Genomic DNA, 54,660 nt, shown 5'->3' on the forward strand with positions numbered 1-54,660 from the left:
TGGCCCAGCCCTCACCCACCAGCCAGGGCAGGTTCTGGGTGCCACCCGCGCACGGCAGCAGGCCAACACCGGCTTCAGGCAGGGCCATCTGGGCGTGCTCTTCAGCAATGCGAATGTCGCACGCCATGGCACATTCCAGGCCGCCGCCCATCGCGTAGCCGTTCACCGCCGCGATCGACACGCCGCGGAAATCGCTGAGGGTGGCAAACGCCTCACCGAACAACTGGGCCATCTCATTGGCCCGGGCCTTGTCGCCGTCGGCAAAGGTTTTCAGGTCGGCGCCGGCGGAGAAGAATTTTTCACCCTGGCCGGTCACTACCAGCGCGAAGATGTTCCGGTCCGCGTTCAGTTCACGGATGGTCTCTCTCAGAGCCGGCAGGGATTCCGCCGTCCAGGTATTGGCCGGCGGATTATTGATGGTCAGTACCGCAATGTGTCCGCGTTTTTCGAGCTGAATCAGATCGCTCATGGTTTTTCTCCCGTTATCCTTGCGGTGTTCTTGAATTTGTTACTGGATCGCTTCGGCCACGCCGTCATCCAGCAGGCGACGAGCCACAATCAGGCGCATGATTTCGTTGGTTCCCTCGAGAATCTGGTGCACCCGCAGGTCCCGCAGGTATCGCTCCAGCGGGTACTCCCGGATGTAGCCGTAGCCACCGTGCAGCTGCAGCGCGTCGTTCACCACGTCAAAGCAGGCGTCGGTGGCGAAGCGTTTGGCCATGGCACAGTGCAGGGTTGCTTCCGGATCTGCGCTATCGAGCTTGAAGGCACCCAGCCGCACCATCTGGCGGGCCGCCACCAGGTTGGTGGCCATGTCGGCGAGCTTGAACTGCAGCGCCTGGAATGCGGCCAGGGGCTTGCCGAACTGTTCGCGCTCGTGCATGTAATTCCGGGCTCGCACCAGTGCCGCCTGGGCACCACCGAGGGAACAGGTGGCGATGTTCAGCCGGCCACCGTCCAGCCCTTTCATGGCGATGGCGAAACCGTCGCCTTCCTCACCTACGCGATTGGAGACGGGGATACGAACGTTATCGAGACTGATCATGCGGGTCGGCTGACTGCGCCAGCCCATTTTTTCTTCATTCTTGCCGTAGGTGATGCCCTCGGCATCGGCCGGGATCACGAAGGTGGAGATGCCCTTGGAGCCACTGTCCGGCGCTCCGGTACGGGCCATCAGTACCAGGATATCGGTACTACCGGCACCGGAAATAAACACCTTGCTGCCGGTTATCACGTAACTGTCTCCGTCACGGACCGCCTTGGTTCGAAGGCTTGCCGCATCGGAACCGGCCCCGGGTTCAGTCAGGCAGTAAGACGCCAGCCACTCGCCGCTGGCGAGCTTGGGCACGATCTCCTGCTTCAGGTCATCCGAGGCAAAGCTGGCCACCATCCAGGTCGCCATGTTGTGGATGGTCATAAAGGCTGCCGTAGATGGGCAGGCAGCGGCCAACTCTTCGACAATCACCGAGGTATCAAGGCGGGACAGCCCCATGCCGCCCAGGGATTCCGGCGTATACAGGCCCATAAAGCCCATCTCGCCCGCTTCCTTCATGACGTCGATGGGGAAGATATGCTCGTCGTCCCATTGTGCCGCGTGGGGCGCCATGGATTTCTCGGCAAAGGCGCGCGCTGCTTCCCGGAACGCCAGCTGGTCTTCGGTCAGATTAAAGTCCATTGAATCACTCCAGATCTAAGAGGTCGGGCTGAGGTGAAAAAAGGGGGCCGGAAACAGGTTCCGGCCCAACTTACCCCACCTACAACACACTCAACGCAACTGGATAGAGAAGTTCGCCTCGGTGCTGGCTTCGCTTGAGAACCAGCGCGACGTGACCGTCTTGGTTTCGGTGTAGAAGCGCACAGCCTGCTTGCCGTAGGCGTGCTGGTCACCGTAGAAGGAGCCCTTCCAGCCGGTGAACGAGAAGAACGGCAGGGGTACCGGGATGGGAATGTTCACACCCACCTGGCCCACATCGATCTCGTGCTGGAAGCGACGGGCGCAGCCACCGGAGGAGGTAAAGATCGAGGTGCCGTTGCCGTACGGGCTGTTATTGATCAGCTCGATGGCCTCACCCAGGCTGTCAGTCTCCATGCAGGACAGGACCGGGCCGAAGATTTCCTCGTTGTAGATGTCCATCTCGGTGGTCACCCCGGAGAACAGGGTCGGGCCGACCCAGTTGCCGTCAGGCAGACCGTCCACAGTGCAACCGCGGCCATCCAGCAGCAGCTTCGCGCCCTGCGCTTCGCCGGTGGCAATCAGGGACTCAACGCGGTCCTTGGCCTTGGCGCTGATGATCGGCCCATAGCTGGCACCGGCGTCGTCCCAGGCGCCCGGACGGACCTTGGCCATGGCTTCCTTCAGTTCCGGAATCCACTGCTGGGCCTCGCCCACGAAGACTGCAACGGAAATCGCCATGCAGCGCTGACCGGCAGCACCCACAGAAGCACCAACCAGGGCGTTGATCACCTGCTGCTTGTCCGCATCCGGCATGATCACCATGTGGTTCTTGGCGCCAGCGAAGCTCTGAACACGCTTCATGTTGCGGGTACCGGTCTCGTAAATGTAACGGCCGACCGGCACGGAGCCAACGAAGGAAATCGCGCGAATGGCGGGATCGGTCAGCAGCTTGTCGACCTGCTCTTTGCCGCCATGAACAACCTGCAGTACGCCTTTGGGCGCACCGGCCTCCTCGAACAGTTCAGCCAGACGCATTGGTGTCAGCGGATCCTGTTCGGACGGCTTCAGGATAAAGGTGTTGCCGCAGGCAATCGCCATCGGGAACATCCACAGGGGAATCATGGCCGGGAAGTTGAACGGGGTGATACCGGCGCACACGCCCAGCGGCTGGATCCAGGAGTGGGTGTCCACTTCCCGTGCCACGTTCTCAACGGTTTCGCCCATCATCAGCGAGCCCACGTTGGCGGCATGCTCGACCACCTCGATACCGCGCCAGACGTCACCCTTGGCGTCTTCAAAGGTCTTGCCGGTTTCCTGGGACAGGATTTCGGCAATTTCGTCGTGGTGCTTTTTCAGCAGCGCCTGGTAGCGCAGCATGACCCGGGCGCGCTCGGACACAGGTGTTTCTTTCCAGGTCTTGAACACTTCACCAGCGTACTTGATGGCCTGGTCCATTTCCGAATGGGTGGTGCACGGAGCCTTGGCGATCACTTCGTTGGTGGCGGGGTCGGTGACATCGATCCATTCATGGGTCTGGCTCTGGATGAATTCACCGGCAAGGTACAGAGGTACATTTTTCATAGCGAAATCCCTGTTTGTTGTTATGAGGGAAGCAAGCCGAAAACCGTGAGGTTCCGACCACGAATGCAAAAAGACTAGCACGGGGTGTGCGGGAAGGTGATTGACTAAATTTCGCTCTTGATGGACTATCTTTCGATTACCCACAAAACCAGCGACACCGTAATGACACAAACCTCGCAGTGGCCGGTACCAGAGGACAGCGTTCGCTATGTGGTACCGGCTCCGATTATCCGGCTGCTCTCCAGTCACCCGCTGACCCGTGACCTGTATCCCCTGGCATTCGGGCACTATCGCCGGGCGGTGGGGCATCACATGCACCGGGAGCACCACAGCGACAATCTTATGATTTACTGCACCGAGGGCAAGGCGTTCCTGAATGTGCTGGGCGAACCCTATACGGTAGAGCCCGGCGACTTGCTGCTGCTACCGGCCGGCGCCCACCACCGTTACACCGCCGATCCGGCCAACCCATGGACAATCCATTGGGTACATTACACCGGCCCCCTGGCTGAGGAATTCCGGAATTACATGGGCTTCTCCGGTACGACCAGGATCCGCCACCTGGGGCGCCAGCCCCGGCTGCTGGTGGACTTTAACGGGTTGCTGTCGGTGCGCCAGACCGGCTTCCGGGCCCGGGGCCTGATCCATGCCGCAAATCGCCTGCGCCAGTTAATGGCGGCCGTCCCCCTCAATGCGGACGAGACGAGCCACGAACACAAGGCTGAGCTGGACACCATCCATAACTACATGCGGGAACATCTGGACGAACGCATTTCCCTGGACCAACTGGCCGATCTCGCGGGCCTGTCTCCGGCCCATTTCGCAACGCGATACCGGGAACAGACCGGCACCTCGCCCATCCAGCATTTCCTGCACCTGAAAGTGGAACGGGCCTGCCAGATGCTGGACACCACCGAGCTCAGTTTTGCCGACATAAGCCGCCGCCTTGGCTACGACGACGCCTATTATTTTTCCCGGTTGTTCAAGAAGGTAATGGGACAGTCGCCGCGGGATTACCGGCACACGGCCCGGCACTGAACCGCGCGATTCAGGCCAGAGTCGCATCTGTCCATTACTGCGACTTTTGTTTGAACAATCAAACGGATACCCTTGGGCGACATAACGCATAACAAGAGTAAGCCCATGGCCATGTATACCATTGAAATCAAGGAAACATTTGAAGTGCCCCGCGACCGGGTTTTTGCCCTGTTTGCCGATCACCACCGCTTCGGCAAACTGCTCGGAGCGCCAATCAAGCGAATAAAGGACAGCGATCAGGCCGACCCCAACGGCATTGGTTCCGTCCGCAAGATCGGCATTGGACCCTTAGGCCTGAAGGAAACCGTGCTCAATTTCGAGCCGGATACGTTGATCGAATACACCATTACCAGCATGAGCCCGATCAGGAATCACATCGGCCGAATCCTTTTCGAGGACACCCCCGAGGGCCATACCCGTATCCACTACACTATCTCCTTCGAAGATATCGTGCCCTTTACCGGCAAGGTGGTCAGGAACGCGCTTGAGCAAGGCATCCGCCGGGGCATCAAACGTGTGCCCGAACTGGCCTGAGAGCTGTCCGGAAATACAAAACCTTACTTGATGAATATCAGATATTTGACCTGTGGCAATAGGCTGTCATTCGGGATTTTGTAATCTCCGCGCACTTTGCAATAGCCGGCCACCCGGCCGGCTATTCCACTTCCAGCGGGAGACCACACATGGCAGCCGAGCCGATTGTTCTGTTCGATAACGGACACCACAAGTGCCTGATGTTCGATTCACTGGTAACCGGCGAGGGCGTTCAGTCCAACCAGTTCCTGATCGTTGACGGCAAACACGAAGCGCTGATCGATCCGGGCGGAGACCTCACCTACACTCCCCTTTCCGTCGCCGCATCGCGGTACATGAATATCAGTGACATGGATTATGTTTTCGCCTCGCATCAGGACCCGGACATCATCGGTGCCATCGATCGCTGGATCGTTCACACCCGGGCCAAAATTGTCACCTCCAAGCTCTGGGCACGGTTCCTGCCCCACCTGGTGTCCGGCTATGTCACCAGCCAGCTCAGCGGCAGCGTCTACGATCGGATCGTGAGCGTGCCCGACGCCGGCGCCAACGTGAAATTCGGTGATTCCTACCTGCAGTGCCTGCCGGCCCACTTCATGCACTCGGTTGGCAACCTCCAGTTCTACGATCCGGTGGCGAAGATACTCTTTTCTGGAGACCTGGGCGCATCACTCGGAGGCGAGGACGACCATCTGCCTGTCGCCGATTTCGACAAGCACATTCCCAGCATGATCGGCTTTCACCGTCGCTACATCGCCTCGCGAAAGGTCTGTCGCCTCTGGGCCAACATGGTGAGGGAACTGGACGTGGATATGATTGTGCCTCAGCACGGCAAGCGCTTCGAAGGGCCAGCCATGGTTGAGCGCTTTCTGGACTGGGTCAGCGAGATGGAATGCGGAATCGATCTGATGACGCAGGAGCATTATCAGCGCCCCATCGACTACGTTTAATCAGGAAGGAACGGCCCCGGACGGCTGTTCCTTGATGCCGGCATATGGAGATTCAAAGCGAACCTGACTGCCGGCTAAATGGGGGCGATTTTAATATTCGTGATGAATACGCCCCCGATGGCCGGTCCGCCAGTCATGCTTGCGATCCCGATCGTACATACTTCGGCCATCAGGATACCCGGCTGCCGTGGCGGGCAGGTTCTCGATATCATCGATACTGCTAACGCCGGCCGTCGTTGGCATAGTCTCGATATAATCGACACTGTTCTTACCACCCCGCTCCAGCATCATCCTTCGATTTTCCTCCACGCTGGCTACGCGGTACGGCATTCCATCGTCAGAATACATCTGGGACTGATTTTCCATCATCTCCTGGTTAAACCTCTGACGCTCCCAGTTTTCGCCATAAGACGGCGCAACAAACAGCGTCAAAGCCAGTGTTGCCGAACAAATCACTACCTGTTTCATTGAGATACCCTCCTTTTCAAGCCCGATATCCCCGGGCTCAGGAACAGCATCAAAGGACCGGCCATATCAACCCGATCCACCGACTCAGGATACTCCCCGGATCACTCCGGGTAATGCTTAGAGGGTAAATTCGGCAATTCGTTACAAGAATTTCACGGGAAATTCATGCTGCAGACATGTTGCTGACATCCCAGACGCACTGAAGCCTGTTCCCCCGCCAGCCGGGAAGCCCATCGCCGGCTAAATAAGCCTGTTCCATGAGGGCATAGTTGAGTAAAATCCGGCCCTTTCCCAAGAAATAGAGAGGCAGCGCAGATGGGCAGAGCCTACCAGAACCGCAAAGAGTCGATGGCCAAAACGGCCGCAGCAAAAACCAAGGTCTACAGCAAATATGGCCGTGAGATTTACATGGCGGCCAAGTCCGGCGGCACGGATCCGGATGGCAACCTGTCCCTGCGTGGACTGATCGATCGCGCCAAGAAAGACCAGGTACCGTCTCACGTTATCGAAAAGGCCATCGACAAGGCCAAGGGCGGCGCTGGCGAGGATTATTCCCCGGCCCGATATGAAGGTTATGGCCCGGGCAACTGCATGGTGATTGTCGACTGCCTCACCGACAATCCGAACCGCACGTTCGGGGACGTCCGTCTTGCCTTCACCAAGACCAAATGCAAGATCGGCACGCCGGGCGCCGTGGCGCACATGTTCGACCACTGCGCCATTTTCGCGTTCAAGCACGACGACGAAGAAGCCGTGCTGGAAGCACTCATGGAAGCCGATGTCGACGTGACCGACATTGAGAACGAAGACGGGCTGATCACCGTATTCACCCCGAACACTGAGTACGCCAAGGCCCGCCAGGCCCTGGTAGACGCCTTTGAGGGCATTGATTTTGAAGCGGACGAAATCCAGTTCCTGCCGAAGACCACCACCCAGGTGGAAGGCGATGACATTCCGCTGTTCGAGAAGTTTCTCGACATGCTGAATGATCTGGACGACGTTCAGAACGTGTTTCACAACGCCGAAGTGCCCGAGCAATACGAGTGAATCGTCAGGCAAGGGTCGTCATCCTGAAGACCGGAACCACCTACCCCGCCATCAGGGAGACCTCAGGTGATTTCGAAGACTGGTTCGTTCGTGGGCTTTCGGACGAGCTGGAACTCACCGTTATCAACGTTGAACAGGGTGACGCTCCCGGCAATGTAGAAGACTGGGACGGCATTGTGATCACCGGTTCCCCTGCCATGGTCAGTGATCGGGCGGAATGGAGCGAAACCACGGCGCAGTGGCTGACCGGGGCCGTCGACAAAAAGGTTCCGGTTTTGGGTGTGTGCTACGGACATCAGTTGCTTGCCCACGCCCTTGGCGGTGAAGTCGGGTACCACCCGGAGGGCCGGGAAACCGGCACCTGGTCAATTGAACTGCTGCCGGACGCCGACTCCGACCCCCTGTTCGCCGACCTGCCCGCATCCTTCAAGGCCCAGCTTACCCACAAGCAATCAGTGCTTGGCCTGCCGCCCGGAGCCGTACTTCTCGGTCGCAGCCGGTTTGAACCCCATCAGGCCTTCCGGGTGGGTGAGTGTGCCTGGGGCGTGCAGTTCCATCCGGAATTCACAGACGACATCATGAGAGCCTATCTGTCGGTGCAGGCACCGGAACTGGCCGCCGAGTGCCTGAACCCCGATGCACTGCTGGCGGCCGTCGAGCCGGCACCGGTTGCGTCCGGGCTCTTGCAGCGCTTTTCTGAGCTCGTGATTGAAAAACTCGACTGAACCCGGATACGGCGTTCAGTCGAGAATGTAGGCGGTTTTCTCGAGGGCGTTCTCGTCTTCGTCAATAAAACGGAATTGATTCCAGCCAACCCGCACCATATCGTTGCTGTTCAGGCGCTGGCGGCTCTCGACGCGAATGTCGTTGACGAACGTGCCGTTGGTGCTGTCGCTGTCCGTGATGTAATAGTCAATCGTACCCTCGAGATAGGCGTTGGGTACGGCCTCGATAACCGCATGGTGGCCACTCACGGAAATCTCGTCGATCTGGATATCGTTGTCGGTGCGCCGGCCAATCCGGGTCTGGGGTTGGTCCAGCTCAAACGTGTTGACGACCACGTTGTCTACCAGCTGTGAAAACGATGCCATGTCAGGTTCCTCTGCTTAATTCAGGGTCATTAGTACTACAGACACGTTGTCCGATGCCTGATTGTCCAGGGCGGTTTCAATCAATGTCTCCACGGCGCATTCCGTGCTGCCAGCGTTCTTGAGTATGTCTTCCCAGTCCGGCTCCGGAACGGAGTTGGTCAGGCCGTCCGAGCAAAGCAGCAACTGATCGCCAGGCTGGAGGGAGTGGCTGCAGTAGCTGATTTCAAGCGGGTCCATGGCTCCGACCGCCCGGGTAAGCACGTTTCGAAACGGGACATTGGGGGCATCCGTCTCGCTGATGCTGCCATCCTCGAGCATGTTCTGGACGACGGTATCATCGCGGGTCAGGCAGTCGGCTTGCCCATGCCGGATCAGATAACACCGGGAATCCCCGACGTGGGCAACATGCGCGGTGCTCCCTTCGATCCAGGCCACCACCAGGGTGGTGCCCATCTTGTCCAACTGACTGTCGGAAGCCCGCCGCACCTGAATGCGCTCGTTGGCGAGAGCAAGCGCTGCACCGAGGTTTTTCCGGGTGGGCTCCTCGCCGGCGAACAGGCCCGGCGTAAGCGCCTCCATCACCGAATCGGCTGCCAGGCGGCTTGCAATCTCGCCCCCCTGGTACCCGCCCATGCCATCGGCAACGAGCATCAGCGCCGCACCGCCATCATCGCGGACTTGCCACGCCACCACATCCTGATTGCTTTCCCGAACCACTCCTGTGTGGCTCCGGCCTGCAACGTGAACGCTCATCAGGAGACCTCCTTCGCTTCCCTGACAGCCAGCCGGCGGACTGCTTCGGCCATGGCGGACGCGGACGCAAAGCGTTTGTCCGGCTCTCGCTGAATCGCCTTGTTGATCAGTCTTACCAGGCCATTGGGAAGATCGGCATTGAATTCGCGAACACTGCGGGGACGCTTGTTAAGAATCTGATAGGTCAGGTTGGCGAGGGTATCCCCCTGGTAGGGTGTTTCTCCGCTCACCAGTTTGTACAGGGTGACACCGAGACTGTAGATATCGGAGGCACCACTTACCTTCTGCCCCTTGAGCTGCTCCGGCGACATGTAAAGCGGGCTACCCATCACGCTGCCGGTGCGGGTCCGGGAGTCATCGGAAATCTTGGCAATGCCAAAATCGGTAATCTTGATGCCGCCGTCGTCCGGGTTGTAGATGATATTTCCCGGTTTAATATCCCGGTGCACGATTTTCTGGCTGTGGGCATAGGCCAGCGCATCTGCCACCTGGGCAATGATTTCCAGCACGGTATGCAATGGCAGTAACCGGCCTGGCTTGCCGAATTCACTCAGGGGCCGCCCCTTGGCGTAATCCATGGCGATGTAGGCCAGGTCCGCCTCTTCACCGACGTCATAAACCGTCACAATGGCCGGGTGATTTAGCCGACCTGCGGCTTCGGCTTCGCGGAAGAAACGGTCTTTCAGCTCCGCCAAATGACCGTCATCGAATGCCTCGTAGCTCAGGGTCTTGATGGCGACGGTCCGCGCGATTTTGGGGTCCTTGCCGAGGTACACAACTCCCATGGCACCGCGACCTATCTCCCGTTCGATCTCATAACGGCCCAGGGTGGGCCGGCTCAGGGACTGGGCTGGCATAAGCAGCGTTCGGGTACTGTCGAATCCGCCGGTTTGCAGGGACGCTGTTTCCGGGGACAATTTTTCCAGTGCAGAAAGCCGGTCCGCGGCATCCCGGAAACCCTTGCGGTTATCGAGGATGTCCCGGTAGGTCTGAATCGCTTTCTCGTACTGACGCTTCCGCTCCTGCTGGATGGCGATCTCGTATCGGACCTCAAGCGCATCCTCACAGACCGGACACGCCTCGACCGCATCCAGGGCCTCGTCGGTGTGCCCCTGTTGCAGCAGCAACCTCGCGAGACGCACGCGAGCCTCGCGGACGTTGGCACTCAAAGCACGAATCTCACGATCGGGCTGGAGCCAGAACAGCATGGTCACAAACCCGGCAACCAGCAGGGTGATCACCTCGCCCAGCGGTAACCATTCGCTGTGGTAGAACGTCAGCGCTGCCTGCAGAACAATCAGGGAGCCGCCCAGCAGGAGCGTGACCGGAAGTGCCACCGCCGCACCCATTCTCGGGATAGCAAGCACCAGATAGAGAGCCGAAAAAAACAGCCCCACGCGAATGGCCAGATCGGACCAGACCGGCTCGGACAGGCCCCGCGCCATCAGGGTCGACTGCAGTGCATCGGGCGGGATCGGGAGCGACAGGCTTTCGGATTCCGGCGCCCCCAGCAAACTGAGCAGGACTCGATCGGCCCAGCTCAGAAACGCAAACTGATCGCCGGCGAGGGCAAACAGGATCGCCGCAACAACCACCAACAGCCTCAGGCTGAACAAGTGCGAAAACAGGAAGAAGAGTGAGTTCACAGGCTACTTTATTCTAAATGTTTGATCTGGCTAGTTTAGAAACAGTGGACGCCCGGCGATACCGGTAAAGAAGTGTTTTTTGTAAGTGTTTGTTTACCTGAGAGGAAGCTCACGTATAGTAGCCCCAGCACCGATAAAGGATGGCGGACATACAGACATGACATTGAAGTTGCTGATTGCCCTGTTTTTCCTCCTGCTGGCCGGGATTGGCCTGTATCACACCAACAAGCCATTGCCGGCAGGCATCAGTTACCGGGGCACCCCCTCTCCGCTGGAAAACCCGGTTTTGCTTACCGATGTTACCCGGCACCACACGGACGGAACGGAAACCCTTGATCATGAAATTTTCGACGAAGTCCTGCGCCTGATCGGCAGCGCCGAAAAATTCGTGTTGGTGGACATGTTTCTGTACAACAGCACTCAGCCGGAGGGCGCCGCCCACCGGCCCCTCGCGAAGCAATTGACGGAAGCACTCCTGGCCCGCAAGCAGGCTCGGCCGGAGATTGCCATGATCGTCATTTCCGACCCGCTCAATACGATGTATGGGGGCTCCCGATCGCCCTGGTTCGAAGCCTTGCGCGAGGCGGGGATAACCGTCGTCGAAACCCGCTTGCCACCGCTGCGGGATAGCAACCCGGCCTGGTCGTCCCTGTGGCGGCCCTGCTGTCAGTGGTTGGGCAACGATCCTGACGGTGGCTGGCTGTCAAACGCCCTTGGCAATCGCCTGGTAACCGTGCGCAGCTACCTGGCGCTACTGAACTTCAAGGCCAATCACCGCAAACTGCTGGTGGTCGATCAAGGTTCCCGCCTCCGGGGCCTGGTTACCTCCGCCAATCCTCACGACGGTAGCAGTCGCCACGGGAACATTGGCCTCAGCTTCACCGGTAAGGCGGTCGCTGATCTCCTGAAAAGTGAACAGGCGGTGCTGGCCATGTCCGGCGCCGACACATCGGCAGTCGACCGGTGGATCACCATCGCCGAAAATCGTAAGGCTCCGGTAGCCGATAGCCGCACGGCTGCGCCGGACACGGGCCGCGTCATGGTGCTCACCGAGTCTGCGATCCGCGACAAGGCACTGGATATGATTGATCGTGCCGGCCCGGGTGACCACCTGGACCTGGCGGTTTTCTACCTTTCCCATCGCGGAATCGTTGACAGCCTGCTTGAGGCCCACCTACGTGGCGCCATATTGCGGGTGTTACTGGATGCCAACAACGAGGCCTTTGGCCATTCCAAGAGCGGAGTTCCCAATCGGCAGGCAGCGCTGGAGCTGCACCGGGCCGGCGCATCCGTGCGCTGGTGCAACACCAGAGGCGAGCAGTGCCACAGCAAGCTGCTGATGCTCAGACCGGAACAGGGCCACATCGAGATCCTGTTGGGCTCCGCCAACTTTACCCGCCGCAACCTGGACGATCTCAACCTGGAAACCAATGTCTGGCTGTCGCTGGCATCCAGCGCAGCGCCTGCTGCCAAGGCGGTTCATTTTTTCAACGAACAATGGCGGCTCGGGCCCGGTAATGACCCGGTCATGAGCCTGCCCTACGAGGCGTGGGCCGATGACTCCAGAGTCCGTTACTGGCGCTATCGCATTATGGAATTTACCGGACTTTCAACATTCTGAATTCAGTAGATGACAAGATTGTATGTTGAACAGCCTTCCATGTCTGGTCTATGGTCATAACACATAACTAAAAGCGGGAGCCCGATATGTCCGGTATTAGAAAGCACCTGAGATATGTTTCGTTTTTCATGGCCCTGATGATCAGCCTCGGGTCAGTCTGGTCCTCCACCGCCTCCGCGGCCATGGTCGGAACCGGAGAGATGATCAGTGGCCAGGAGGTCCAGCTGGATCGCCAGCAACTGATGGATATGCTGGAAACCCAGGAGGTTCAGGACAAGCTCGCCGAAATGGGTGTCAGCGACGATCAGGTCAGGGACCGGATCCAGAACCTGACACCGCAGGAACTGGCCGATTTCGAGCAGCAGCTCGCTGAAGCACCGGCTGGCCAGGATGTGGTCGGTATCATTGTTCTGTTCCTGTTGGTCTTCATCATTACCGACATCCTGTGTGCAACGAACATCTTCCCGTTCATCAACTGCATTCGGTAAGTGCCCTTCACCATCCTTCCTAAACCGGCCGGCAGCCTGACCAGTCTTCTACTGGTTCTGCTGCTGGCCGGCTGCGCTTCAGCCCCCAAATGGCCCTCAGGCACCGACGGCAATCCGTCGCTGCAGACACGCACGGTTCTGGATGAGGTTCCTTTCTATCCCCAGGAACGCTATCAATGTGGTCCGGCCTCATTGGCGATGATGCTGAACAGCCAGGGTCTGGAGACCAACCCGGAAGTATTGCGCGATCTGGTCTACATTCCAGGCCGGGAGGGATCATTACAGGTGGAGATGGTGGCCGCCGGGCGTGCCCACAACATGCTGGTCTACACCCTGGACGGCAGCCTGGAAAGCCTGCTCAAGGAGGTGGCGGCGGGCAACCCTGTTCTGGTCATGCAGAACCTGCTGTTCAACTGGTTGCCCCAGTGGCATTTTGCCGTGGTGATCGGTTTCGACGCGCAAAAGCAGACCATTATCCTGCACACGGATACCAGGGAACGCCATGAAACCAGCGTGGAGGTCTTTTCCAACACCTGGTCTCGGTCCGACAACTGGGCCGCCGTCATGCTGCCACCCGACCGAATTCCCGCGAGCGCCGAACCTCTGGCCTACCTGGCCTCGGCCAACGATCTCGAAACCACAGGGCGGACCAACGCGGCCATGACCGCCTACCAGACTGCGGAACGGCAGTGGCCGGATCAGCCAGCCGCCATTCTGGGCCAGGGTAACATCGCCTACACGCGCCAGAACCTGCAGGAAGCCACCAGCCACTTTGCTCGCCTGGTCTCCCGATTCCCCCGGGAAGCCGTTGGCTGGAACAACCTGGCCCACACACTGGGTGAAACAGGATGCCTCGAAGAGGCAAAACAGGCCCAGCGCTGCGCCTCAGCGCTGGCACCCGATCGTTTCGGCGCTCAAATCGATCCGGGCACGGCGGTGCAGAGTCCGAGTGACTGCCCGACACTGGACTGTCCTGCCCTCACTACGCCCCAGGAATAGGCGGCTTACGCAGCAACGCCACGTCCTTTCGAGGCACCGTCAATTCCCAGCCCAACTGCCCGGCAATGACGGCTAATGTCTGCTCCCGGTAAAAGACTACATGAGTCGGATCCCGTCGGTAATGCCAGTTGGCAAATCGCGCATCGTCCGTCTGAAAGCAGGTCATGATGCCCAGCCAGCCGCCTGGCTTTAGCAGCTCATCCAACTGATGGAACACCTTTGAAGGCCGATGCAGGTGCTCAATTACCTCGGTACAGGTCAGAAAATCATACCGTCGATTGAGCACGTCGGTTGAGGGGTGGAAAAACGGGTCATAGACACACATCTCCATGCCCGCTTCCTTCAGCATCCCGGCCAGTTCAGGGCCTGGCCCGCATCCGAAATCCAGGCCGGACAGCCCGGGCTCAAGGCGCTCCAGCAGAGGCTCCGCCAGCTTCGACAGGAACCGGCGATAGCCGGGATCCCCCGTGTCGTTTTCGTGGTAATCATAGACCGCCTTCTCCTCGGCTTCCGACAGCCGACAGGATTCCGACATCACCGTGGCTTCGCAGACCGGGCACCGCAGGTAATGCCGGGCACCGACCGTCTGGAAATCCATCAGTTGTCCCTGCTCGCACACCGGGCATGTCATGACATTCCGCCGCCGGTGCTGTCGGCCTCCTGAAGACCTGCGGCCGCCTGAACCCCATGGTCCAGATCGGTTTCCGGTAGCTCCCCGGCGCTGATGACCTCAATCCGGGACAGATCGCGGGGTTCGCAGTCAGTAACGGACAGCGAACCATCCACCATATTGAGCGTTCGCCAACCATCGAGACAGTGAATGACAGCCTTGAACCGTTCAAACCGACTGTCCATGGCCAATGCCATAAGCCGCTTTTCGTCAAACCGGATCTCCGGGTGAATCCGCCAGCCAAGGCTTACGTAGCCCTGCCCGGCGTTTCTGACCCGTTGCCACGGCTGCTCCTGAATGTCGGGCGCCGGCACAAAGCCCTTTTCATCATGATGATGGTGGGCGTGAGGGGTCGTTACTTCGGGCAGATCGGTCTGTCCGTCCAGCCATTCGGGCCTCAACCGGCCCAGGCTGGTCAGGAATACCCCCCGCTTTGTGCCGGCGAGAGAGGCAGCCCAGCGCTCAAAAGCGTCAACCTGCGCTGGCGAGGCAAGATCGGTTTTGTTGGCCACGAGAATGTCGGCCGCCGCCACCTGGTCACGAAACTGCACATTCTCGAGCACGCGAGGGTCTTCCAGCTTGCGGGGATCGACCAGTGTGATGACCGGCCCGAGATTAAGCACAGTTGCGTAATGCTCACCGGTCAGGGTCTCAAGGATCTGTGACGGATGACCCAGCCCAGTGGGTTCGATAATCAGACGATCGGGCCTGGCCTGCCGGATCAGCTGGTTCAGACCAACCTGCATAGGCAGGCCGGCTACACAACACATGCAGCCCCCGGGGATTTCCTTGATCACGGCACCCTCGGACTGCAGCATCGCACCGTCTATGCCGACCTCGCCAAATTCGTTGACCAGCACCGCCCAGACCTCGCCGTCGGGTTTGGCTTTCAACAAGTCCAGAATCGCGGTGGTTTTGCCGACACCCAGAAAACCGAGGATCAGGTTGGTAGGAATGGATGTTTTCATGAACGGTATTGCCGCCTTATCGGTTCTTCTGTGTTAACAATCGGTCCAGCCGGAGACGCTCACGGTCGTCGAACAGCCGGCGACTGCCCCACGATACCGCCATCAGGGTTCCGAAACCGGTGCCGACGGTGATAGTCAGCATCACCAGAATCTGGTACTTCACCGCCACCGCGGGAGGGCTGCCGGCCAGAATCTGGCCAGTCATCATGCCCGGCAAGCTGACGATACCGGCGGCGGCCATGGCGTTGATGGAGGGCATCATACCGCTGCGCATGGCGTGTCTGCGGATGTCTTCAAGAGCATCCCGCCAGGGCTCACCGAGCATCAGGCGGTTCTCGATGATCGAGCGCTGGCTCCAAACTGACTCGTTGAGACGGTCCAGGCTCAGGGCCACGCCGGTCATGGTGTTACCCAGCATCATCCCGAGCAACGGAATGGCGTACTGCGGCGCATACCAGGGTTCAGGACCAATGATGACCGCGAGCGTCAGCACTGTCACTGTGAATGAGGAAACAAACATGGCGCCGGTGCCAATGCCGAAGGACCAGAAGCCCCTCAGCCGGCGCTGTTGGCGAGCCATGACTTCCCGGCCAGCCACTAACAGCATGACCGTGGCCAACAGGGCGATCCAGTAGAATTCGGAAGACGCGAACAGTGCTTCCAGCACCAACCCGATCAGCGCAAGCTGGATGACCGTGCGGGTGGCGGCAATGAGGAGACTGCGGGCCACACCAAGCCGGGTGGTCAGGCAGACACCCGCCAGTGCCAGAATCAGCACCGCGGTGAGGGCCAGCTTCCACCAGGCGAGATCAATGACTTCCATGGACGGGCTCCAGTGCATGACCCCGAATGCAGTAGTGCCGATCAGCCACGCGTTCAATCTGGGCGGCATCGTGGGCGACCCAGATCACCGGCAGATCCCGCTTCCTGATTTCCTCAAGCAGCCAGCTTTCAACCTGACGGATCATGGCGTCATCAAGGTTCGCGGTGGGTTCGTCAAGCAGCAGGACCCGGGGATTCCGGACCAGTGCACGCAGCACAGCCAGGCGTTGCTTCTCCCCCGAGGATAACCGGTTCACCGCCCAGTCCATCACGTCCGGCGGGAACCCGAGCGCGCCGGGTACCTCGCGGGCATCCGAACCAAAATGAGAGCCGACGTCCTCAAACCACCACTGGCTGTCCGCCGGCACCATCATGACCTGCTGGCGCCAGATATGCCCGGGCACAGTTCCCTGGAATGTTTCGTCCAGCAGCACCCGGCCCTCATGGGGATCCAGGTCCGCTACAGCTCGGAGCAGGCGGCTTTTGCCACTGCCTGAAGGCCCGGACACACAAACAATGTCACCGCCATGGACCGAGAGATCGACAGCGTGCAGCGTTCCAACGGAGAGCTTGTCCAAAGTCAGCGTCGTCAAATCGTGCTCCGCAATGGTCAGGACTGCTCGTTTCCGTTAAGAAACATCCGGACCAGGCGATCCGAGAGGAAAACATGGGCAAAAGCCGGATACGGCAGATAGTGAGAAAGCAGGGTCGCGGCGATCAGCAGGTCGAACCCGGTGTCCAGAAATACCCAGGCACCGAACGCCAGGAACAAAGCCCCCAGAAAACCGCCGTAAATCCACAGCGCCCGCGACCGCTCTTCCGGTAAAGGCTCCCGCTTCAGGGCGCGGGCCACCGAGAACCCCATGTAGGCCGCGATCAGTGCTGCAATCAGAACGGACGGCAGTACACCGGTGAATCCGAGAAGAAAACGGCAGAGATAATTCGCAAGGAAAAACAGGACAATACCGGTGACTGCGACAATCGTAATTCGTGTCTTTTCCATAAAGACCTTATAGACCGTTTGAGGGCCGCTCCGTGATGAGGTTGGCCCGTTTGTATTGCGCAAGCGCTGTCGAAAACGCTTCGACCAGATCTTCCGGAATCCCCCGTCGAAAGGCAAGGTATACCGGCCCGCCACTGATCGCGACGTCTGACAGCTCAATCTTGTCGGTCACCCCCATACGATCGGCCTGATTCAACACCACGTACCGGTTGGCAAGCGTGACATCGATGCGCCCCGGCAACAGCATGCGCAGTCCGGAGTCGATACCGGGCATCCTGATTTTCTCGAAGTTGGTGGCGCTGGCAAATCCCGAAGAGTAGGAGTAACCGGGCGAGATTCCGACTCTCAGACCGGCAAGCAAGGCCGTGCCTGCATATTAACGTGGATGATGTCCGAATGATGGCAGAGGCTACGGGAAAGCGCCAGCACAGAGGCTGTAAGCCCGGTACACCCCTGCTATCATGTGCTCACTCAGCCATCAACCGGACCACAGATGACCACCAGTTCCTCCACCCGTCTGAACAAATACATCAGCGAAAGCGGACTCTGCTCCCGGCGGGAGGCCGACCGTTACATCGAACAGGGCAACGTCTACATCAACGGTAAACGCGCCACGGTGGGCGATCAGGTATTGCCCACCGACACGGTCAAGGTCAACGGTCAGGTCATTGAGCCGCGATCAGAAGACGACCTGGTTTTCATTGCCGTCAACAAGCCGGTGGGCATCGTCAGTACCACCGACACCGCCGAAAAGCAGAATATCCAGCGGTTTATCGGTCACAGCGAGCGCATTTTCCCCATTGGCCGGCTCGACAAGGATTCCCAGGGCCTGATCTTCATGACCAGCAACGGTGACCTGGTGAACAAGATTCTCCGGGCCGGCAACAATCACGAAAAGGAATACCTGGTCACCGTCGACAAGCCCATCACCAAAGACTTTATTCAAGGCATGGCCGGCGGCGTACCGATCCTGGGCACCGTCACCAAGAAGTGTAAGGTTCAACAGGAATCCCGATTCGTTTTCCGGATCGTCCTGGTCCAGGGTCTGAATCGCCAGATACGCCGGATGTGCGAGCACTTCGGCTATGAAGTCACCAAACTCGAACGCATCCGCATCATGAACGTCAGCCTGGGCGGCCTCCCGGTTGGCCAATGGCGAGACCTCACCAGCAAGGAGCTGACGGTGCTGTTCGACGCCATCAGGGATTCCTCATCCGAGGCACCGGCGGGAACCCGTAAAAAGACCCGCCCCGCCAAACCGGGCGGCGCTGCCACTGGCAAGCGTCCCGGCAACAAAGCCCGCAAACCCGCCGCTGGCAATAAGCCGGCCGGGAAGCCTCCGGGGCGTTCAGGTGCCAAACCGGCAGCAAGCCGGAAGCCAAAGAAACAGCGCCAGCGCAGCACCAAGCGTTAGCGGCGGCCGTATCATTCCCCTCGCCAGTTCACGCTGTAAAGGTCATGGCGGCGGTCCTGAAGATTCTTCACCGTACCGCTGTTGCGCGCAGTAATCAGTACTTCCGGACGCAAGTCGGCAAAGGCCACCGTTTCCACATTGGGCTCTGTGTCAGCGGCGATACCATCCCGGGCGAACGGAAAATCACAGGGCGTCAGAATGCAGCTCTGGCCGTACTGGATTTCCATGTTTGGCACGTTGGGCAGGTTGCCGACATTGCCGGACATGACCACGTAAACCTGATTCTCCACCGCCCTCGCCTGGCAGCAATAACGTACCCGCAGATAACTCTGACGCTCGTCGGTGCAGAACGGCACGAACACGATCTGGACACCCTGATCCACGAGGTGTCGGGTCAGCTCTGGAAATTCTGCGTCGTAACAGATCAGCACACCAATCGGTCCGCAATCGGTTTCAATGGCACTGACCCGGTTCCCGCCCCGCACGTTCCACCAGTAGGCCTCATTCGGCGTCGGGTGAATCTTGGGCTGGGTGAACACCTGGCCATCGCGCAGACAGATATAGGCGGTGTTGTGAACGGACCCGTCCTCCTCTCGGACAGGCGTGGAGCCGGCAATAATATTGATGTTGTACCTGAGGGCCAGATCCCGCATCAGGTCCCGGTAACGTCCGGCATAATGGGTAACCGCAGCGAACGCCTCGGCCGCGCTTCCATCCCGCCGTTCAATGGACAGCAACTGGAGCGTAAACAGCTCCGGGAACACCACGAAGTCGCCCTTGTAGGTGGATACGACATCCACGAAATAGCGGACGATCTCGCTGAACTCGTCGAATGAACGGACCGGCCGTTGCTGGTACTGGACGGTTCCAACGCGCACCGTATCCGGCATCCGCCTGCCATAGCGCTTGCTCTGCTCGCCCGAACCGTTCTGGGGGACTTTCGGGTTACGCCAGACCAGATGAATGCCGTACCCGAGCGAGTCGTGGTCGGCATCGAGGTAATGGGGAATGATGCCGTGCACTTCGAAGCCATTGTGGAGCTGGAACGACAACACCGGATCCGACTGCTCCTTGGAACGGATGGCTTCAACGTACTCCTCGACGGACTCGTATTTCTTCAGCCGCTTGCGCAGGGTCGGCAGACGCCCGGCGAACACAACACCCTGCAACTCGAGGCTCTGACACAGCTGCTTACGTTCGTTATAGAGACGCTCGCCAATGCGGTAACCGCGACATTCAGGGTCCACGCACACTTCCATGCCATAGAGCCAGTCGCCCTCCGGGTCATGGCGTGAGGCGTACCCGTTTCCGGTGATGGACGTCCAGTCATGGGGCGCCAGGGCAATGGCCCCGGAAATCCGGAAGGTTGCGCAGTAGCCAACCACGGTTTCGCCGAGCATGGCGACAAACTGGCCTTCGGGGAAGGTGTTGATCTGGCCAGTCAGAGGGCCCTTGGTATAGCCATACATGCCTGTGCCTTCATACACACGGCGGCTCAGTTCAATGATTCCGGGAATGTCAGAGAGGGAGGCATTGCGCACGAACAGACGCTGATCGGGATCCGAAAACGGAGGACTCATAACCACCTCAGTGCAAGCGCAGGACTAACCTCATCTTTGGTGAGAGTCGGCGGTTTCGTCAAGGGAATTCGCCAGCGGGAAACGTTCCACCACGGTGTAGACGGAACCCGAGCCACCCTGGGTGCTTTCCAGCAGGACAAACTCCTCAACCAGAAACGCACCGAAGCAACCCTCACGGTGCGCCGCCAGCACTCCGGCCACTGAACCCCGCTGTTTCCGGAACCGTGCCAGGGTAATGTGAGGACGGAACGGTCGCTTCTCGAAATGGAACCCGAGATGCCCCAGACGTTCTTTCAGGATGCCATGGAGGGCTACCACCGGCGGCTCGGGGCAGACACCGGCCCAGACATTGCGGGGTGTTTCCGGGCGACCAAAACACCCCACGCCCCGCACCTCAAGCTCGAAACCGGCCAGTGGCAGCTCCTTCAGCGCCGAGCTGATCTCCGGCAGGCTCTCCCTGTCCACATTACCGAGGAACAAGAGGGTCAGGTGCAACTGGCTGGCATGCTGCCATTTGGCACCGGCAACCGGAGCGGCTACGTTGAGCAATCCTTTTTTCACGGGTGCCGGAATTTCCAGGGCGAAAAACAGGCGCGCCATTGCCCTATTCCCCGTATATCATCTTCCGGACCATGCCCCCGTCCACCACGAAGTTCTGGCCGGTAATGAAGCCCGCTTTTGGCGAGATCAGATAGTCCGTCATTGACGCGATATCTTCCGGCACCCCAACCCGGCCGACCGGATGTTGAGAATGATCTTCCTTGGTCAGCGGCGGAACGCCTTCGGAACTCCCCTGATGGGCCCGGGTATCAATCCAGCCCGGACTGATGCAGTTCACCCGGATTTCAGGGCCCAGGCTCATGGCGAGAGCGTGTGTCAAGGCAACAATACCGCCTTTGGTGGCCGCATAGGCTTCGGTATCCGGTTCCGACTGCAGGGCCCGGGTGGAGGCAATGTTCACGATCGCGCCCCGGGCTTGCCTCAGGTGGGGAACCGCATGTTTGGCGACCAGAAACGGACCGGTCAGGTTCACGTCCAGCCGGCGCTGCCACTCCTTGAGACTTAACGCCTCGACGGGACCGGTCTCCGGATTGGCAATGCCGGCGTTATTGATGACGGCATCCAGGCGCCCTCCCCAGGACAGTGTCTCGCGGAGCATTCGTTTCACATCGCGTTCGCTGGCGACATCGCCGGCAACAAACTTCAGCAACCCCTTGCCCGCTGACTCCAGCGTTTTGCCCACTGTGTCATCGAGGTCGCTGAAGACGACTTTCCAGCCTTCATTGCTCAGGTGCTGGACAATGCCCCGGCCAATGCCTTTCGCACCGCCGGTCACCAATGCCACTCGTTCAGAAGGGTTCACGGTAACCTCCGGTCACGGGAATGATCATTCTATCGTCGCGGCTAACCCGGATTCTGGCAAGGGCAAGAGGGCAAAACAGTACAGTAAGGCGGGTGGCAGCTGCCGGAAAACCCGACAGCTGCTCTGATTTTTCGAACCTTAGTCGACGCGTTTGAGGGTGACGTCGATGTTGCCACGGGTGGCGTTGGAGTAGGGGCAGACCTTGTGGGCTTCATCAATCAGCTGCTTCGCCTGGGCGTCGTCCATGCCCGGCAGGCTGATGCCCAGCTCTACCTCAATACCGAATCCGCCTGGAATCTGTCCAATGCCGACCGAACCTTCAATTGAGGCATCTTCCGGCATATCCAGCTTGTCTCGTCCGGCGACAAATTTCATGGCACCAATGAAGCATGCGGAATATCCCGCGGCGAACAACTGCTCCGGGTTGGTGCCTTTACCACCAGCACCACCGAGCTCCTTTGGCGTGGTCAGTTCGACGTCCAGAATTCCGTCCGAGGAAATGGCACGGCCATCACGGCCCCCGGTGGCTTCTGCAGATGCACGGTAAACGACCTGTTCGATCGACATAACACTCTCCTTCTCTACTTTGATGGTGGACGCCCGAGGCTGCACGGCAACCTCAGGACTTCCCGGATTCCAGATGGTTGAGAAGACGCTGCCTCAACGCATTCAGCTGATTTTTCAGCTCCTCCAGCTCATCCAGGGAACAGCCGGAAGCCGAGGCGACTTGGGGCGGGACGCCCAGCGCCTGTTCCCTGAGACTGTGCCCTTTGCCGGTCAGATGAATCATGACCTGACGTTCGTCTTCGGCGGAGCGCCGCCGGGTGAGCAGTTCCTGCGCTTCCAGGCGTTTGATCAGCGGCGTCAGCGTCCCGTAATCAAGGTGCAGACGTTCCCTGAGCGCAGATACCGACACGCCGTCGTTGTCCCACAGCACCAACATGACCAGATATTGCGGGTAGGTGAGCCCGAGATCGGACAGCAGTGGCTTGTACAACTTGGTCATTGCCAGCGACGCCGAATACAGGGCGAAGCACATTTGACGGTCGAGCTTCAGCAACCCGTCCTGTGATTCACAACCGTCAGCGTTTTTGAGTTCCACGAATTTAACCTCGCACACGATTACCTTGTGTACGAGGTAAATTAGCAAACAGTTCATGAAATCGCAAAAAAGCATCGAGAAGTCCCCACCTGGGCGGGGACAGGATCGAAAGGGCTATTTTTCAGCAGGTGTCGGACGCACCAGAATTTCGTTTACGTCGACGTGGGCAGGCTGGGACACCGCATACATCACAGCGCTGGCTATGTCCTCCGGTTTCAGAGCATGTTCCGGACGTTCGTCAAAGAACGGTGTGTCCACCATACCTGGTTCGATCAGGGTGACCCGAATACCCGAACCGCGAAGTTCTTCGCGTACGCCATAACCAATTGCGGAAACCGCCCATTTTGTCGCGCTGTACATAGAGCCGGGAATTGTCACTCGACCGGCGGCGGATCCGGTCAGCAGGAGGTGCCCCTTGCTTTCACGGAGTGCCGGCAGGCAATGCTGCACCGTCAGACCCACACCGTAAATATTTGTCAGGATCATGTCCTTCCAGACTTCCGGATCGGCCTTACTGAACCCGCCGGGCTCGCCGCCACGACCGGCGTTGGCAAAGACTGCGTCAATCCGGCCGAATGTCGCCAGCGCCCGTTGCACCATCGCTTTCTGATCGTCGCCATCCTGTACATCACACCGGACCGTCAGTACGGTTTCGTCGCCACCCAGCTCCCGGGCCAGTCCGCTCAGTTTTTCCTCGGATCGCGCGGCCAGCACCAGGCGGTAACCTTGTTTGGCGGCCGCCCGCGCAGTGGCAGCACCGATGCCCGAGGAGGCGCCTGTAATGAGCATTACCGGCTGATTTGCCATAAGTCTGGTCTCCAATCGAAAAATTACGAAGTGTGTTACGACGCTTTGGGTGCCGTCGATCAATGGATCACTAACCCCGAGACAAGTGATGCCCCAACAATCAGTCGATATTGATCAGCAACACCCCGATGATGGCGAGGGCGAGCAAAAACCACCGAGCGTAGAAATCGGGTTTGTCATCACCCTTATCGGACGCAACGGCAGTGTTACCACCGGCCTCGTATTCCTGAACCAGTTCTCTGGCCCGGTACAGGTCCTCGTCCTCCACGTGGACATTGCTGAAACCGGCGGCACCGATTTCGCCCATGGCACCTTGCAGGTAGTGTCCGCCCACATGGGCGTCAAGACCGTGGGCATTGAGATATCCCGCTACAATGTGTGCCTCGGTGATGTCCCGGGCCCGATAGGCTATTTGCATCGCCCTGCTCCTTCTGTGATCTTTGAGGGCAGAACCCGCCGCGATCAACGGGTATTATTTCAAGCATAGTTCGCCCCCATGTCCGGGGCCAATTTGATACGGACGCCCCATGCTCTGGATTCTTCTGGCTATCGTTGCACTGATTATTGTCGTCACCCTGGTGCTGTTCCGGGTTGAGGACCTGTCTCACCTCGACAGCCACGAGCACCCGGTCCGGGAGGGCCCTCCGAGCGATGCTCACCAGGAAGTCCTCGGCCGTATTAGGGAACTCGGACAAAGCTCCCGCGGGCTCAGGGGCAAGGCGCGCCTGACTGCCCTGCGGAAACATATGGATGGTCTGAGCGACGGGCTGAGCCTTGATTCCGAATTTCGTGCCAACGACAGCCCCCGGGGCGAATGGGTGATTGCTCCGGGCGTCGACACCCGTCGACGGGTCTTTTACATCCACGGTGGCGCATGGGCGGCTGGCAGCCCAAGAAGCCATCGGGGAATTACGGACCGATTTTCCCACCTGGCCAACGCCGCGGTTTTTGCGGTGGACTACCGGTTGATGCCTGAGAACCGCTACATGGACGGAGTCCGGGATTGCCGTAAGGCCTATGCCTGGTTGTTGAAGCACGGGCCGGATGGCCCCGGGGAGGCTTCTTTCGTAGTGGTCGCGGGTGACTCGGCGGGCGGCAGCCACACCCTCGGATTGCTGGCGTGGATCCGGGACAACGGACTTCGTCAGGCCGATGCGGCCGTAGCCCTGTCGCCGTCGACCGACCTGACCCTGACGGCGCCCAGCAATCGCGAAAACATCCGCACAGATCCGCTGCTCGGGCCCGCATTCGGGGGGCTGTCAAAAATTCCGTTGCCGGTGATCTGGTGGGCCACCCTTGCTGCATTCCGGGTGTCACCCGCAAGCGCCGTGGCGTCGCCGGTCCGGGGTGATCTGCGCAATTTGCCACCCACCCTGATTCACGCCAGCGATACCGAAATGCTGCTCGATAACGCCCGCAGGTATACCGCCAAGGCCCAGGCCGAGGGGTCGCCCGTGGAGCTGCACACCTGGGCCGGCATGGTCCATGTTTGGCACATTTTCGTGTCACTGCTACCGGAAGCGGAAGAAGCCTTCGAAGATATCAAAGAATTTTTGCACAGGGTCGAATCGGGCAGCGCTCAGCCGCAAACGACTCAGACCTGAACCTTGCCGCGCAGAGCCTTGGTCTTGCCCTTCTTGGTTTTACGGTCAACCCGCTTGCGTTGAGCGGATCGGGAGGGTTTGGTGGGCCGGCGGGCTTTTCGCGGTTTGACCGCTTCCAGTATCAGGTCCTTCAGCCGCTTCAGGGCGTCTTCCTTGTTCAGCTCCAAAGTCCGGAAGGATTGTGCTTTGATAACAAGGATACCGTCCTTGCTGATCCGCTGATCATTCAGCGCCATCAGTCGCTCCTTGTAGAACGGAGGCAGGCTCGAGTGCAGGATATCGAATCTCAGGTGAACGGCTGAGGCGACCTTATTTACGTTCTGGCCGCCGGCTCCCTGAGCCCGGATCTGGGTAAGCTCGATCTCCCAGTCGGCGAGTTCAACAGCATTGGATAGTTTCAGCATTCAGTAAGGGTAACAAATCCGGAGGCCCCAGGCCTCGAAAACCCGGTAACCTGAGACATGTGCGGAAGATTCACTTTCTATACACCACCGGAAACCCTGATCAATCACTTCTTCCCGGAGGGGCTTGAAGTCGACGGGCACTTCGACCCCGATTACAACATCCCTCCGGGGGTGGGCATTCCGATGATTCGCACCAGCATGAACGGCACGCTCATACTGTCGCATTCGCACTGGGGCTTCCGCCCTGTTTGGGCGGGTGACAAGGCGCCAGCACCGATCAACGCCCGTGCTGAAACCGTGGCTACGTCCCGGTATTTCCGGGAAGCCTTCGCCCATCACCGCTGCCTGATCCCGGCCAACGGCTGGTACGAATGGAAGCAAACCGAGCGGGGAAAGGAGCCACACTACCTGACCCCCGCCAATCCACGGCAGACCCCTGCCATCTTCTTTGCGGGCATCTGGACGCCCAGAGAGGGCGACGACACCACCGCCTGCGCCATCATCACCGAACCGGCCAGCGATGTGTTCAGGCACATCCACGACCGCCAGCCGGTCGTGCTTGACCCAGCCTGTTTCAAAGGCTGGCTGGATTCCTCATTGACCGATCGGGATGACATTCGCTCTGTCACCCACCGTCTGCCGGTGGAACAGCTGGAGGCGTTCCCGGTCTCCAGCGACGTCAACAATCCTCGCCACAATGAACCGGACCTGATCAACCCAGTGTGACGCCGCGGCTGTGGGTTCACCCAATGACAATAAACCGTAACCTGACATCCGGACCGTTCGGTAATAAGGTTTGTCGTAAACCTTTTCCCGGAGTTACGGAATGGCAGTCACGCTTAGACAATCACTTGTGCTGGTGATTCTCGCCTTTGCGCTCGGCGGCTGTGCCAGCAACCAGAACCTGCAAACCGGAACCGACGCGGGGCTTAAGCGAGTTGAGCCGGTTCCGTCATCGGACAAAGCCCATAGGCTCTGGCAGGTCTACGAACGCTATGCGGGGGCACCCTATGAATATGGTGGCACCTCGGCCGACGGATTCGATTGCTCCGGTTTTATCCTCACCGCATACCGGGAAGGGCTTGGGCAGCAATTACCCCGTACGACCTCACAGATGCTCCGGTACGGCAAAGTCGTTGCGCCGGATGCGGTCCAACCGGGCGATCTGGTGTTTTTCCGAATCCGCGGCAAGGAACAGCATGCCGGCATTTACATGGGCGATGACCGCTTTATCCACGCTTCCACGTCCGTCGGTGTCACCCAGTCAAAACTCGACGGTTATTACTGGAAAGACCGGTATACCGAGGCACGGCGATTTGACTAGACCGGGAATCGCCCTAGCGTTTCTCGCGCACGTAAGCATGTAGAGGGGGTCCACCATGCTGTAGAGCGACCCGCCGCAGTGGGTACCCACGTAGTTGGTGTTGAACCAGTGCTGGCGCATTTCGACCGTCGCGGTACTGAAATCGTCGGCGATATGAGCCACTTTGACGCCAGCACCCAGGTAGGGCCCGAAGGTGGTCAACCTGCGCCGCAACGCCCCGGCGCTCGCAAACCACTGGCGGATTTTTCTGTTCATGAGTACGCCCCTGCAGTGAATTCGGCTTTACATAGCAGCCTATCTTCAACAAGCGCACCCAAGGATGCAATCAAAATTCATACGGTCGTTTGATTTTCCAGAAATCCGATACCGGTCCGATCACAGTCCGCCGAAGGCAAGCTGCAAGGCGATGGCGGCCATCATCAGACCGATCACGCCGTCGATAATGCGCCAGGCCATGGGGCGCGAAAGAACCGGCGCCAGCGCGGAGCCACCCCACGCCACCAGCGTGAACCACAGAATCGAGGCACTGCTGGCCCCGGCCAGAAACGTGGTGGTGCTTTCCTGCTGGGCGCCCACCGCGGGAATCAGCAGGAGCGTATCCAGGTAAACCTGAGGGTTCAGCAGCGTTACCGCCAGGGTAGTGAAGAGCACACCTTTGAGGCTGCGCCGGGTGATTTCGCCGGCTTCCAGGGCCAACCGCCCCCGACCGGCCCGGTAGAAAGCCTGGACCGCCAGCCAGCCGAGAAAAACGACTCCCAGCCAGCGCAGAATTTCCAGTGCCTGTGGCATGGCCATCAGGGCGGCGCTGACACCGAACATCCCCAGGGTAAACAGGGACACGTCCGCGATCATGCAGATGCCGGCGGACCACCAATGGTGCTCACGGCGGATCGCCTGGCTCAGAATGTAGGCATTCTGGGCACCGATTGCCACGATGATGCCACCGCAGACCACCAATCCTGTCAGATAACTTTCCAGCACAGCATGAACTCCTCAGTTGATGGCGCAAGAATAACGGTTCCCGGCTATACTTGAAATTCATACTCGTAATGCTGCATAAGATTTTCTAATGATTGATTACAAGCTGCTGGAAGCCCTGGCAACCGTTATCGAATGCGGCGGGTTCGAACGCGCCGGCGCCGCGCTCGGCCTCACTCAATCCGCCGTGTCCCAGCGAATACGGACGCTCGAGATTCGTCTCGGCCAACCCGTACTGGTTCGCAGTCCCGCCCTGAAGGCGACGCCGGCGGGCCAGCGGCTGCTGAACCATGTGCAACAGGTTCAGCTACTGGAGCGCGACCTCGCCCGCTCCATCCCCGCCATTTCGGAACCGTCTGCCCGGCTGCGAATTGCCCTGAACGCCGACACCCTGGCCACCTGGTGGGCCGGGGCAATAGGAGCGTTTTGCAGTGACGAGGCCTTGCTACTGGACCTGGTGATCGAGGATCAGGACATTGGACTGCGTCGCATGCGCGAAGGCGATGTGGCCGCCTGCCTGTGCAGCAGCCCGCAACCAGTCGCCGGCGCGCGCAGTGTGCCGCTCGGCAGTATGGCTTACCTACCTCTGGCCACACCGGCTTACGTCCGGCGGCATTTCGGTGATGGCTTTAACGAACAGAGCCTGGAGACAGCGCCAGCCATCGTGTTTGGGCCCAATGACCAGCTCCAGCATCGTTTTCTGGCACAGTGCGGTTTCCACGGCAGCGTCCCGCACCACCTTTGCCCGTCGTCGGAGGGGTTTGTGAAGCTGGCATTGGCGGGAATGGGCTACGGCATGATTCCCGAGATGCAGGCGCGCAGGGAGTTGGACGCAGGTACACTGGTCAGCATTGCGCCCGGTAAGTCCTTGCAGGTACAACTATACTGGCATTTTTGGCGTCACAGTGGCGGAATCATGGATCGACTGACCGATACGCTGACAGCCGCCAAACCATTTACGTATTAAAGGAGCTCTGAGAATGGCCACACTGATTGCCGGCCTGGTTCTGTTTTTGGGTATTCACTCGCTTTCCATCGTCAATGAGCCGCTGCGGAACCGCTTGCAGGCCTCTCTGGGCGAATGGCCGTTCAAGGGACTCTATTCGATCGTCGCCCTGATCGGGCTGGTTCTGATTGTGATCGGCTACGGCGCGGCCCGACTGGACCCCACCGTTCTGTACACGCCGCCAGGCTGGTTGCGACACCTGGCCATGCTGTTGCTGGTGCCGGTGTTTCCTCTTCTGTTTGCCACCTATTTTCCTGGCCGCATCAAGGCCACGCTCAAACACCCGATGCTGGTTGCAGTCAAACTGTGGGCCTTGGCACACCTGCTGGCCAATGGAATGCTGCACGATGTGATTCTGTTCGGGGCATTCCTGGCCTGGGCCGTTGTTGACCGCATCTCCATGAAGCGAAGAACCCAGCGAGCGATCCCTGCCCTGCCCGCGGGGAAAGCCAATGACCTGATCGCTGTCATCGGCGGGCTTGCGGTTTATGTGGTCACCGTCGTCTGGGCCCACCAGTGGCTGATCGGCGTATCCCCCACCTGATAGGAATAGGTGGGACACGGTGAAACACCTGGTAGCGGTTTACGGGACCCTGAAGCGTGGCTGCTCCAACAGCGGTCTGCTTCGGGAGGCAACCTTTCTTGGCGAGGATGCTTTGACCGGGTTGACGTTGTATGACCTTGGCCCCTACCCCGGCGCGGTGATCAGGCCCTCGGACGGCGTAGTGGTTGAGGTGTACGCCATTAACGACCGTATCCTCGCGGATCTGGACGTTCTCGAGGACTATTTCCCGGCAGCACCGGAAGAGAGCCTGTACCTGCGCAAGCGCATGGCAACACATCATGGCTCTGCGTGGGTCTATATTTACAACAGGCCGGTTGCATCCCACCGGCGCATAACCTCGGGCGTGTGGTAACCAGCGCCCGCCCATTCGCACTGACAAGGACCCGATTTTGGACCTGACAACGCCTGCCCTGCTGTTCCCGGCGATTTCATTGTTACTGCTGGCCTACACCAATCGCTTCCTGGTTCTTGCCCAGCTCATTCGTCAACTGAAACAGATGGACACGGAGGAAGATCACGCGCTGATTGCCCGTCAGATCAACATGCTCCGCAAACGCATCGTGCTGACCAAGCGCATGCAGGCCTATGGCGTCCTGAGTTTTTTCCTGTGCACCATGTCGATGTTCCTGCTGTTCCTGGGCGCGGAGATGCCGGGCATTGTGGCCTTTGGCATCAGCCTGGTTCTGCTGTCCCTATCTCTGCTTTACTCCCTCTACGAGATACAGATATCCACCAACGCCATCAACGTCGAGCTGTCCAGCTTTGAAGCGCGCAAGAGCGCTCCGCAGGAGGATACCAATTAAGGGTGCTGTCGCGGCGAAACGCCAAACCAGTGTGGGAAACGCAGCAGACAGAACAGCGCGACCATGTCGTACACCGCGTGCCAGATCATAACCATGGAAAGGCTGTCGGACAGGGCGTAGGCGGTGCCCAGCAGCAATCCGAGCCCTGTCGCAACGAGAAAATAGGTGAAGGAAATGTAGTGCACCAGACCAAAGAGCAATGAGGCGACTGCAATCGCGGTCGTTTCGCCCAGGCTGCCAGTGAGCCAGCCCTGCACCGCTCCCCGGAATAGCAACTCCTCACCGACCCCGGCAATGACGGACAACACCACCAGAATCGCCCCACCAAAACTGGCGGCAAAATCGTGAAGATTTTTCATCTGGCGTTCGAGATTGTCCGGGAACAGACCCGGTATGCGGGTGAGCGCAATCAGCACCCCATAGGTACCGACAGCACCCAGACAACCCCAGGTAACACTCTGCAGCCAGGACAGCCCGCTATTCTGAACCGGGATACCAAAGACCAGTATGGCAACCAGCCCCACCACACCTATACCACCCTGAAATAGCAGGGCGCTGAGCGCGGAGATTCCGGAACGGGAGCGCCCGACAGCCATCAGGACTCGAACAGGCCTTTTACCGGGAGCAGGTCACCGTACTCCGGAACCTGTTTCTGGGCCTTGGCCTGGAAAGTTTTCATCATGTCACCCGGCCGGAACATGCCTGCCTGCCAGGTCGCCATGTAGCGAAGGCTGTCTTCGACGGAGTGATCACGGCTGTAGTTGAGCATTTCCTTGCAACCGGTGACCGCCAACGGGGAATTGGCACTGATCTGGCTGGCGATTTCCATAACGGCTTCCAGCAGCGAATCCTGGTCCGGGTAAAGAGCGTTAACAAAGCCAAGGTTCTGGGCTTCCCGAGCCGAAAACTTCCGACCGGTGTAGGCCAGTTCCCGGACCACACCCTCCGGCATTAGCTTTGGCAGCCGTTGCAGGGTGCCGACGTCTGCCGTCATGCCGAGCTCGGTCTCCTTGATGGTGAAGTAGGCGTCCTCGGTGCAGTAACGGCTGTCGGCGGCACACACCAGATCCAGGGCGCCGCCGATGCAGCCACCGTGAATGGCGGCGAGTACCGGCAGACGAACCTTTTCAAGGGAGGTCAGGGTGTCCTGGAGCTGCAGGACAACGCGGCGGAGGTTTTCCGCCATACGGCCCGGATCACCAGTCATGGGCACGGCTTTCGGATCGCTGAAAACCCCCAGATCCATACCTGCAGAGAAGTGCTTGCCGGTACTGGAAATAACGATCACCCGGGCATCGGTATTGGCCTCAATGTCCTGCATGCATTTCGGCAGTTCCAGCCAGAAAGCCTTGTTCATGGTGTTCAGCACGTCCGGGCGGCTGAACTGAACGTGGGCGATGAAATCTTTCACTTCAACGTTGAAGCTTTCGTAAGTGGCAAGATCAGACAAGACAGGACTCCTCCATAGGTTTTGTTTTTGGGCCAGAAAGCACTAGCCTGGCCAGCAACACAACATCATTACCCAGCTAACCATATGCCGACAACCCGGGGCAGGTAAATTCTGATACGTTCAGCCCGATTGCCTCTGCCAACCAGCTTGCTGTTTGATTCGGGCAATACCATGCTGAAGATTCACTGTAAGAGGCGAAAAAATATGACACAGCGCTTTCAGGCACGAACGGGAGAAGTGGGCGGCATACCCGTGGCCCGAAATCTTCCGACTCGGGGCCGTCGCCAGATCGGCGCCTGGTGCTTTCTTGATCACATCGGCCCGGTAACCTTCGATGAAGCCGATCCGGGCCTGCGTGTCGGCCCACATCCTCATATCGGGCTGCAAACGTTCACCTGGATGATTCAGGGCGAGCTTCTGCACCGGGACAGCCTTGGCACTGCCCAGCCGGTCCGACGGGGCGAAGTCAATCTGATGACCGCGGGCCAGGGGATCAGTCACACCGAGGAATCACTGTTCGGTGACCGGACGCTGCACGCCGCCCAGTTGTGGATTGCCCTGCCTGAGGCCGACCGCAATACGCCACCGCGATTTGATCATTATCCCGCTCTGCCCTGCTGGCAGAATCAGGGAGCAACCTGGACACTGCTGACCGGTCAGTACGAGAAACGTCAGGCCGACACCCTGCACTACTCGCCTCTGGTTGGCCTGGATATTGACTGCGAGTTGCGCCAGACCCTGGCACTGGAACTGAATCCCGAATTTGAATACGGCATCCTGCCACTGACCGGAGCCTGTGAAATTAACGGCGAGCGGTTCGAGGCGGACGAACTTGCCTACCTGGAAGAGGGCCAGACAACGCTGGCCGTAACCTGTGATCCGGCAACCCGCCTGCTCCTCATCGGCGGGGAACCTCTGGAGAAGGAGGTGATCATGTGGTGGAACTACGTGGGTTATCACAAAGAGGAAATAGTCGAGGCCGAGCAGGACTGGGACACCGAAAGCCTCCGGTTTGGCAATATTCCCGAGTGGCCGGGTGAGCGGCTCCAGGGGCCGCCGTCACCGTGGCGACGGTGAGGCCGCCAAAAGCTCTTCGCCGTCCACCAAGCGGGCGCGGATCCGCGGGAGATACTCCGGGTAGTTCTCCTGGAGGAAGGTAACCAGGCCCTCGCGTATAGCACACCTCAGATCCCAGGCCTTACTGGAATCCGGGGCACTCATCAGGAAGCGTACCTGGATCGTCCGGTCGTCGGAGTCAGTCACCTGTACCGTTTCCACCTTGCCATCCCATTGCGGTGCCTCCCGCAACAGCCGGGCAAACTCCTCCCGTAGCGGAACAATCGGCATGCCGTAATCGAGCCGGATGAACACGGTGCCGAGCAGATCGGAGTTGTTCCTGGACCAGTTCTGGAACGGATTCTCGATGAACCACTGCAGGGGCACGATCAGGCGCCTTAAATCCCAGACCCGCAACACCACATAGGTGGCCGTCACCTCTTCCACCCAGCACCACTCACCCTGCACGTACAACACATCATCGATTCGGAACGGCTGGGTCAGCGCAATCTGCATTCCAGCCAGCAGGTTCCCCAACACCGGCCTGGCGGCAAAACCCAGAATGATGCCACCAACACCTGCCGACGCCAGCAGGCTGCCACCGACATGGCGAACCGAATCGAAAGTCATCAGGGCTGCACCGAGACCGAGGATCACAATGAGAATATTCAGGCCACGGACCAGGAAGCGGGTTTGGGTTTCCACTTTCCGGGCCCGTTTCCATTCACCCTCGAGAACCGGGTTCAGTGTGACGATGACATCGCCGAGGGCCGAGGTACATCGCACCAGCGTCCAGGTACCGGTGATAATCAGCAACAGCGTTGCTGTGTGCTGCAATTCGGCCAGAAACGGAAGTCTGGAAGGGGCAGCCTCAAGGACACCATTGAGCACCATCAAACAGATAAAGATGCCCAAAGCCCTGGCTGATGCATCAAGGAAGAGGCGGGGGACCGCCTTACGGCGCGTGAGCCGCCGGATTATGCCGAGAACCAGACGGAAAACAGCGTAAGTCAGAGCGACGGACACGAGGGCCGTCAGGCCCGGATACAACCAAGAACTCGTGCCCGCCTCAAGAGATTCCAACATGCCCTGCTCCGACTACCCTAAGTGATTGTGTCTAAAGATAGCAGGCAATCTGGAACAGAAGACAGTTTCCGGCACTCCCTAGAGGCTCTCGCAGGGAGAGTCCTCAACTGGCACAGAGTGTATTGAGTTTGCTTCTTTGCTCAGGTCGATACCGAAGGTTCTCACCAGAGTTACATCGGAAAATGTTGTTCGGTTTCGGAAACAAACCGCTGTATTTTCTGATCGATATTCAAGGGGCAAGTCTAAACGGATGGGCAACGATACGACTCCATCGGCCACTTCTACCGGCATTTCCTGACCACCAACAATCCAGGCCAATTCCAAGTTCATAACCGGGTCGCCATCGGGATCCATGGCCATAGGTGGAGAATAGAGATCGACGCGAACTGGCTGAGCACCGTCCAGACCGTCCTTGACGATCAAATACTCCAGGGGGGCGTTTATCCAGAGCGGAAGAGCGTCATCGACAGGTTCGCCCAACAAAGGGGTTTCATTCTTAAAAACTCCGACATTGGTTACACTGCCATCCTGCTCAGACACGACCTCAGCTCTTACTCGCTGCTCCAGATCGGCGTAGTCCGGCAGGGCGATAGAATTTAGCTGGCCAACCAAAGTTACATCATCGTTATAGAACTCCACGCTGGCAAAATCATTAATGCCTTCGGGACCATTAGAATAGAATACTCCTGCCATCCGGTAAGCACCCAATTCCCAGTCCGTTACGTAAACGCTTCCCGAAAGTAAGGACTCCACTCTTACCGTTTCCTCTACGTCGCTCGAAACTTCGGTGTATTCAACCGGGAGATCCGCGACGATTCGAACAAACCGCTCCGAGTTCACCTCACGAAGTGTCGTGTCCATCGTCCATAATCGTTTAACCAGGTAATCATTCACCCCAGAATGAACGACATTTTGCCAGCCATGAAGTCCAAAGTACCCTTCGCTGCCAGTTACCCGAAGATCGTAGAAAAATAGCCGGTATTCATAGAAATCCGGTTTTTCAGGAATCAGGTCAGTGGTGTCGACGTCAGGCCCCAACTCTATGACGACACCGGCGCTTGCTGACGCCTGGCCCGAGTCCGAGTTGCTTTGGACAATATCCGCGCCGATCGAACCATGGTATTGCCAACCATTCAGTTCAAAACCGTCAAAGGTGACGATAAGGCTGGCATTGGTCACTACATCTTCATTGCCTTCGACGCCTCCGACAACCCGAATGCCCGGCGCCTGTGCCAGGCCTTGCAGGCGTCGCTCGGCAATATCAAGCAGCAGATTGGGATTTACCCACTCGAACATCCAGTGAAGATTGGGGGCCGGGGTGGCTGGATCAGCCCAGAAAACTTTTGCCGCTTTGCGAAGGTTATCTGGGGTTGGCGTCATTGGCGATTGCCGCCCAGCGTAATTAGGGCCCGTATCGATCAGCGCGACGATATCCGCTTCCGACACCTCTTCTGGTAGCTGCGAATAGGTGGATATGAGGTGGTTACGGGCATACAGTTCGCTGACCAGGCCAACTCGACCTACATTCGCCAATGCTTCAAGCAGGACACGTGATTCGCCGAATTCTGAGGCAGGCCTGGACAGGTCAAATCCCAGATCCCCGAATGCTTCGTGTGCCTTCTCGTCGATGACAATACCGTTGCGAGGGTTCTGGTCGGCATCCAGGGTAATCAACAAACGCGCAATGTTAATGGCACGGGTGCCGTCCCATCCTGCGTCTTCATCCAGATTTCCGGGCATCATGAAGCCGACCGCTTCACTCGATCCAAGTTCGGTCGCGCCGATGCTGAAGGTAATTGTTTCGCCGGGAAGGTAACTAAACTGGCCTAACGGGCCAGAGAGACCTTCCTGGCTTTCCGTGCGGTAGGCCAGGCCTTTTACGGGGGAATCAACAAAGTAACCCGTGCTTGCCTCGCTTTCATCGGTTTGAACCGGGGCCTCCGTGGACTTTCCATTTTCTGCATTACCGCCGCCGTCACCACTACCACCACAACCGACCAGAATAAAAGCGAACAGCAAACCAATCGAAATTCCCTTTACAGCCACAACAGAGTCCCCATTTGTCATTTTGAGGGCTCATTGTAACGGGATGTAACCGGCTTTTTCGTGACACACCGCCGGCTACAAACATGTCGTCAGAACAAACGCCTGATCAGAGTAATGACTATTGGTCAGTGCTCCCCGGCGGCATCACCACCCATTCCGGATCTTCGAATTCCCCAAGTGGCGTAATCTCCACAAACGGAGCGGCACTTCGGATAATCTCCGCCACCCTGGGATTGTGTTTGGATTCCATGGCGTCCCGGGCCTCCTTGCTGTCCCAACTGGCAATGGCGATCAGGGTATCCGGGTCACCAATCTTGCGATGCAGCTCCGTGCCTCGGGCACCGGGCGCCTGCTGTATCAGCCTGCTTGCCCTCACCCAGGCATCGGCGTACTCCTCTGCGGTGTGGCCCTCTTTCACTTTGACTTCGAAGATAAACTTCATAGGCTCCTCCCTCATTCACGTGGCAACACATTGAATCTGAGGTTGCCACGGGTTTGTGCTTATAAGAAATCCCTTTGCATCTGCATGGTTGTGGGGTACAGTGGACGCCGTTGGAAAGATTTAGCAAAGCATTTCATCAATAAGACGCATTTAAGCTGTAATAAGTTGTACGTCCTGTTTTTGATCCCGCCAGTTTTTTGTTTCCCGCACAACGTCGATCAGATATCACGATGATAGTCTGGCGGCACATTAAAGATTGAATTCAGGAAAGTTATTATGTCTACAGTTACCGGCAACGTTAAGTTCTTCAACGAAGCAAAAGGTTTTGGTTTTATCACTCGTGAAGGCGGTCCGGACGTATTCGTTCACTACAGCGCCATTCAAGGCGGTGGTTTCAAGACTCTGGCCGAAGGTCAAGAAGTCGAGTTCACCGTGACTCAGGGCCAGAAGGGTCCTCAGGCGGAGAACGTTGTTGCTCTGTAATCCTTAACGGATTAAGCAATAACCGCGAAAAAGGCAGCTTCGGCTGCCTTTTTTTGTTTCTGCCCCCCCCGTCTGGCCTAAGGCTGCACATCCACCGGAATCGTTTCCGTGTTCTTTATTTCCCGCAACGCAAAGTTCGAGTTAACCTGGGCAATGCCTTTCAGGGTGAAGATCTTTTCGTTCAGGAAGCGGTCGTAGCTGGCCATATCCGGAACAATGACACGCAACACGAAATCCGCATTCCCGGTCACCGCGAAACACTGCAACACCTCGGGATAGCTGCTCACCTGTTGCTCGATCTCCCCCGTGCTATCAATGTTGTGCCTCTGGAGAGAGAGATTGACCAGTACACACAACCCCTGCCCTATCCGCTCCGGGTCCACCCGCGCACTGTAACCCTGAATCACACCGGATTCTTCAAGGGTCCGTACCCGCCGCCAACAGGCCGCCGGAGATAAGCCGACCTGCTCTGCCAGCAACTGGTTACTGATTCGCCCATCGTGTTGCATAACCGAGAGGATTCGTCGGTCCAATTTATCCAGCTCAACCTGTTTCATTCAGTAACACCCAATTTTTATCAAATATTCTTCGATATTATTGTCATTCATCAAAGATTCTTTCGCAAACCCTCTCATGCAACCTCCAATAAGCAAGCACCTTTTGTCGACTTCCCTCTAAAATTTTGTTCATAAAATCGACAAAAAGGAGGGCACCATGTCCGCCGATACCCCCGAACTCGACAATTACAAACTTGAAGACCGCTACCTGCGGGCATCTGGCCGGGTATTTCTGACCGGAACACAGGCACTGGTCCGCATCCCCCTGATGCAGGCCGCTCTGGATCGCAAACAGGGCCTGAACACCGCCGGTATGGTCAGCGGCTATCGGGGCTCGCCCCTCGGCGCTTATGACCAGGCACTGTGGCAGGCGAAGACACTGCTGGACGACAACAGCATCGACTTCGTACCGGCGATCAACGAAGACCTGGCGGCAACCATCATGCTGGGCACCCAGCAAGTGGAAACCGATGACGACAAACAGGTGGATGGCGTATTCGGCCTCTGGTATGGCAAAGGCCCCGGCGTAGACCGTGCCGGTGATGCCCTAAAGCATGGCACCACTTATGGCAGTTCCCCTCATGGCGGGGTTCTCGTAGTCGCCGGCGATGACCACGGGTGCGTGTCCTCCTCCATGCCCCACCAGTCCGATGTGGCGTTCATGAGCTTTTTCATGCCCACGATTAATCCGGCCAACATCGCGGAGTACCTGGAGTTTGGCCTCTGGGGCTATGCCCTGTCCCGTTACAGCGGCTGTTGGGTTGGGTTCAAGGCCATATCCGAGACGGTGGAAAGCGCCGCGTCGGTTGATCTCCCGCCCCTGCCGGAATTTGTAACTCCGGACGACTTCACCGCTCCGGAGGGTGGCCTGCATTACCGCTGGCCGGACCTGCCCGGCCCCCAGCTGGAAACGCGGATCGAGCACAAACTGGCCGCCGTCCAGGCGTTTGCCCGAGCCAACCCCATCGACCGCTGCCTGTACAACAACCCAAAGGCGCGTTTCGGTATTGTCACCACGGGCAAGGGTCATCTGGATTTGCTGGAAGCCCTGGACCTTCTCGGTATCAGCGAAGACGGTGCCCGGGAAATGGGCCTGGATATCTACAAGATCGGCATGGTCTGGCCACTGGAGCGGCGCGGCATTCTGAATTTCGTTCACGGCAAGGAAGAAGTGCTGGTGATCGAAGAGAAACGCGGCATCATCGAAAGCCAGATCAAGGAATACATGTCTGAACCGGACCGGCCCGGTGAGGTTCTGATTACCGGGAAACAGGACGAATTGGGCCGACCGTTGATTCCGTATGTGGGTGAGCTCAGCCCGAAGCTGGTTGCAGGCTTCCTGGCCGCGCGTCTGGGCAGGTTCTTCGGTACTGACTTCAGTGCGCAGCTGGAAATCATCAATACCATGACCAACGCACAGGATCCGGGCGGCGTCAGACGCCTGCCCTATTTCTGTTCCGGCTGCCCCCACAACACCTCCACCAAAGTGCCAGAAGGCAGCAAGGCACTGGCCGGCATTGGCTGCCACTTTATGGCGTCCTGGATGGGGCGCAACACCGAATCCCTTATCCAGATGGGTGGTGAAGGGGTCAACTGGATTGGCAAGAGTCGCTACACCGGCAACCCTCACGTATTCCAGAACCTGGGCGAAGGGACTTATTTCCACTCGGGCTCCATGGCCATTCGCCAGGCCGTGGCAGCCGGTATCAACATCACCTACAAGATTCTGTTCAACGACGCGGTCGCCATGACCGGTGGCCAGCCCGTGGACGGCCAGATCACCGTGCCCATGATCGCCCAGCAAGTTGCCTCCGAAGGCGTCCGCCGGGTCGTGGTGCTGAGCGATGAGCCGGAGAAGTACGAGGGGCATGAGGACCAATTCCCGACGGGCGTCACCTTCCACGACCGCACCGAGCTGGATAACGTCCAGAGGGAGTTGCGGGAGATTACCGGCTGCACCGTCCTGATTTACGATCAGACCTGCGCGGCTGAGAAGCGTCGTCGTCGCAAACGCAAGCAATTCCCGGATCCGGCTAAGCGCGCCTTTATTAACCACCATGTCTGCGAAGGCTGTGGCGACTGCTCTGTACAGTCCAACTGCCTGTCAGTAGTGCCCCGCAAGACCGAGCTGGGCCGGAAGCGCAAGATCGACCAGTCTTCGTGCAACAAGGACTTTTCCTGCGTTAACGGTTTCTGCCCCAGCTTTGTCACCATTGAGGGCGGCCAGCTTCGCAAATCCCGGGGCATGGACACCGGTTCAGTGCTGACCCGCAAACTGGCCGACATTCCGGAGCCTGACGTGCCCGCAATGACCGGCTCCTACGACCTGCTGGTTGGCGGCGTTGGCGGCACCGGCGTAGTCACCGTGGGCCAGCTCATCACCATGGCTGCGCACCTGGAGTCCCGTGGTGCTTCAGTGCTGGACTTTATGGGCTTTGCCCAAAAAGGCGGCACCGTACTCAGCTATGTGCGGATGGCACCGTCCCCGGACAAGCTTCATCAGGTTCGTATCAGTAATGGCCAGGCTGACGCTGTCATCGCCTGCGATCTGGTGGTGGCCTCTTCCCAGAAAGCCCTGAGTGTACTGCGCCCGAACCACACCCGAGTGGTGGCCAATGAAGCCGAACTACCCACGGCGGATTATGTGCTCTACCGCGATGCCGACATGCAGGCCGACAAACGCCTGGACCTGATTCGCGACGCGGTAGGCGACGATCATTTCTCCCGCCTGGATGCCAACGGCATTGCCGAGAAACTGATGGGCGACACCGTGTTCTCCAACGTCATGATGCTGGGCTTCGCATGGCAGAAGGGCTTGCTGCCCCTGTCCCAGGCGGCGCTGATGAAGGCGATTGAATTGAACGGCGTGGCCATCGAGCGAAACAAGGAAGCCTTCGGCTGGGGTCGGGTTGCTGCGGTCACCCCGGGCGCCATTGCCGATCTACTGGACGCCGATAAGACGCAGGTCGTCGACGTTCAACCGGAGCCGACCCTGGACCAGCTGATCGAAACCCGTCACCAGCACTTGGTCAAGTATCAAAACAAACGCTGGGCGGACCGCTATTCCGATCTGGTGGATCAGGTGCGTAAGGCGGAGGAAAGTCTTGGCCAGACCAACCTGCTGCTGACCCAAACCATCGCCCAACAGCTTTACCGCTTCATGGCCTACAAGGACGAATACGAAGTGGCCCGCCTGTTCGCGGAAACCGACTTTATGAAGGAAGTGAACGACACGTTTGAAGGGGACTTCAAGGTCCACTTTCACCTCGCGCCACCGGTCATGAACCGGGGAACCGATGCCCAGGGGCGGCCGAAGAAGCGCCAGTTTGGCCCCTGGATGTTCCGGGCCTTCAAGCTTCTTGCCAAATTGCGGGGACTTCGTGGCACGGCACTCGACCCGTTCCGATACTCCGCCGACCGGAAGCTGGACCGAACCCTGCTGGACAACTACCAGCAACTTATTACGCGCCTGACCCGTGAACTGGACGCCAGCAACTACGACACCTTCCTGCAACTGGCAGAATTGCCCTCAGATGTCCGTGGTTACGGCCCGGTTCGCGAGCAGGCAGCCGAGGCCATTCAGGAGAAACAGTCGCAACTGATCAAGGCACTGGATACGGGTCGACCGACACTGATTCGCACCCAACAGGCCGGTGATAAGGAGGCAGACCATGTTTGAGGCTCTCAAGCCCCTACCGCAGGATCCGATTCTGCAACTGATGCAAACTTTCCGGGACGACCCTCGCCCGGACAAGGTGGACCTGGGCATCGGCGTCTACAAGAACGACGCCGGGGCCACCCCGATCATGGCCGCTGTACACGAAGCCGAACGGCGCCTGCTTGAGGGAGAGACCACCAAGAGTTACGTGGGACCGGCCGGGTCCCAGGGCTTTAATGACGCGATGGCCCGCCTGATCCTCGGTAACGAAAGCTCACTGATCCGGGACGGCCGCACCTCCGTGGTCCAGACCCCGGGCGGCTGTGGCGCCCTCCGCATGGCGGCAGAGTTCCTGCGGCTATGCCAGCCAGACACCACGGTCTGGGTCAGCACCCCAACCTGGGCCAACCACCTTCCGCTGCTCGGTGGCGCCGGCCTGACCATTCGCGAATATCCCTACCTTAACCAGAACACGTTGCAGGTAGACTTCAACGCCATGCTGGAAGCCCTGGAGGGTGCGCGTGCAGGCGACGTGGTGCTTCTCCACGGCTGCTGCCATAACCCCTCCGGGGCAGACCTGACCTTGGACCAGTGGCAGGCCGTTACCACTCTGATCCAGCGCAAGGGCCTCCTGCCCTTTGTGGATATGGCGTATCAGGGGCTGGGTGACGGGCTTGATCAGGACGCTGCCGGCCTTCGCCATCTGGCCAGCCAGGTACCGGAAATGCTGGTTGCAGCCTCCTGCTCCAAGAACTTTGGCCTGTACCGGGAGCGCACCGGCGCCCTGATGCTGATCTCCGCTACGGCGACGATCAACGCGGCGGCGACCAGCCAGCTACTGAGCGTTATTCGCTCCCACTATTCCATGCCCCCGGCCCACGGTGCCGCGATTGTGGAAACCATTCTGGGAGACGAGGGATTACGCAAGCTGTGGCAGGACGAGCTGGATGGCATGTGCAAACGCATTCTGCACCTTCGCCACGCTTTCGCGGACGCCCTGGCCCCGGCCGGTGACTTCGGCTTTATTGCCCGGCAAAGAGGCATGTTCTCGTTTCTGGGCATTACCCCGGAGCAGGTTCGCCGGTTGCGGGAAGAGAACGGCATCTACCTGCTGGAAAGCAGCCGGGTCAACGTAGCAGGACTGAACGACCGGGTCCTTCCAGGCGTCGCCAAAGCCATACGCAACATCCTGTGACAGTCCGGCGCACAGGAACAACCGACTAAACCTGAAAAACGATCCGACAAAAACAACTATTCGGAGAAGCCAATGAGTCAGAATACTCAACCCCACCAGCAGGCCAACAACCTCTGGTCTTCAAAGCTCGCCTTCACTCTGGCGGCCGCTGGTTCTGCCGTAGGGCTCGGCAATATCTGGAAATTCCCCTACATCACCGGCGAAAATGGCGGTGGTGCCTTTGTGCTGATTTACCTGGCGTGCATCTTTCTCATTGGTGTGCCCGTTCTCGTGGCTGAAACCATGATCGGCCGCAAGGGCGGGCAAAGCCCTGTCGCAACCATGCGGACCCTGACCCGGACCGAGGGCACCTCCCGGGGCTGGCAGGCCATCGGCTGGAACGGGGTTATCGCTTCCTTTCTGGTGCTCTCCTTTTACGCAGTGATCGGTGGCTGGGCCCTGGTGTACATCGGCAAGGCCGCACTCGGCCTGTTCACCGGTGCTGATGCAGAGGCCATCGGCGGGCAATTTGGCAACCTGCTGGCCAACCCGTGGGAACTGCTGCTCTGGCACTCCGTGTTCATGGCTATCGTGGTGTTCATCGTCAGCCGCGGTATCCGCTCCGGCCTTGAAAAAGCCGTCAACCTGCTGATGCCCCTGCTGTTCGTGTTGCTGATCGCCATGGTGTTCTACGCCATGACAAGCGGCAGCTTCGGCCAAGCCGTCAGTTTCATGTTCTCACCCGACTTCAGCAAACTCACGACCGCCGGCGTGCTCACCGCCCTTGGCCACGCTGCCTTCACACTCAGTATCGGCATCGGCGTTCTGATGGCCTACGGCTCCTACCTGCCGAAAAGCGTGAATATCGCCAGAACCGCCATGACCATCGCCGTACTGGACACCGGTGTCGCCCTTCTGGCCGGTCTGGCAATCTTCCCGCTGGTGTTTGCCAACAACCTCGAGCCCGGCGCCGGCCCCGGCCTGATCTTCGTTACCCTGCCCCTGGCCTTCGGCCAAATGAGCGGCGGAGCGCTCTTTGGCACCGTCTTTTTTGCCTTGCTTCTGGTAGCGGCCATCACGTCCGCCATCTCCATGCTGGAACCGGTGGTGGAATGGCTGGAAGAACACAAAGGCATCAGCCGGGTGAAGAGTGCCATTGGCGGCGGCTTTGCTATCTGGTTTATCGGCATTGGCACGGTATTGTCTTTCAACATCTGGAGCGATGTGCATCCGCTCGGTTTTATCAGCTTCCTCGAAGGCAAGACGGTGTTCGATCTGCTCGATTTCCTCGTATCGAACCTGATGATGCCCCTGGGCGGTCTGGCCATTGCACTGTTTGCCGGCTGGGCCATGAAACGGGAGGGCCTGGCTTCCGACATAGGCCTGAAAGGTGGTAGCTTCAGGGCCTTCATGTTTGTGCTTCGATTCGTAACACCAGCGGGCATCGGCATCGTGTTTCTGTATAACCTGGTCTGATCCGGTTATTGCCTGACATCAAACATAGCGCTCTCTTTTTGGCAAAATCCCCGGATCACTGCCACGCTTAAATCAAGGACAGGATGCAACATCCCAAGCGAGATAAGGAGAAGCGCTATGTATCACAAATTGCTCGTGCCGGTAGACTTGGCACACACCGAAAAAATGCCCAAGGCATTGAACACAGCGATTGATATTGCCAAGCATTACGATGCCTCGGTTTGCTATGTCACCGTGACCAACACCGCTCCGGGCGCAGCAGCGCACAACCCCGAGGAACTCGCCGAAAAGCTTGAGGCCTTCGCCGAGGAACAGGGCAAAGCGCATGGAATCCGGGCCACAAGCAAAGTGCTGTCCACTGCAGACACCGCAGTAGAGCTGGATGACAAGCTTCTTGAGGCCATCAGGGACACTGGGGCGGATCTGGTTGTCATGGCATCTCACACGCCTGGCATTGGCGACAAACTGCATATCCTGCATTCCAATGCGGCCAATATCGTCAAGGAAAGCGATATCTCCGTATTTGTCGTGCGCTGAAGCAAGCCTTCGGGTAGGTCCAGGATCAGTGATGCTGATCCTGGCATTTGCAGAGCACGAACCAGAGCAGCAAAACGATCGGTAAGACTGGCTGACTGGCAATAACAATCCAAGCCATTAAACAGGGTTTCTGAGCTTTGGCCACACAGACTGGCCTGATCAGTTTCCCGGAAAGGTTATATCCGTTACGGAAACAACAAAGAACGGGAAATAGTACTCGGTACCAAAAAAGTTGCCGGCTTCCACCCGGGTTGCCAATCGGAATCCGCTGAATTCCTGAAAATCCGTCAGGAAGCCGCCGAAAGGCTGAAGGCGATAAACCTTCTCCGGATTGGCATCACTCCAACGAAAGAAACTGACCTGTAATGGCTGTCCGCTCTCGGCCACCCTGACCTCGACCGCCTGTTCCAAACCGTTCTTGCGGACAACCACCCTCGCCGTGTTTTCATCCACCAGCTCCCAACGGACTCCTGGTCCGGGCAATAATGCCGCCGGGCTCCAGAATACGGCTTCTGCCACATACCGACCGAATGCAGATCGGGCATGATTGAGGTCACCTCCTGAACGCGCGACCGGCAGAAGGCCCATCAACCAGAACCTCGTCCAGCGCTCTGTATCGGAGCCCGATAGGCGCATCAAGCCCCGCCTGGCCGCCATTTTCCAGGCAAACCCGGTCGGCAACGCCAGAACCTCCAGGGCACTCATATCGAGGTAATCCGGCTTATCTTTACTCCCCATGCCAAACCGGCCCGCGATACCGATGCGAGCAACCGTGTAAAGCGGCGTGCCCGGCGCTATGGTGAAGAGAAAATAGCGGCGCGCGGGTTCCGGCAACCCTTCTATCATGGCAGGCTCGAATTGCTCCGGATGCAACGGTTGTGTTGCTGACAGACGGTCCATGGCGGCCTGATCAGCGCGATGATCCAACTGACGCCAGAGCCAGAGGGCCAACAGCCCGCCAGCAACTACAATCAACAGGATGACAAGAAGAGTTTTCATGTAAGCTATGCTCCGTACCCGTCATTCTCCAGGCCCAGCCCACGCCGGGCCTTGCTCCAGATCAACCAATCCGGTCGGGTCGGCAAACATACGGTGAACCAGAAAGGTTTTATGAAAGTACCGAAGCGATTACAACCCCTTGTCGACGATGGCATGGTGGACGAAGTGCTGTACCAGCTCATGAGCGGCAAGGAAGCACAGGTGTATGTAGTGCGCTGTGGCGACCAGCTGCGATGCGCCAAGGTGTTCAAGGAAGCCCAGAAGCGTAGCTTCAAGCAGGCCGTGGAATACCAGGAAGGCCGAAAAGTACGGAACAGTCGTCGGGCCAGGGCCATGAGCAAGAAGACCCGCTACGGACAGAAAGAGCAGGAGGATGCCTGGCTCAACGCCGAGGTGGACGCCCTGTACCGTCTGCAATCAGCCGGGGTACGGGTTCCCCAGCCCCTGGGCTTTGTCGATGGCGTGCTGCTGATGGAAATGATTGCCGACGCTGACGGCAAAGCAGCGCCGCGACTTGACGATGTCACGCTTACCCCGGAGGTGGCCCGCCTTTACCACGGCCGGGTCATTGCAGAAATCGTTCGCATGCTCGACGCCGGGCTTATCCACGGCGATCTGTCCGAATTCAACGTACTGGTAGATGCCGATGGTCCTGTGATCATTGACCTGCCCCAGGCTGTGAACGCCGCTGGCAACAACAGTGCCCAGCGCATGCTGGAACGGGATGTTGATAACATGCGTCGGCACTTTGGGCAGTACGCGCCGGACCTCCTGGCCACGGATTATGGCAAGGAGATCTGGGCCCTTTACGAGAGCGGGGATCTTCATCCGGACAGCACGCTGACCGGCTGCTTCGAGCACGATACCCACAGCGCCGATGTGGATGATCTGATGGCGGTGATTGATGCAGCCAGACTGGAGGAAATGGAGCGACAGGAACGCGTTCAGATGGAAGACGATGACTGAGATGCTGTCGCGTTACCAGGCCAGCCAGATAACATGCCGGGCGCCCTTGCCCGGCCGATGGGCGCGCACGGTGACGGGCTCCACTGACAAGCCTGCCCGCTTGAGGCGTTCGGTAAATGCAGGGTCCTGCCCAGCCGACCAGTAGGCCAGTATGCCGTCCGGCCGCAGTGCGGCCTGGGCTGCCGCAATGCCCGCTCTGGTGTAAAGCCAGTCATTTTCCTTCCTCGTGAGCCCCTCCGGACCGTTGTCGATGTCCAGAAGAATGGCGTCATAAGTGGCGGGAGACTCCTTGATCAATTGCACCACATCCCCGATGTGAACCTGCGCCCTCGGGTCTTTCAGCGGAAAACCGGCGGCCCCACCCAAGGGCCCGAGGTTCCAGTCTTTCACCTCCGGCACCAACTCCGCCACGGTCACCTCCGCGGTCTCGCCCAGAGATGCCAGCGCTGCGGCCAGGGTATAACCCATGCCGAGCCCCCCGATCAGGATCCGCGGAGCAGGATGATCCGAAATCCGCTCGCAGGCCAGCGTTGCCAGTGCATCTTCTGACCCGTGAAGACGGCTGTTCATCAGCTCACCGGTACTGCCGGCAATCTTGATTGAGAATTCGTCATTACGCTGCAGCAGACGCAGCTGCGTTCCCTTACCGGGAATGATCGCTGTGCCTAGCAGCTCGAAACGGGCCATACAAACCTCGAATAATGTGGGTCAGTCGCCGGCCAGCAGACCGGCCAGAATTTGCTGTTCACTCGGGCCCGGCAAAACACCGGTCAGCCAGGCCTCAATCACTACATCTCCATGCTGATTTGAGAGCACCGCTTCCGCTCGAGCCCTGCTCTTCTCATCCACCTCTGTGATTGTGAACACGCAGGTTACGGTGTCACCAAAATACACTGGCCGCCGGAACCGGAAATTCATTCCGGACGCCAGCCAGCCGATCTGACCACCCACTTCCGTGATCATGCCGCCGACGAGCAGGCCGTGACAGATCCGCCCTTGCAGGTTCTTGGCCCTGACAAAACCTTCGTCGTAGTGAATTGGGTTATAGTCGCGGCTGATCTCTCCGAAGGTCACGGTGTCCGCCTCGGTGAAGGTGCGAGTCAGCGTAAAGCAATCACCCGCCTCTAGCCCCTCTATGGTCTTTTTTCGAATGTAAGACATGGTCAGCTTCCCGGTTGCCCGACTCCAGACGCACTTTACAGATACCGGCCACCCGCGCCGACCACAATGACCACCAACCCCAGAATCAGGTTGATGCCGACCAGCCTGCGGATCTGGCCGACCCGTCGACCACCTTCCTGAGGATCCTTCTCGGCCACTGCCTGCTTGAGCCGGCGGAACGGAGCGAAGTACACGTGAAAGAACAGCAGCATCATGATCAACCCCAGCCCCTGCATCGCATGGATATGCCAGCCCGCGCCGGCCATCCCCCCGAAGACGCTGAACACCATCCAATAACCGGTAACCAGCAACAAAATGATGGCCAGCCAGACCCAGCGGAAGAACCGGGACAGGGTGCGACACCAGAGCGTGCCGCGCTGGCTTGCTTCAACCACCTCAATCACCGCCGGGCGCATGGCCATATACGCGAAGAACATGCCCCCTACCCAGACAACCGCAGACAACACGTGCAAGGCAATCGCCAGACTCATCAGCAAACTCCTGTTGATACTACCTGTGTGCCGGGCTGCCCCAGGGACACCCCGCCTTTGCCGGCGCCCAAGACAACCGGCTAACAAAACTCAGAGCGACCTTACCACGGCAACTCGTCTCCATTGCTATGCCAGAACGAGCCGGTGTTTTCGAGGTTGAGGCCCTCTATCCGGGCAGCCAGCCCCTTGGCGGACTCCTCGGGTGTAATCAATCCTCCGAAATTTACCATCCGCGTCTGTACATAACCCGGGTGCAACTGGGCCACGGCAATGCCCTTCTGTTTCAGGTCCATCGCCAACGATTTGCCAAACGCATTGAGCGCCGCTTTCGAGGCCCGGTAACCGTAGCGGCCTCCGGAATCATTGTCGGCAATGGATCCCATACGACTGGTAATGTTGGCGATCTTGCCGCCGGACGGAATGTGCGACACCAGGGCCTCGGAAACCCGGAGCGGCGCGTAGGCGTTGACCTCCATTTGAGTGCGGATGGAATCGAAATCAATGGAACCGAGTTTTTCATCCTGCAGCAGGCCGGCGTTGTTGATGAGCAGATCAATTCGCTGACCCTCGAGCGCGCGGGTCAATGTCTGGATGCCAGCATCCGTCGTCACGTCCACACCTTCGACAACCCGGGCCGCGATTTCTGAGAGTTCGCTGGAAGCCTTCCGACAGACACCGATTACGTGACAGCCCGCATCGGCATAATGCCGTGCAAGCTCAAGGCCGATACCGCGATTGGCACCTGTGATAACAACGGTTTGTTTCTCGGACATGGCAGCCTCCTGAAGATCGTTTGGGGTAAGATGGCGGAATACCCATCGAAGTGGAACCCTAAAGAATGTCAGCCCTGCTTGTATTTGCGCTGTTTGCAGTGACCTTCATTGCACTGTCCGTATTCTATCTGTTTTTTTACCAGGACTGGCGCCGGAAACGGCAACTGAAGCAACCATTTCCCGAAGTATGGCGACAAGAACTGGAAACTTCGGTTCCGCTCTACCGTAAGTTGTCTTCAGGTCTCAAAAAACGCCTGGAACAGCACGTTCAACTGTTTCTGGCCGAGAAGGCATTCTATGGCTGTGATGGCTTCGAGGTGGATGATCGGGTGCGAATCACCGTTGCCGGGCACGCCTGCCTGCTGATCCTCGCCCGGCCGTTCGGCGAATACGATGAAGTGCGGAGCATACTGGTGTATCCGGATGTGTACAGGGTTCAGGCTCCGGAACGGGACGGCATGGTGGTGAGTGTAAACGAACAGATCCGTGCCGGTGAAGCGTCTTCACGGGGCCAGGTCGTGCTGGCATGGTCCGAGTGTGAGGAAGGGGCCAGGACCCCGAATGGTCCGCACAATGTCATCCTTCATGAGTTTGCCCATCAGCTCGACTACCTTGATGGCACCGCCGACGGCGCTCCGCCACTCAGCGGCAAACAGGCTGAGGAGTGGCAACACACCATGACCAAGGCTTACGAGGACCTCCGGCACTCACTCAGGCATCACCACCAGGGCTGGCTGGATCCCTACGGAGCGACCCAACCTGCGGAGTTTTTTGCGGTACTGACGGAAGCCTTCTACCAGCAACCCCACCATCTGAAAGATACACAACCGGCTGTATATGAGGTACTTTGCGACTATTACCGGGTGGATCCCATACAACTGAACCTGTCCTGAACCATGACATAACCCGGGTTTGCATATAGTCTATGAAGACAGTTTTAAACGGACGTAAAACCAAGTGCTTCGGTATTGGACCTTACTACTCCTTTTGCCCCTTCTGACTCTGCAGGTCTTCGCGACTGGCGCTTTCGGTGCGTCTTCCGACGAAGAACAGACAGTGCCCCGGCTGGATGCCCGGATGGGGTACCATGGTGCAATCGCGCACCGGATGGCGTTTATCGAAGAACAGGGTGAGGAACTCTCTGTTGGCGACATCCAGTTCCTGATAGGGGAAACGCCCGAAGGCGTGCAGCGTACCGATGACCGCGTTATGGCCAACGGTATTGATTCCGGTGCGGTCTGGCTGGTTGCAGATGTGATTAATCCGACCAGAGACACCATTACCAGACGCATGTCAGTACGGATTGGCTGGCTTGACCGGGTCGACTTCTACTTCATGCCGGCGGGCGAGCCACCCGAGCGTTTTATCAGCGGCGATAGCATTCCGGTCCACAATCGCTCATTTGCCACGCGGGTCCCAACTGCAGAATACGCATTCCCCTCGGGCATGACGCGCCTGTTTTTGCGCGTTGAAACAGCAGATCCCGTCGTCATCCCCTTCTATTTTTCCAGTCTCAAGGCCGGGCACGATCAGGAACAGTTCGACGCTGCTTTCTACAGCTTCGTCTATGGCGTCATGTTTGCTCTCGCGGCCTACAACCTGATGCTCTTCACCGGGCTCCGGCGTAAGCGGTACCTGTTCTATACCATTTACATGGTCTCCTTCATCCTCATGACTGCCTCCTATAGCGGCATTGGCATGGTGTTGATCTGGCCGTCTGCCGTGGTCTGGCAGCAGTGGGCGCCGCCCCTGTTAATGTTGGTTTTTGCCTTCTCCGGCATTACCTTTGCCACCAGCTTCCTGGAGGTGAAACTCCGGCGACGCAAACTGTTCCGGGCCATCCAGGTACTCTGTGCGGTTTATTTCGCGCTGTTTGCAGCCTGCTATTACATCGGCGAACGGGGGTGGGCCCTGACTCTCGCTTTCGCTTTGGTACCGGTCTTCACAGGCTTGATGCTTTACCTGGGCGTATCCAGCTGGATGAGCGGCATGAAATCCGCGCGCTACTACCTGTTTGGCACACTCGCCTCCGCGATTGGCGCGTCTATTACGGCACTGACCGTCTATGGCATCCTGCCGTACAGTCAGATTGGTTTTTATGCCGTGGACATAGGCATGGTGCTGGATGCCATGCTTCTGGCACTGGCATTGGCGGATCTGGTCAAGAGAACCCAGCAAGCGCGGATCGCGGCTGAACGCAAAGCCCAGGTGGATCATCTTACGGGCCTGGAAAACCGACGGGGCTTCCTGCCTGTCGCGGAATCGCTCTGGAACCTGGTAAAACGCAACAATCGCGATATCTGCGTGGCCATGATCGATATCGACCACTTCAAGATGATTAATGATCAGTACGGCCATGCCACCGGGGACCGGATACTGCGCAAAATCGCCAAGGTGCTCGACAGTTCCCGGCGCCAGGGGGATCTCCTGGCCCGCTGGGGCGGTGAAGAGTTCGTTCTGCTGTTACCGGAAACCGATCTTCCGGAGGCCTGCAACGTTGCCGAGCGCTTGCGCCAGAATGTCGAAGCGCTCACCATCCGCGAAGGCGCGGACATCCTTCAGTGCACCATCAGCGTTGGCGTCGCCAATCGCGATTCGGAAGAAGTAAGCCTGGATAAGACCATAGTGATGGCTGACCAGGCGCTCTACCAGGCCAAGCTCGAAGGTCGCAACCTTGTCTGTGCTGGCAATGCCTCGGATGCCTCCGCCCGGGCAGTACCTGTCTGAATCTGGACCAGCAATCAACGAGGCCGTATCAAAAACCAGCTGATCAGGACCAGGCCTCCAAACAGGGAATAGCTGAGAATAAACACCCACTCAGGAGCACTGTAATAGAGAATGGCGTGCAGCCAGTGCTGGATGAACGACCCCTCGTATACGGCATCGCCCGCCTTGTTCCGGAGCGCCATTTCCCAGGTGGTTAACGGACAGATTACTCCGACCCAGGATTGCAAGACGACAACAGCAATCGCAATCAGGTGAGACACCCTGAACCAGATGTTGCGCACCCACTCCCAATTCAGAAAATGACCGAGGTAGATAGCCAGCAGACCCAGAACCACAAATGCTACGAATACCACGTGCAACACAAGCAGCGAGTCTGCCAGAACTACGTATACCGAACCTGAGAACATGGAATTCACCGGGCACTATGCCAGCGCCCGGCATGGGGCTGACTCAGCAATACGCAATGAACATAAAATCAGTTTCTGCCGCTGCAAGCTGGTTTGTCCAGGCCGATACTCTGAACGAGTTGGCGCCAACGTTCTCGACAACTACGCTGACCCCCGGCGTCATTGACGTAGCAACAACCTGCATATCGAGCTCAGGATTGTTCAGGTTGAGATTATGAGTAATTTCATAGATTTCAGTCTGCTGCTGTTTGGAGACCGTCCAACTGGGCAGGCCGGCCAGAGGGGCCGGGCCTGAGAATCCCTCACCCGCCCCAACTTTTGCTGAATAGATTTCTGATGCAGGCATTTAAAAACTCCTTTTTAGTTTCCAGTTCAACGCTGTTTTCGGATAGCCCCGAAAACAAACATCACCAGATGCTTCCCTATATACATCATGACTAAATATAAAATACAAAGCGCATCTATCTTATGATCTCAATAAAACCAATCTTTTCCAGCGTAGCCTCGATAGAGCCTTCCGGCGAATAATAGTTTGGTGGATCCGGCAAGACGCTGCATTAATCCTTACCGGCCACCCACTTTTCAGCCGCCTCAAGGTCATTCACAGGAAAGTGCTTGATGTCCGCAGACAAAAAATGTGATGCGAGATGCTCCCCAAGGTCGCCAAAGGCCGAGTCCGTCACCAGTGCAACTTTCCTGATGAATTTGTGATGATCCCTTACGAAGCGAAAATGCGTGACCATTGCCCCGATGCTTTTCCAGCCCGGGAAGGTAGGACTACTGATGATAAGGCCCTCAAGTGCTCCGGTTTCTTCAATAAAGGGATCCGCCGTTTCCGCTAGCTGACGGAAATCGTCTTTTTCCAAAGACGACGTGGGACGGACATAGAGAATGGAATGGGCGGTATCCAGAGTGTGTTCGATCATGCTTTTACCCTCCATGGCTGAGGCGAACTTGATACCAGGAATCGAGCTTTGAGGTTCGCTTCAGTGTTGCGCTGCTTCCTGCCGCATACAGAACTTGGGATGCTCGAACAATTCCCAAAGTATAGATCAGACTGGATTTGTACCTTGCTTATTTTCAATCGCAAAAACCATGCGGCCCGCAACCGGATCAAAACCTCCTCTACCGTAGAGTTTTCCCCGCTTTCAGCGCGCGGAGGGCAGGTTTCCTCCCAGCATGTTTTCAACCACTGCAGCGTTATAGAATGCTTCGACCGTGTGGATTTTTTCGTTGCGCACGCGAAACCAGACTGCAAGCCGCACATCCCCAATCGGCTCAAAGTGGGTCCGGTAATCCAGGATCGCGAAAACATGCTCGCCGTCAGCACTCAGCTGCCGGAGAACCAGGTCTTTCTGAATGGCAACCATACCGAATTGGTAGGCCAGCATGTCATCGCGGCTGAGGAAGCGCATGTTTGGCCCGACGTATTCAAACTCTTCTGCAGCCAGCAAGGTCTTTGCCTCATCCAGCCTTTGGGCGTGGATGTCCGAGATGAACTGCGCCACGATGTCTTTTGGTTGCATGGATAGACTCCATTTCTAAGACCGGGACGATTGGAATGCCTGCATCCGCGCAGATGCCCTAAACAGTTTTACTCCCACTTTATCTTGATAACAAACAATGGCCCCGGACCGTTTAGGTAGCAGGGCACTCCCCACCCAAAGTGTTTGATGAGATCTCGACGGCTTCAGTTGCAGGCGGGAATGTTTTCTTGAAGGTGAACGCATCGTTTGTGGGCCCAGACTTCCTCAATCTCTGCAACTTTTCGGATGCCTCTTCCAAGGAGGGGATATGTCCGGCTGGCACCCACCAAAGCACCATGTGGGACTCAGCCAATTTGTGAAACCACTCCTTTTTGCGGCGCATGATCTCGACGTGAACAGACCGGTAAACGTAATCGTGCAACGCTTCGACCGACTCCCAGACCGAAAGGTTCACAATCTGGTCCGAGCCAAAATAATCAATGCCCGTGGCATCACCGTCTTCCGTTTGTAGCCGCCAGACAAAGCCCGGAGAGTCATCCGCCAAGGCATTGATCCTATCCAGATTCGCGACAAAATCTGCAAGCTGAGGCGAGTCTATCGGCGCCTCCAGCTTTGCCACATTGAGTTGCGCAATATGATACTGAGTCACGGTTTTCCTCCTGAAATCACTAACCGCCAGTCACAGCCGCTTTTCAGAAACTATTCAGCAGCCTTCGGCGATCGTCCCAATCTTTATCCTGGTAGAAGTTTATTTCAATAAGGTAGATACGGTGGCTATGTTGTTGGCATAGCGCTCGAACCCGGGAGTTCGTAGGGATCCAAGATGTATTTCAGAAAACAGATCACCACCTGAACTCCCTTTCGATCGTGGTTTAATCGTGGGTTCAGCGAACCCACTGAGTAGTGCTTGAGAACCTGCCACTACGGCTGAAACACTGAAGTCAGAACGCGTTGTTCCATTGTTCAGTATCGATAAACCATCGCTCCTCGTAAATTTTGTTGCCTTCAAATCGGAAAAGCACCGCTAGCTGGGAGCCGGTAATCTTTGATGATTTCCAATTGACGATCGAGACGACCTCAGCATCACCCTCTATGTTACGCAGTCCGGTAATCTCGAACCCTGGCGGAAGAATTTGCCCAAGACCATTGAGAGCCTCTCGGAAAGGCCCTCGACCTTCAAGTACATCCGTCTGCCCGGGCATAACGAATATCATCTCTTCCGAGTAATCGGCCACCACCCTGTCAAAATCTCCGGCGCCAACCGCATCCCATCCGCCTTGAACAATGTTTGCCAGATTCATGATCGCCCCCCCCTCTTTTGATGACTTATCACTTCTCATACCTGATTGACCGGAAGGCTCTGTGAAGGGTCTCCTGTAA

The 54,660-nt window shown here is 58.1% G+C and carries 64 protein-coding genes (1 of these 64 only partly in view); 25 read left to right on the forward strand and 39 right to left on the reverse strand.

Annotation, left to right across the window (positions count from 1 at the left end; genetic code table 11):
• From QQF73_RS16160 to QQF73_RS16170, 3 genes are all read right to left on the reverse strand, one after another.
• Positions 1 to 469, reverse strand: the 5' portion of a protein-coding gene (locus QQF73_RS16160) for an enoyl-CoA hydratase (protein ID WP_219868372.1). The gene continues 311 nt to the left of window position 1, outside the view; 469 of the gene's 780 nt are visible here — the first part of the coding sequence; it begins with the start codon at positions 467 to 469; its stop codon lies off the left edge, out of view.
• 39 nt (positions 470 to 508) lie between these two features.
• Positions 509 to 1,675 carry an acyl-CoA dehydrogenase family protein gene (locus QQF73_RS16165; protein WP_219868373.1) on the reverse strand — a complete coding sequence of 389 codons (1,167 nt, stop codon included), beginning with the start codon at positions 1,673 to 1,675 and terminating at the stop codon, positions 509 to 511.
• 90 nt (positions 1,676 to 1,765) lie between these two features.
• Positions 1,766 to 3,256 carry a CoA-acylating methylmalonate-semialdehyde dehydrogenase gene (locus QQF73_RS16170; protein ID WP_219868374.1) on the reverse strand — a complete coding sequence of 497 codons (1,491 nt, stop codon included), beginning with the start codon at positions 3,254 to 3,256 and terminating at the stop codon, positions 1,766 to 1,768.
• 162 nt (positions 3,257 to 3,418) lie between these two features.
• Between QQF73_RS16170 and QQF73_RS16175 the strand changes: the two genes are divergently transcribed.
• From QQF73_RS16175 to QQF73_RS16185, 3 genes are all read left to right on the forward strand, one after another.
• Complete coding sequence (locus QQF73_RS16175) at positions 3,419 to 4,294, forward strand: AraC family transcriptional regulator (RefSeq protein WP_219868375.1); 876 nt, start codon at positions 3,419 to 3,421, stop codon at positions 4,292 to 4,294.
• Between the two features lie 105 nt (positions 4,295 to 4,399).
• Positions 4,400 to 4,828 (forward strand): SRPBCC family protein, encoded by a 429-nt coding sequence (locus QQF73_RS16180; RefSeq protein WP_219868376.1) that lies wholly within the window; start codon positions 4,400 to 4,402, stop codon positions 4,826 to 4,828.
• Positions 4,829 to 4,977: 149 nt separating this feature from the next.
• Positions 4,978 to 5,778, forward strand: a complete 801-nt coding sequence (locus QQF73_RS16185) for an oxygen-binding di-iron domain-containing protein (protein ID WP_219868377.1) — start codon at positions 4,978 to 4,980, stop codon at positions 5,776 to 5,778.
• 90 nt (positions 5,779 to 5,868) lie between these two features.
• Here the strand turns inward: QQF73_RS16185 and QQF73_RS16190 are convergent, their stop codons facing one another.
• The gene (locus QQF73_RS16190) at positions 5,869 to 6,246 is read right to left on the reverse strand and encodes a hypothetical protein (protein ID WP_219868378.1); all 378 of its coding nucleotides are present in this window, start codon (positions 6,244 to 6,246) and stop codon (positions 5,869 to 5,871) included.
• 315 nt (positions 6,247 to 6,561) lie between these two features.
• Here QQF73_RS16190 and QQF73_RS16195 point away from each other — a divergent pair, with 315 nt between their 5' ends.
• Positions 6,562 to 7,293, forward strand: coding sequence for a YebC/PmpR family DNA-binding transcriptional regulator (locus QQF73_RS16195; RefSeq protein ID WP_285368848.1), 732 nt, complete (start codon positions 6,562 to 6,564; stop codon positions 7,291 to 7,293).
• The gene (locus QQF73_RS16200; RefSeq protein WP_285368849.1) at positions 7,290 to 8,018 is read left to right on the forward strand and encodes a glutamine amidotransferase; all 729 of its coding nucleotides are present in this window, start codon (positions 7,290 to 7,292) and stop codon (positions 8,016 to 8,018) included. Before QQF73_RS16195 ends, QQF73_RS16200 begins: the two co-directional genes overlap by 4 nt.
• Positions 8,019 to 8,033: 15 nt before the next feature.
• Here the strand turns inward: QQF73_RS16200 and QQF73_RS16205 are convergent, their stop codons facing one another.
• The 3 genes from QQF73_RS16205 to QQF73_RS16215 are packed head-to-tail and all read right to left on the reverse strand — an operon-like array spanning position 8,034 to position 10,783.
• A complete protein-coding gene (locus QQF73_RS16205) occupies positions 8,034 to 8,384 on the reverse strand; it encodes an FHA domain-containing protein (RefSeq protein WP_219868380.1) in 351 nt (116 codons plus the stop codon).
• Between the two features lie 15 nt (positions 8,385 to 8,399).
• Positions 8,400 to 9,137 (reverse strand): Stp1/IreP family PP2C-type Ser/Thr phosphatase, encoded by a 738-nt coding sequence (locus QQF73_RS16210; RefSeq protein ID WP_219868381.1) that lies wholly within the window; start codon positions 9,135 to 9,137, stop codon positions 8,400 to 8,402.
• On the reverse strand, positions 9,137 to 10,783 hold the full coding sequence (locus QQF73_RS16215; protein ID WP_219868382.1) for a serine/threonine-protein kinase: 1,647 nt from the start codon (positions 10,781 to 10,783) through the stop codon (positions 9,137 to 9,139). Before QQF73_RS16215 ends, QQF73_RS16210 begins: the two co-directional genes overlap by 1 nt.
• Before the next feature lie 157 nt (positions 10,784 to 10,940).
• Here QQF73_RS16215 and QQF73_RS16220 point away from each other — a divergent pair, with 157 nt between their 5' ends.
• From QQF73_RS16220 to QQF73_RS16230, 3 genes are all read left to right on the forward strand, one after another.
• Positions 10,941 to 12,404 (forward strand): phospholipase D-like domain-containing protein, encoded by a 1,464-nt coding sequence (locus QQF73_RS16220; RefSeq protein ID WP_219868383.1) that lies wholly within the window; start codon positions 10,941 to 10,943, stop codon positions 12,402 to 12,404.
• A gap of 128 nt (positions 12,405 to 12,532) precedes the next feature.
• On the forward strand, positions 12,533 to 12,892 hold the full coding sequence (locus QQF73_RS16225) for a PA2779 family protein (RefSeq protein ID WP_228743603.1): 360 nt from the start codon (positions 12,533 to 12,535) through the stop codon (positions 12,890 to 12,892).
• Positions 12,893 to 13,891 carry a PA2778 family cysteine peptidase gene (locus QQF73_RS16230; RefSeq protein ID WP_219868385.1) on the forward strand — a complete coding sequence of 333 codons (999 nt, stop codon included), beginning with the start codon at positions 12,893 to 12,895 and terminating at the stop codon, positions 13,889 to 13,891.
• Here QQF73_RS16230 and QQF73_RS16235 read toward each other — a convergent pair.
• Genes QQF73_RS16235 through QQF73_RS16260 form a run of 6 tightly spaced genes read right to left on the reverse strand, consistent with a single transcriptional unit; the run spans position 13,875 to position 17,715 of the window.
• A complete protein-coding gene (locus QQF73_RS16235; RefSeq protein ID WP_228743571.1) occupies positions 13,875 to 14,489 on the reverse strand; it encodes a class I SAM-dependent methyltransferase in 615 nt (204 codons plus the stop codon). The genes QQF73_RS16230 and QQF73_RS16235 overlap by 17 nt on opposite strands.
• 29 nt (positions 14,490 to 14,518) lie before the next feature.
• Positions 14,519 to 15,529 (reverse strand): CobW family GTP-binding protein, encoded by a 1,011-nt coding sequence (locus QQF73_RS16240; protein WP_219868387.1) that lies wholly within the window; start codon positions 15,527 to 15,529, stop codon positions 14,519 to 14,521.
• A gap of 16 nt (positions 15,530 to 15,545) precedes the next feature.
• Positions 15,546 to 16,352 (reverse strand): ABC transporter permease, encoded by an 807-nt coding sequence (locus QQF73_RS16245; protein ID WP_219868388.1) that lies wholly within the window; start codon positions 16,350 to 16,352, stop codon positions 15,546 to 15,548.
• Positions 16,339 to 16,944, reverse strand: coding sequence for an ABC transporter ATP-binding protein (locus QQF73_RS16250; RefSeq protein WP_285368852.1), 606 nt, complete (start codon positions 16,942 to 16,944; stop codon positions 16,339 to 16,341). Before QQF73_RS16250 ends, QQF73_RS16245 begins: the two co-directional genes overlap by 14 nt.
• A gap of 17 nt (positions 16,945 to 16,961) precedes the next feature.
• Entirely contained in the window at positions 16,962 to 17,354 is a 393-nt protein-coding gene (locus QQF73_RS16255; protein ID WP_219868390.1) for a hypothetical protein, read from the reverse strand.
• 7 nt (positions 17,355 to 17,361) lie between these two features.
• A complete protein-coding gene (locus tag QQF73_RS16260; RefSeq protein WP_219868391.1) occupies positions 17,362 to 17,715 on the reverse strand; it encodes a substrate-binding periplasmic protein in 354 nt (117 codons plus the stop codon).
• Between the two features lie 132 nt (positions 17,716 to 17,847).
• Between QQF73_RS16260 and rluF the strand changes: the two genes are divergently transcribed.
• Complete coding sequence (gene rluF / locus QQF73_RS16265) at positions 17,848 to 18,768, forward strand: 23S rRNA pseudouridine(2604) synthase RluF (protein ID WP_219868392.1); 921 nt, start codon at positions 17,848 to 17,850, stop codon at positions 18,766 to 18,768.
• Positions 18,769 to 18,779: 11 nt separating this feature from the next.
• Here rluF and QQF73_RS16270 read toward each other — a convergent pair whose 3' ends face one another.
• From QQF73_RS16270 to QQF73_RS16300, 7 genes are all read right to left on the reverse strand, one after another.
• The gene (locus tag QQF73_RS16270) at positions 18,780 to 20,348 is read right to left on the reverse strand and encodes a carbon-nitrogen hydrolase family protein (protein ID WP_219868393.1); all 1,569 of its coding nucleotides are present in this window, start codon (positions 20,346 to 20,348) and stop codon (positions 18,780 to 18,782) included.
• Positions 20,349 to 20,378: 30 nt separating this feature from the next.
• Positions 20,379 to 20,948 (reverse strand): RNA 2',3'-cyclic phosphodiesterase, encoded by a 570-nt coding sequence (gene thpR / locus QQF73_RS16275; RefSeq protein WP_219868394.1) that lies wholly within the window; start codon positions 20,946 to 20,948, stop codon positions 20,379 to 20,381.
• Between the two features lie 4 nt (positions 20,949 to 20,952).
• Positions 20,953 to 21,711 carry an SDR family oxidoreductase gene (locus QQF73_RS16280; protein WP_219868395.1) on the reverse strand — a complete coding sequence of 253 codons (759 nt, stop codon included), beginning with the start codon at positions 21,709 to 21,711 and terminating at the stop codon, positions 20,953 to 20,955.
• Between the two features lie 138 nt (positions 21,712 to 21,849).
• A complete protein-coding gene (locus QQF73_RS16285) occupies positions 21,850 to 22,278 on the reverse strand; it encodes an organic hydroperoxide resistance protein (RefSeq protein WP_219868396.1) in 429 nt (142 codons plus the stop codon).
• A 52-nt stretch (positions 22,279 to 22,330) separates the two neighbouring features.
• Entirely contained in the window at positions 22,331 to 22,750 is a 420-nt protein-coding gene (locus QQF73_RS16290; RefSeq protein WP_228743606.1) for a MarR family winged helix-turn-helix transcriptional regulator, read from the reverse strand.
• Positions 22,751 to 22,927: 177 nt separating this feature from the next.
• Complete coding sequence (locus QQF73_RS16295) at positions 22,928 to 23,620, reverse strand: SDR family oxidoreductase (protein ID WP_219868397.1); 693 nt, start codon at positions 23,618 to 23,620, stop codon at positions 22,928 to 22,930.
• Between the two features lie 100 nt (positions 23,621 to 23,720).
• A complete protein-coding gene (locus QQF73_RS16300) occupies positions 23,721 to 24,038 on the reverse strand; it encodes a putative signal transducing protein (RefSeq protein WP_219868398.1) in 318 nt (105 codons plus the stop codon).
• A 109-nt stretch (positions 24,039 to 24,147) separates the two neighbouring features.
• Between QQF73_RS16300 and QQF73_RS16305 the strand changes: the two genes are divergently transcribed.
• Entirely contained in the window at positions 24,148 to 25,224 is a 1,077-nt protein-coding gene (locus QQF73_RS16305; RefSeq protein WP_219868399.1) for an alpha/beta hydrolase, read from the forward strand.
• On the opposite strand, the gene arfB is transcribed toward QQF73_RS16305, so the two are convergent.
• Positions 25,215 to 25,628: an alternative ribosome rescue aminoacyl-tRNA hydrolase ArfB gene (gene arfB / locus QQF73_RS16310; RefSeq protein ID WP_219868400.1), complete on the reverse strand. Its 414-nt coding sequence runs from the start codon at positions 25,626 to 25,628 to the stop codon at positions 25,215 to 25,217. The two genes, QQF73_RS16305 and arfB, sit on opposite strands and share 10 nt — an antisense overlap.
• Before the next feature lie 57 nt (positions 25,629 to 25,685).
• Here arfB and QQF73_RS16315 point away from each other — a divergent pair, with 57 nt between their 5' ends.
• Positions 25,686 to 26,354 carry an SOS response-associated peptidase gene (locus tag QQF73_RS16315; RefSeq protein ID WP_219868401.1) on the forward strand — a complete coding sequence of 223 codons (669 nt, stop codon included), beginning with the start codon at positions 25,686 to 25,688 and terminating at the stop codon, positions 26,352 to 26,354.
• A gap of 100 nt (positions 26,355 to 26,454) precedes the next feature.
• Positions 26,455 to 26,952, forward strand: coding sequence for a C40 family peptidase (locus QQF73_RS16320; protein WP_219868402.1), 498 nt, complete (start codon positions 26,455 to 26,457; stop codon positions 26,950 to 26,952).
• A gap of 375 nt (positions 26,953 to 27,327) precedes the next feature.
• Here QQF73_RS16320 and QQF73_RS16325 read toward each other — a convergent pair whose 3' ends face one another.
• On the reverse strand, positions 27,328 to 27,933 hold the full coding sequence (locus QQF73_RS16325) for a LysE/ArgO family amino acid transporter (protein ID WP_219868403.1): 606 nt from the start codon (positions 27,931 to 27,933) through the stop codon (positions 27,328 to 27,330).
• A gap of 88 nt (positions 27,934 to 28,021) precedes the next feature.
• Here QQF73_RS16325 and QQF73_RS16330 point away from each other — a divergent pair, with 88 nt between their 5' ends.
• Genes QQF73_RS16330 through QQF73_RS16345 form a run of 4 tightly spaced genes read left to right on the forward strand, consistent with a single transcriptional unit; the run spans position 28,022 to position 30,304 of the window.
• Complete coding sequence (locus tag QQF73_RS16330) at positions 28,022 to 28,897, forward strand: LysR family transcriptional regulator ArgP (RefSeq protein ID WP_219868404.1); 876 nt, start codon at positions 28,022 to 28,024, stop codon at positions 28,895 to 28,897.
• A 13-nt stretch (positions 28,898 to 28,910) separates the two neighbouring features.
• Entirely contained in the window at positions 28,911 to 29,480 is a 570-nt protein-coding gene (locus QQF73_RS16335) for an NnrU family protein (RefSeq protein WP_219868405.1), read from the forward strand.
• Positions 29,481 to 29,499: 19 nt separating this feature from the next.
• Positions 29,500 to 29,853, forward strand: a complete 354-nt coding sequence (locus tag QQF73_RS16340) for a gamma-glutamylcyclotransferase family protein (RefSeq protein WP_219868406.1) — start codon at positions 29,500 to 29,502, stop codon at positions 29,851 to 29,853.
• 37 nt (positions 29,854 to 29,890) lie between these two features.
• Positions 29,891 to 30,304 carry a DUF2721 domain-containing protein gene (locus tag QQF73_RS16345; RefSeq protein ID WP_219868407.1) on the forward strand — a complete coding sequence of 138 codons (414 nt, stop codon included), beginning with the start codon at positions 29,891 to 29,893 and terminating at the stop codon, positions 30,302 to 30,304.
• Here the strand turns inward: QQF73_RS16345 and QQF73_RS16350 are convergent.
• Together QQF73_RS16350 and QQF73_RS16355 are read right to left on the reverse strand one after the other, a co-directional pair.
• Positions 30,301 to 30,900 carry a CPBP family intramembrane glutamic endopeptidase gene (locus QQF73_RS16350; protein WP_219868408.1) on the reverse strand — a complete coding sequence of 200 codons (600 nt, stop codon included), beginning with the start codon at positions 30,898 to 30,900 and terminating at the stop codon, positions 30,301 to 30,303. The genes QQF73_RS16345 and QQF73_RS16350 overlap by 4 nt on opposite strands.
• Positions 30,900 to 31,754, reverse strand: coding sequence for a crotonase/enoyl-CoA hydratase family protein (locus tag QQF73_RS16355; protein ID WP_219868409.1), 855 nt, complete (start codon positions 31,752 to 31,754; stop codon positions 30,900 to 30,902). Before QQF73_RS16355 ends, QQF73_RS16350 begins: the two co-directional genes overlap by 1 nt.
• Before the next feature lie 204 nt (positions 31,755 to 31,958).
• On the opposite strand from QQF73_RS16355, the gene QQF73_RS16360 reads away from it, so the two are divergent.
• Positions 31,959 to 32,831 (forward strand): pirin family protein, encoded by an 873-nt coding sequence (locus QQF73_RS16360; protein ID WP_228743572.1) that lies wholly within the window; start codon positions 31,959 to 31,961, stop codon positions 32,829 to 32,831.
• On the opposite strand, the gene QQF73_RS16365 is transcribed toward QQF73_RS16360, so the two are convergent.
• The 3 genes from QQF73_RS16365 to QQF73_RS16375 all read right to left on the reverse strand — a co-directional run bounded on the left by QQF73_RS16365 (position 32,814) and on the right by QQF73_RS16375 (position 36,384).
• Entirely contained in the window at positions 32,814 to 33,896 is a 1,083-nt protein-coding gene (locus QQF73_RS16365; protein WP_285368853.1) for a mechanosensitive ion channel family protein, read from the reverse strand. The genes QQF73_RS16360 and QQF73_RS16365 overlap by 18 nt on opposite strands.
• A gap of 78 nt (positions 33,897 to 33,974) precedes the next feature.
• Positions 33,975 to 35,942, reverse strand: coding sequence for a hypothetical protein (locus QQF73_RS16370; protein ID WP_219868412.1), 1,968 nt, complete (start codon positions 35,940 to 35,942; stop codon positions 33,975 to 33,977).
• Between the two features lie 118 nt (positions 35,943 to 36,060).
• Complete coding sequence (locus QQF73_RS16375; RefSeq protein ID WP_285368854.1) at positions 36,061 to 36,384, reverse strand: antibiotic biosynthesis monooxygenase family protein; 324 nt, start codon at positions 36,382 to 36,384, stop codon at positions 36,061 to 36,063.
• A 276-nt stretch (positions 36,385 to 36,660) separates the two neighbouring features.
• On the opposite strand from QQF73_RS16375, the gene QQF73_RS16380 reads away from it, so the two are divergent.
• Positions 36,661 to 36,867: a cold-shock protein gene (locus QQF73_RS16380; protein ID WP_036130097.1), complete on the forward strand. Its 207-nt coding sequence runs from the start codon at positions 36,661 to 36,663 to the stop codon at positions 36,865 to 36,867.
• Between the two features lie 77 nt (positions 36,868 to 36,944).
• Here the strand turns inward: QQF73_RS16380 and QQF73_RS16385 are convergent, their stop codons facing one another.
• A complete protein-coding gene (locus tag QQF73_RS16385) occupies positions 36,945 to 37,424 on the reverse strand; it encodes an Lrp/AsnC family transcriptional regulator (RefSeq protein ID WP_219868414.1) in 480 nt (159 codons plus the stop codon).
• 157 nt (positions 37,425 to 37,581) lie between these two features.
• Here QQF73_RS16385 and QQF73_RS16390 point away from each other — a divergent pair, with 157 nt between their 5' ends.
• From QQF73_RS16390 to QQF73_RS16405, 4 genes are all read left to right on the forward strand, one after another.
• Positions 37,582 to 41,103 (forward strand): indolepyruvate ferredoxin oxidoreductase family protein, encoded by a 3,522-nt coding sequence (locus tag QQF73_RS16390; protein WP_285368855.1) that lies wholly within the window; start codon positions 37,582 to 37,584, stop codon positions 41,101 to 41,103.
• On the forward strand, positions 41,096 to 42,277 hold the full coding sequence (locus QQF73_RS16395) for an amino acid aminotransferase (protein ID WP_219868416.1): 1,182 nt from the start codon (positions 41,096 to 41,098) through the stop codon (positions 42,275 to 42,277). The genes QQF73_RS16390 and QQF73_RS16395 overlap by 8 nt, the downstream gene beginning before the upstream one ends.
• A 72-nt stretch (positions 42,278 to 42,349) precedes the next feature.
• On the forward strand, positions 42,350 to 43,732 hold the full coding sequence (locus QQF73_RS16400; RefSeq protein ID WP_285368856.1) for a sodium-dependent transporter: 1,383 nt from the start codon (positions 42,350 to 42,352) through the stop codon (positions 43,730 to 43,732).
• Positions 43,733 to 43,849: 117 nt separating this feature from the next.
• The gene (locus QQF73_RS16405) at positions 43,850 to 44,269 is read left to right on the forward strand and encodes a universal stress protein (protein ID WP_219477554.1); all 420 of its coding nucleotides are present in this window, start codon (positions 43,850 to 43,852) and stop codon (positions 44,267 to 44,269) included.
• Positions 44,270 to 44,428: 159 nt separating this feature from the next.
• Here QQF73_RS16405 and QQF73_RS16410 read toward each other — a convergent pair whose 3' ends face one another.
• Positions 44,429 to 45,268, reverse strand: a complete 840-nt coding sequence (locus QQF73_RS16410; protein WP_285368857.1) for a DUF6544 family protein — start codon at positions 45,266 to 45,268, stop codon at positions 44,429 to 44,431.
• A 111-nt stretch (positions 45,269 to 45,379) separates the two neighbouring features.
• Between QQF73_RS16410 and QQF73_RS16415 the strand changes: the two genes are divergently transcribed.
• Positions 45,380 to 46,234 carry a PA4780 family RIO1-like protein kinase gene (locus tag QQF73_RS16415; RefSeq protein WP_285368858.1) on the forward strand — a complete coding sequence of 285 codons (855 nt, stop codon included), beginning with the start codon at positions 45,380 to 45,382 and terminating at the stop codon, positions 46,232 to 46,234.
• A gap of 12 nt (positions 46,235 to 46,246) precedes the next feature.
• Here QQF73_RS16415 and QQF73_RS16420 read toward each other — a convergent pair whose 3' ends face one another.
• From QQF73_RS16420 to QQF73_RS16435, 4 genes are all read right to left on the reverse strand, one after another.
• Positions 46,247 to 46,921 carry a spermidine synthase gene (locus QQF73_RS16420; RefSeq protein WP_219868420.1) on the reverse strand — a complete coding sequence of 225 codons (675 nt, stop codon included), beginning with the start codon at positions 46,919 to 46,921 and terminating at the stop codon, positions 46,247 to 46,249.
• A gap of 21 nt (positions 46,922 to 46,942) precedes the next feature.
• On the reverse strand, positions 46,943 to 47,395 hold the full coding sequence (locus tag QQF73_RS16425; RefSeq protein WP_219868421.1) for a MaoC family dehydratase: 453 nt from the start codon (positions 47,393 to 47,395) through the stop codon (positions 46,943 to 46,945).
• A gap of 35 nt (positions 47,396 to 47,430) precedes the next feature.
• Positions 47,431 to 47,886 carry a CopD family protein gene (locus tag QQF73_RS16430; protein WP_219868422.1) on the reverse strand — a complete coding sequence of 152 codons (456 nt, stop codon included), beginning with the start codon at positions 47,884 to 47,886 and terminating at the stop codon, positions 47,431 to 47,433.
• Positions 47,887 to 47,987: 101 nt separating this feature from the next.
• On the reverse strand, positions 47,988 to 48,659 hold the full coding sequence (locus tag QQF73_RS16435; RefSeq protein ID WP_285368859.1) for an SDR family oxidoreductase: 672 nt from the start codon (positions 48,657 to 48,659) through the stop codon (positions 47,988 to 47,990).
• A 65-nt stretch (positions 48,660 to 48,724) separates the two neighbouring features.
• Between QQF73_RS16435 and QQF73_RS16440 the strand changes: the two genes are divergently transcribed.
• On the forward strand, positions 48,725 to 49,552 hold the full coding sequence (locus tag QQF73_RS16440; protein WP_285368860.1) for a M90 family metallopeptidase: 828 nt from the start codon (positions 48,725 to 48,727) through the stop codon (positions 49,550 to 49,552).
• A 94-nt stretch (positions 49,553 to 49,646) separates the two neighbouring features.
• Positions 49,647 to 51,386: a diguanylate cyclase gene (locus QQF73_RS16445; protein WP_285368861.1), complete on the forward strand. Its 1,740-nt coding sequence runs from the start codon at positions 49,647 to 49,649 to the stop codon at positions 51,384 to 51,386.
• Positions 51,387 to 51,400: 14 nt separating this feature from the next.
• Here the strand turns inward: QQF73_RS16445 and QQF73_RS16450 are convergent, their stop codons facing one another.
• From QQF73_RS16450 to QQF73_RS16475, 6 genes are all read right to left on the reverse strand, one after another.
• A complete protein-coding gene (locus tag QQF73_RS16450; RefSeq protein WP_219868426.1) occupies positions 51,401 to 51,793 on the reverse strand; it encodes a DUF2784 domain-containing protein in 393 nt (130 codons plus the stop codon).
• A 43-nt stretch (positions 51,794 to 51,836) separates the two neighbouring features.
• Positions 51,837 to 52,139 (reverse strand): hypothetical protein, encoded by a 303-nt coding sequence (locus QQF73_RS16455; RefSeq protein WP_219868427.1) that lies wholly within the window; start codon positions 52,137 to 52,139, stop codon positions 51,837 to 51,839.
• 211 nt (positions 52,140 to 52,350) lie between these two features.
• Positions 52,351 to 52,719, reverse strand: coding sequence for a SpoIIAA family protein (locus tag QQF73_RS16460; protein ID WP_219868428.1), 369 nt, complete (start codon positions 52,717 to 52,719; stop codon positions 52,351 to 52,353).
• Positions 52,720 to 52,941: 222 nt separating this feature from the next.
• Complete coding sequence (locus tag QQF73_RS16465) at positions 52,942 to 53,319, reverse strand: nuclear transport factor 2-like protein (RefSeq protein WP_219868429.1); 378 nt, start codon at positions 53,317 to 53,319, stop codon at positions 52,942 to 52,944.
• A gap of 112 nt (positions 53,320 to 53,431) precedes the next feature.
• On the reverse strand, positions 53,432 to 53,929 hold the full coding sequence (locus QQF73_RS16470) for a DUF3291 domain-containing protein (protein WP_285368862.1): 498 nt from the start codon (positions 53,927 to 53,929) through the stop codon (positions 53,432 to 53,434).
• A gap of 292 nt (positions 53,930 to 54,221) precedes the next feature.
• Entirely contained in the window at positions 54,222 to 54,581 is a 360-nt protein-coding gene (locus QQF73_RS16475) for a nuclear transport factor 2 family protein (protein WP_285368863.1), read from the reverse strand.
• Between the last annotated feature and the right edge of the window lie 79 nt (positions 54,582 to 54,660).

The organism is Marinobacter albus (assembly GCF_030238305.1).
GTDB classification, from domain to species: domain Bacteria; phylum Pseudomonadota; class Gammaproteobacteria; order Pseudomonadales; family Oleiphilaceae; genus Marinobacter; species Marinobacter albus.

Excerpts from the sequence above, each read along its gene's own strand:
- QQF73_RS16295 (WP_219868397.1), bottom strand. The coding sequence starts at position 23,620 with ATGGCAAATCAGCCGGTAATGCTCATTACAGGCGCCTCCTCGGGCATC.
- QQF73_RS16425 (WP_219868421.1), bottom strand. The coding sequence starts at position 47,395 with ATGTCTTACATTCGAAAAAAGACCATAGAGGGGCTAGAGGCGGGTGAT.
- QQF73_RS16375 (WP_285368854.1), bottom strand. The coding sequence starts at position 36,384 with ATGAAGTTTATCTTCGAAGTCAAAGTGAAAGAGGGCCACACCGCAGAG.
- QQF73_RS16430 (WP_219868422.1), bottom strand. The coding sequence starts at position 47,886 with ATGAGTCTGGCGATTGCCTTGCACGTGTTGTCTGCGGTTGTCTGGGTA.
- QQF73_RS16365 (WP_285368853.1), bottom strand. The coding sequence starts at position 33,896 with ATGTTGGAATCTCTTGAGGCGGGCACGAGTTCTTGGTTGTATCCGGGC.
- QQF73_RS16180 (WP_219868376.1), top strand. The coding sequence starts at position 4,400 with ATGGCCATGTATACCATTGAAATCAAGGAAACATTTGAAGTGCCCCGC.
- QQF73_RS16185 (WP_219868377.1), top strand. The coding sequence starts at position 4,978 with ATGGCAGCCGAGCCGATTGTTCTGTTCGATAACGGACACCACAAGTGC.
- QQF73_RS16400 (WP_285368856.1), top strand. The coding sequence starts at position 42,350 with ATGAGTCAGAATACTCAACCCCACCAGCAGGCCAACAACCTCTGGTCT.
- QQF73_RS16380 (WP_036130097.1), top strand. The coding sequence starts at position 36,661 with ATGTCTACAGTTACCGGCAACGTTAAGTTCTTCAACGAAGCAAAAGGT.
- thpR (WP_219868394.1), bottom strand. The coding sequence starts at position 20,948 with ATGGCGCGCCTGTTTTTCGCCCTGGAAATTCCGGCACCCGTGAAAAAA.
- QQF73_RS16210 (WP_219868381.1), bottom strand. The coding sequence starts at position 9,137 with ATGAGCGTTCACGTTGCAGGCCGGAGCCACACAGGAGTGGTTCGGGAA.
- QQF73_RS16360 (WP_228743572.1), top strand. The coding sequence starts at position 31,959 with ATGACACAGCGCTTTCAGGCACGAACGGGAGAAGTGGGCGGCATACCC.
- QQF73_RS16255 (WP_219868390.1), bottom strand. The coding sequence starts at position 17,354 with ATGGAAAAGACACGAATTACGATTGTCGCAGTCACCGGTATTGTCCTG.
- QQF73_RS16350 (WP_219868408.1), bottom strand. The coding sequence starts at position 30,900 with ATGGCTGTCGGGCGCTCCCGTTCCGGAATCTCCGCGCTCAGCGCCCTG.
- QQF73_RS16245 (WP_219868388.1), bottom strand. The coding sequence starts at position 16,352 with ATGGAAGTCATTGATCTCGCCTGGTGGAAGCTGGCCCTCACCGCGGTG.
- QQF73_RS16420 (WP_219868420.1), bottom strand. The coding sequence starts at position 46,921 with ATGGCCCGTTTCGAGCTGCTAGGCACAGCGATCATTCCCGGTAAGGGA.
- QQF73_RS16190 (WP_219868378.1), bottom strand. The coding sequence starts at position 6,246 with ATGAAACAGGTAGTGATTTGTTCGGCAACACTGGCTTTGACGCTGTTT.
- QQF73_RS16320 (WP_219868402.1), top strand. The coding sequence starts at position 26,455 with ATGGCAGTCACGCTTAGACAATCACTTGTGCTGGTGATTCTCGCCTTT.
- QQF73_RS16240 (WP_219868387.1), bottom strand. The coding sequence starts at position 15,529 with ATGAAAACATCCATTCCTACCAACCTGATCCTCGGTTTTCTGGGTGTC.
- QQF73_RS16390 (WP_285368855.1), top strand. The coding sequence starts at position 37,582 with ATGTCCGCCGATACCCCCGAACTCGACAATTACAAACTTGAAGACCGC.
- QQF73_RS16410 (WP_285368857.1), bottom strand. The coding sequence starts at position 45,268 with ATGAAAACTCTTCTTGTCATCCTGTTGATTGTAGTTGCTGGCGGGCTG.
- QQF73_RS16450 (WP_219868426.1), bottom strand. The coding sequence starts at position 51,793 with ATGTTCTCAGGTTCGGTATACGTAGTTCTGGCAGACTCGCTGCTTGTG.
- QQF73_RS16175 (WP_219868375.1), top strand. The coding sequence starts at position 3,419 with ATGACACAAACCTCGCAGTGGCCGGTACCAGAGGACAGCGTTCGCTAT.
- QQF73_RS16415 (WP_285368858.1), top strand. The coding sequence starts at position 45,380 with ATGAAAGTACCGAAGCGATTACAACCCCTTGTCGACGATGGCATGGTG.
- QQF73_RS16440 (WP_285368860.1), top strand. The coding sequence starts at position 48,725 with ATGTCAGCCCTGCTTGTATTTGCGCTGTTTGCAGTGACCTTCATTGCA.
- QQF73_RS16170 (WP_219868374.1), bottom strand. The coding sequence starts at position 3,256 with ATGAAAAATGTACCTCTGTACCTTGCCGGTGAATTCATCCAGAGCCAG.
- QQF73_RS16330 (WP_219868404.1), top strand. The coding sequence starts at position 28,022 with ATGATTGATTACAAGCTGCTGGAAGCCCTGGCAACCGTTATCGAATGC.
- QQF73_RS16455 (WP_219868427.1), bottom strand. The coding sequence starts at position 52,139 with ATGCCTGCATCAGAAATCTATTCAGCAAAAGTTGGGGCGGGTGAGGGA.
- QQF73_RS16475 (WP_285368863.1), bottom strand. The coding sequence starts at position 54,581 with ATGAATCTGGCAAACATTGTTCAAGGCGGATGGGATGCGGTTGGCGCC.
- QQF73_RS16285 (WP_219868396.1), bottom strand. The coding sequence starts at position 22,278 with ATGTCGATCGAACAGGTCGTTTACCGTGCATCTGCAGAAGCCACCGGG.
- QQF73_RS16165 (WP_219868373.1), bottom strand. The coding sequence starts at position 1,675 with ATGGACTTTAATCTGACCGAAGACCAGCTGGCGTTCCGGGAAGCAGCG.
- QQF73_RS16205 (WP_219868380.1), bottom strand. The coding sequence starts at position 8,384 with ATGGCATCGTTTTCACAGCTGGTAGACAACGTGGTCGTCAACACGTTT.
- QQF73_RS16315 (WP_219868401.1), top strand. The coding sequence starts at position 25,686 with ATGTGCGGAAGATTCACTTTCTATACACCACCGGAAACCCTGATCAAT.
- QQF73_RS16385 (WP_219868414.1), bottom strand. The coding sequence starts at position 37,424 with ATGAAACAGGTTGAGCTGGATAAATTGGACCGACGAATCCTCTCGGTT.
- QQF73_RS16395 (WP_219868416.1), top strand. The coding sequence starts at position 41,096 with ATGTTTGAGGCTCTCAAGCCCCTACCGCAGGATCCGATTCTGCAACTG.
- QQF73_RS16405 (WP_219477554.1), top strand. The coding sequence starts at position 43,850 with ATGTATCACAAATTGCTCGTGCCGGTAGACTTGGCACACACCGAAAAA.
- QQF73_RS16235 (WP_228743571.1), bottom strand. The coding sequence starts at position 14,489 with ATGGATTTCCAGACGGTCGGTGCCCGGCATTACCTGCGGTGCCCGGTC.
- rluF (WP_219868392.1), top strand. The coding sequence starts at position 17,848 with ATGACCACCAGTTCCTCCACCCGTCTGAACAAATACATCAGCGAAAGC.
- QQF73_RS16290 (WP_228743606.1), bottom strand. The coding sequence starts at position 22,750 with ATGTGCTTCGCCCTGTATTCGGCGTCGCTGGCAATGACCAAGTTGTAC.
- QQF73_RS16435 (WP_285368859.1), bottom strand. The coding sequence starts at position 48,659 with ATGTCCGAGAAACAAACCGTTGTTATCACAGGTGCCAATCGCGGTATC.
- QQF73_RS16335 (WP_219868405.1), top strand. The coding sequence starts at position 28,911 with ATGGCCACACTGATTGCCGGCCTGGTTCTGTTTTTGGGTATTCACTCG.
- QQF73_RS16195 (WP_285368848.1), top strand. The coding sequence starts at position 6,562 with ATGGGCAGAGCCTACCAGAACCGCAAAGAGTCGATGGCCAAAACGGCC.
- QQF73_RS16225 (WP_228743603.1), top strand. The coding sequence starts at position 12,533 with ATGGCCCTGATGATCAGCCTCGGGTCAGTCTGGTCCTCCACCGCCTCC.
- QQF73_RS16220 (WP_219868383.1), top strand. The coding sequence starts at position 10,941 with ATGACATTGAAGTTGCTGATTGCCCTGTTTTTCCTCCTGCTGGCCGGG.
- QQF73_RS16465 (WP_219868429.1), bottom strand. The coding sequence starts at position 53,319 with ATGCAACCAAAAGACATCGTGGCGCAGTTCATCTCGGACATCCACGCC.
- QQF73_RS16300 (WP_219868398.1), bottom strand. The coding sequence starts at position 24,038 with ATGCAAATAGCCTATCGGGCCCGGGACATCACCGAGGCACACATTGTA.
- QQF73_RS16270 (WP_219868393.1), bottom strand. The coding sequence starts at position 20,348 with ATGAGTCCTCCGTTTTCGGATCCCGATCAGCGTCTGTTCGTGCGCAAT.
- arfB (WP_219868400.1), bottom strand. The coding sequence starts at position 25,628 with ATGCTGAAACTATCCAATGCTGTTGAACTCGCCGACTGGGAGATCGAG.
- QQF73_RS16460 (WP_219868428.1), bottom strand. The coding sequence starts at position 52,719 with ATGATCGAACACACTCTGGATACCGCCCATTCCATTCTCTATGTCCGT.
- QQF73_RS16305 (WP_219868399.1), top strand. The coding sequence starts at position 24,148 with ATGCTCTGGATTCTTCTGGCTATCGTTGCACTGATTATTGTCGTCACC.